Source organism: Amycolatopsis sp. VS8301801F10 (genome assembly GCF_046195355.1).
GTDB lineage: Bacteria > Actinomycetota > Actinomycetes > Mycobacteriales > Pseudonocardiaceae > Amycolatopsis.
The window spans coordinates 2,321,709-2,376,798 of sequence record NZ_CP176065.1 but is presented as its reverse complement, the minus strand read 5'-3'; the positions used below and the strand labels follow the sequence as shown (position 1 = coordinate 2,376,798).

59 protein-coding genes (2 of these 59 only partly in view) are annotated in these 55,090 nt (G+C 69.6%); 37 read left to right on the top strand and 22 right to left on the bottom strand.

Annotated elements, in window-relative coordinates; all coding sequences use genetic code 11:
- From F9C11_RS11540 to F9C11_RS11530, 3 genes are all read left to right on the top strand, one after another.
- Window positions 1–57 carry the 3' end of an NAD(P)/FAD-dependent oxidoreductase gene (locus F9C11_RS11540; RefSeq protein ID WP_409184853.1) on the top strand. It extends 1,146 nt beyond the left edge of the window, so only the last 57 of its 1,203 coding nucleotides appear in the window; its start codon lies beyond the left edge, outside the window; the stop codon is at window positions 55–57.
- A gap of 1 nt (window position 58) precedes the next feature.
- Window positions 59–682, top strand: a complete 624-nt coding sequence (locus tag F9C11_RS11535) for a TetR family transcriptional regulator (protein ID WP_409184852.1) — start codon at window positions 59–61, stop codon at window positions 680–682.
- Between the two features lie 289 nt (window positions 683–971).
- The gene (locus F9C11_RS11530) at window positions 972–1,367 is read left to right on the top strand and encodes a VOC family protein (protein WP_409184851.1); all 396 of its coding nucleotides are present in this window, start codon (window positions 972–974) and stop codon (window positions 1,365–1,367) included.
- Between the two features lie 299 nt (window positions 1,368–1,666).
- Here the strand turns inward: F9C11_RS11530 and F9C11_RS11525 are convergent, their stop codons facing one another.
- Window positions 1,667–2,383, bottom strand: coding sequence for a CDP-alcohol phosphatidyltransferase family protein (locus F9C11_RS11525; RefSeq protein ID WP_409184850.1), 717 nt, complete (start codon window positions 2,381–2,383; stop codon window positions 1,667–1,669).
- Between the two features lie 33 nt (window positions 2,384–2,416).
- Here F9C11_RS11525 and F9C11_RS11520 point away from each other — a divergent pair, with 33 nt between their 5' ends.
- Genes F9C11_RS11520 through F9C11_RS11510 form a run of 3 tightly spaced genes read left to right on the top strand, consistent with a single transcriptional unit; the run spans window position 2,417 to window position 4,536 of the window.
- Window positions 2,417–3,391 carry a zinc-dependent alcohol dehydrogenase gene (locus tag F9C11_RS11520; protein ID WP_409184849.1) on the top strand — a complete coding sequence of 325 codons (975 nt, stop codon included), beginning with the start codon at window positions 2,417–2,419 and terminating at the stop codon, window positions 3,389–3,391.
- A gap of 12 nt (window positions 3,392–3,403) precedes the next feature.
- Complete coding sequence (locus F9C11_RS11515) at window positions 3,404–3,802, top strand: 6-carboxytetrahydropterin synthase (RefSeq protein WP_037811036.1); 399 nt, start codon at window positions 3,404–3,406, stop codon at window positions 3,800–3,802.
- Window positions 3,799–4,536, top strand: a complete 738-nt coding sequence (locus F9C11_RS11510; RefSeq protein ID WP_409184848.1) for a class I SAM-dependent methyltransferase — start codon at window positions 3,799–3,801, stop codon at window positions 4,534–4,536. Before F9C11_RS11515 ends, F9C11_RS11510 begins: the two co-directional genes overlap by 4 nt.
- On the opposite strand, the gene F9C11_RS11505 is transcribed toward F9C11_RS11510, so the two are convergent.
- The 5 genes from F9C11_RS11505 to F9C11_RS11485 all read right to left on the bottom strand — a co-directional run bounded on the left by F9C11_RS11505 (window position 4,519) and on the right by F9C11_RS11485 (window position 8,622).
- Window positions 4,519–5,484, bottom strand: a complete 966-nt coding sequence (locus F9C11_RS11505; RefSeq protein WP_409184847.1) for a DNA polymerase domain-containing protein — start codon at window positions 5,482–5,484, stop codon at window positions 4,519–4,521. The genes F9C11_RS11510 and F9C11_RS11505 overlap by 18 nt on opposite strands.
- 39 nt (window positions 5,485–5,523) lie before the next feature.
- On the bottom strand, window positions 5,524–6,303 hold the full coding sequence (locus F9C11_RS11500) for an oxygenase MpaB family protein (protein ID WP_409184846.1): 780 nt from the start codon (window positions 6,301–6,303) through the stop codon (window positions 5,524–5,526).
- Between the two features lie 42 nt (window positions 6,304–6,345).
- Window positions 6,346–7,389 carry a cytochrome P450 gene (locus F9C11_RS11495; RefSeq protein WP_409184845.1) on the bottom strand — a complete coding sequence of 348 codons (1,044 nt, stop codon included), beginning with the start codon at window positions 7,387–7,389 and terminating at the stop codon, window positions 6,346–6,348.
- 77 nt (window positions 7,390–7,466) lie between these two features.
- Window positions 7,467–7,544 carry a tryptorubin family RiPP precursor gene (locus F9C11_RS11490; RefSeq protein ID WP_350539724.1) on the bottom strand — a complete coding sequence of 26 codons (78 nt, stop codon included), beginning with the start codon at window positions 7,542–7,544 and terminating at the stop codon, window positions 7,467–7,469.
- A gap of 202 nt (window positions 7,545–7,746) precedes the next feature.
- Window positions 7,747–8,622, bottom strand: coding sequence for a LysR family transcriptional regulator (locus tag F9C11_RS11485; protein WP_409184844.1), 876 nt, complete (start codon window positions 8,620–8,622; stop codon window positions 7,747–7,749).
- A gap of 70 nt (window positions 8,623–8,692) precedes the next feature.
- On the opposite strand from F9C11_RS11485, the gene F9C11_RS11480 reads away from it, so the two are divergent.
- Entirely contained in the window at window positions 8,693–9,835 is a 1,143-nt protein-coding gene (locus tag F9C11_RS11480) for an FAD-binding oxidoreductase (RefSeq protein ID WP_409184843.1), read from the top strand.
- 105 nt (window positions 9,836–9,940) lie between these two features.
- Here F9C11_RS11480 and F9C11_RS11475 read toward each other — a convergent pair whose 3' ends face one another.
- Window positions 9,941–10,345, bottom strand: coding sequence for a nitroreductase family deazaflavin-dependent oxidoreductase (locus F9C11_RS11475; RefSeq protein WP_409184842.1), 405 nt, complete (start codon window positions 10,343–10,345; stop codon window positions 9,941–9,943).
- Window positions 10,346–10,431: 86 nt separating this feature from the next.
- Between F9C11_RS11475 and F9C11_RS11470 the strand changes: the two genes are divergently transcribed.
- Window positions 10,432–10,881: a MarR family winged helix-turn-helix transcriptional regulator gene (locus tag F9C11_RS11470; RefSeq protein WP_409184841.1), complete on the top strand. Its 450-nt coding sequence runs from the start codon at window positions 10,432–10,434 to the stop codon at window positions 10,879–10,881.
- Between the two features lie 13 nt (window positions 10,882–10,894).
- Here the strand turns inward: F9C11_RS11470 and F9C11_RS11465 are convergent, their stop codons facing one another.
- Window positions 10,895–11,596, bottom strand: a complete 702-nt coding sequence (locus tag F9C11_RS11465) for a GNAT family N-acetyltransferase (RefSeq protein ID WP_409184840.1) — start codon at window positions 11,594–11,596, stop codon at window positions 10,895–10,897.
- Between the two features lie 111 nt (window positions 11,597–11,707).
- Here F9C11_RS11465 and F9C11_RS11460 point away from each other — a divergent pair, with 111 nt between their 5' ends.
- Window positions 11,708–12,556: a PaaX family transcriptional regulator C-terminal domain-containing protein gene (locus F9C11_RS11460; RefSeq protein WP_409184839.1), complete on the top strand. Its 849-nt coding sequence runs from the start codon at window positions 11,708–11,710 to the stop codon at window positions 12,554–12,556.
- Here the strand turns inward: F9C11_RS11460 and F9C11_RS11455 are convergent.
- Window positions 12,546–12,938, bottom strand: a complete 393-nt coding sequence (locus tag F9C11_RS11455) for a RidA family protein (RefSeq protein ID WP_409184838.1) — start codon at window positions 12,936–12,938, stop codon at window positions 12,546–12,548. The genes F9C11_RS11460 and F9C11_RS11455 overlap by 11 nt on opposite strands.
- Window positions 12,939–13,004: 66 nt before the next feature.
- Here F9C11_RS11455 and F9C11_RS11450 point away from each other — a divergent pair, with 66 nt between their 5' ends.
- Together F9C11_RS11450 and F9C11_RS11445 are read left to right on the top strand one after the other, a co-directional pair.
- Window positions 13,005–15,356, top strand: coding sequence for a bifunctional salicylyl-CoA 5-hydroxylase/oxidoreductase (locus F9C11_RS11450; protein WP_409184837.1), 2,352 nt, complete (start codon window positions 13,005–13,007; stop codon window positions 15,354–15,356).
- Window positions 15,353–16,498 carry an acyl-CoA dehydrogenase family protein gene (locus F9C11_RS11445; RefSeq protein ID WP_409184836.1) on the top strand — a complete coding sequence of 382 codons (1,146 nt, stop codon included), beginning with the start codon at window positions 15,353–15,355 and terminating at the stop codon, window positions 16,496–16,498. Before F9C11_RS11450 ends, F9C11_RS11445 begins: the two co-directional genes overlap by 4 nt.
- Window positions 16,499–16,552: 54 nt before the next feature.
- Here the strand turns inward: F9C11_RS11445 and F9C11_RS11440 are convergent, their stop codons facing one another.
- Window positions 16,553–17,164 (bottom strand): DUF2306 domain-containing protein, encoded by a 612-nt coding sequence (locus F9C11_RS11440; protein ID WP_409186876.1) that lies wholly within the window; start codon window positions 17,162–17,164, stop codon window positions 16,553–16,555.
- A 374-nt stretch (window positions 17,165–17,538) separates the two neighbouring features.
- Here F9C11_RS11440 and F9C11_RS11435 point away from each other — a divergent pair, with 374 nt between their 5' ends.
- A complete protein-coding gene (locus tag F9C11_RS11435) occupies window positions 17,539–18,756 on the top strand; it encodes an RICIN domain-containing protein (protein WP_409184835.1) in 1,218 nt (405 codons plus the stop codon).
- Window positions 18,757–19,044: 288 nt separating this feature from the next.
- Here F9C11_RS11435 and F9C11_RS11430 read toward each other — a convergent pair whose 3' ends face one another.
- Window positions 19,045–19,761, bottom strand: coding sequence for a GntR family transcriptional regulator (locus F9C11_RS11430; protein WP_409184834.1), 717 nt, complete (start codon window positions 19,759–19,761; stop codon window positions 19,045–19,047).
- A 108-nt stretch (window positions 19,762–19,869) separates the two neighbouring features.
- On the opposite strand from F9C11_RS11430, the gene F9C11_RS11425 reads away from it, so the two are divergent.
- From F9C11_RS11425 to F9C11_RS11405, 5 genes are read left to right on the top strand one after another with little or no spacing between them, the layout of a single operon-like run.
- The gene (locus tag F9C11_RS11425) at window positions 19,870–21,129 is read left to right on the top strand and encodes an MFS transporter (RefSeq protein ID WP_409184833.1); all 1,260 of its coding nucleotides are present in this window, start codon (window positions 19,870–19,872) and stop codon (window positions 21,127–21,129) included.
- Window positions 21,126–21,920, top strand: a complete 795-nt coding sequence (locus F9C11_RS11420) for a putative hydro-lyase (protein ID WP_409184832.1) — start codon at window positions 21,126–21,128, stop codon at window positions 21,918–21,920. Before F9C11_RS11425 ends, F9C11_RS11420 begins: the two co-directional genes overlap by 4 nt.
- A gap of 1 nt (window position 21,921) precedes the next feature.
- Window positions 21,922–22,671: a LamB/YcsF family protein gene (locus F9C11_RS11415; protein WP_409184831.1), complete on the top strand. Its 750-nt coding sequence runs from the start codon at window positions 21,922–21,924 to the stop codon at window positions 22,669–22,671.
- Window positions 22,672–22,676: 5 nt separating this feature from the next.
- Complete coding sequence (locus F9C11_RS11410; protein WP_409184830.1) at window positions 22,677–23,282, top strand: 5-oxoprolinase subunit B family protein; 606 nt, start codon at window positions 22,677–22,679, stop codon at window positions 23,280–23,282.
- The gene (locus tag F9C11_RS11405) at window positions 23,279–24,154 is read left to right on the top strand and encodes a biotin-dependent carboxyltransferase family protein (protein WP_409184829.1); all 876 of its coding nucleotides are present in this window, start codon (window positions 23,279–23,281) and stop codon (window positions 24,152–24,154) included. The genes F9C11_RS11410 and F9C11_RS11405 overlap by 4 nt, the downstream gene beginning before the upstream one ends.
- On the opposite strand, the gene F9C11_RS11400 is transcribed toward F9C11_RS11405, so the two are convergent.
- The 7 genes from F9C11_RS11400 to F9C11_RS11370 all read right to left on the bottom strand — a co-directional run bounded on the left by F9C11_RS11400 (window position 24,123) and on the right by F9C11_RS11370 (window position 31,649).
- Complete coding sequence (locus F9C11_RS11400) at window positions 24,123–24,749, bottom strand: alpha-ketoglutarate-dependent dioxygenase AlkB family protein (protein WP_409186875.1); 627 nt, start codon at window positions 24,747–24,749, stop codon at window positions 24,123–24,125. The genes F9C11_RS11405 and F9C11_RS11400 overlap by 32 nt on opposite strands.
- A 44-nt stretch (window positions 24,750–24,793) precedes the next feature.
- The gene (locus F9C11_RS11395) at window positions 24,794–25,849 is read right to left on the bottom strand and encodes an alcohol dehydrogenase catalytic domain-containing protein (RefSeq protein WP_409184828.1); all 1,056 of its coding nucleotides are present in this window, start codon (window positions 25,847–25,849) and stop codon (window positions 24,794–24,796) included.
- A 150-nt stretch (window positions 25,850–25,999) separates the two neighbouring features.
- Window positions 26,000–26,338 (bottom strand): transcriptional regulator, encoded by a 339-nt coding sequence (locus tag F9C11_RS11390; protein ID WP_409184827.1) that lies wholly within the window; start codon window positions 26,336–26,338, stop codon window positions 26,000–26,002.
- A 72-nt stretch (window positions 26,339–26,410) separates the two neighbouring features.
- Window positions 26,411–27,229, bottom strand: coding sequence for an LLM class flavin-dependent oxidoreductase (locus tag F9C11_RS11385; protein WP_409184826.1), 819 nt, complete (start codon window positions 27,227–27,229; stop codon window positions 26,411–26,413).
- 68 nt (window positions 27,230–27,297) lie between these two features.
- Window positions 27,298–27,981 carry a metal-dependent transcriptional regulator gene (locus F9C11_RS11380; protein ID WP_409184825.1) on the bottom strand — a complete coding sequence of 228 codons (684 nt, stop codon included), beginning with the start codon at window positions 27,979–27,981 and terminating at the stop codon, window positions 27,298–27,300.
- 729 nt (window positions 27,982–28,710) lie between these two features.
- Window positions 28,711–29,151 (bottom strand): GNAT family N-acetyltransferase, encoded by a 441-nt coding sequence (locus tag F9C11_RS11375; protein ID WP_409184824.1) that lies wholly within the window; start codon window positions 29,149–29,151, stop codon window positions 28,711–28,713.
- A gap of 920 nt (window positions 29,152–30,071) precedes the next feature.
- Window positions 30,072–31,649 carry an amidohydrolase gene (locus F9C11_RS11370; protein WP_409184823.1) on the bottom strand — a complete coding sequence of 526 codons (1,578 nt, stop codon included), beginning with the start codon at window positions 31,647–31,649 and terminating at the stop codon, window positions 30,072–30,074.
- 47 nt (window positions 31,650–31,696) lie between these two features.
- Between F9C11_RS11370 and F9C11_RS11365 the strand changes: the two genes are divergently transcribed.
- From F9C11_RS11365 to F9C11_RS11345, 5 genes are all read left to right on the top strand, one after another.
- Window positions 31,697–32,440, top strand: coding sequence for an enoyl-CoA hydratase/isomerase family protein (locus F9C11_RS11365; RefSeq protein WP_409184822.1), 744 nt, complete (start codon window positions 31,697–31,699; stop codon window positions 32,438–32,440).
- Complete coding sequence (locus tag F9C11_RS11360) at window positions 32,437–33,972, top strand: ATP-dependent acyl-CoA ligase (RefSeq protein ID WP_409184821.1); 1,536 nt, start codon at window positions 32,437–32,439, stop codon at window positions 33,970–33,972. The genes F9C11_RS11365 and F9C11_RS11360 overlap by 4 nt, the downstream gene beginning before the upstream one ends.
- Window positions 33,969–34,616, top strand: a complete 648-nt coding sequence (locus tag F9C11_RS11355; protein ID WP_409184820.1) for a TetR/AcrR family transcriptional regulator — start codon at window positions 33,969–33,971, stop codon at window positions 34,614–34,616. Before F9C11_RS11360 ends, F9C11_RS11355 begins: the two co-directional genes overlap by 4 nt.
- A gap of 46 nt (window positions 34,617–34,662) precedes the next feature.
- Window positions 34,663–34,989: a hypothetical protein gene (locus F9C11_RS11350; RefSeq protein WP_009083750.1), complete on the top strand. Its 327-nt coding sequence runs from the start codon at window positions 34,663–34,665 to the stop codon at window positions 34,987–34,989.
- Between the two features lie 124 nt (window positions 34,990–35,113).
- Window positions 35,114–35,803: a 4'-phosphopantetheinyl transferase family protein gene (locus F9C11_RS11345; protein ID WP_409184819.1), complete on the top strand. Its 690-nt coding sequence runs from the start codon at window positions 35,114–35,116 to the stop codon at window positions 35,801–35,803.
- 200 nt (window positions 35,804–36,003) lie between these two features.
- Here the strand turns inward: F9C11_RS11345 and F9C11_RS11340 are convergent, their stop codons facing one another.
- Window positions 36,004–37,170 (bottom strand): isochorismate synthase, encoded by a 1,167-nt coding sequence (locus F9C11_RS11340; RefSeq protein ID WP_409184818.1) that lies wholly within the window; start codon window positions 37,168–37,170, stop codon window positions 36,004–36,006.
- Between the two features lie 94 nt (window positions 37,171–37,264).
- The gene (mihF, locus tag F9C11_RS11335; protein ID WP_050788348.1) at window positions 37,265–37,576 is read right to left on the bottom strand and encodes an integration host factor, actinobacterial type; all 312 of its coding nucleotides are present in this window, start codon (window positions 37,574–37,576) and stop codon (window positions 37,265–37,267) included.
- A gap of 461 nt (window positions 37,577–38,037) precedes the next feature.
- Between mihF and F9C11_RS11330 the strand changes: the two genes are divergently transcribed.
- From F9C11_RS11330 to F9C11_RS11285, 10 genes are all read left to right on the top strand, one after another.
- Window positions 38,038–39,666: a long-chain fatty acid--CoA ligase gene (locus F9C11_RS11330; RefSeq protein WP_409184817.1), complete on the top strand. Its 1,629-nt coding sequence runs from the start codon at window positions 38,038–38,040 to the stop codon at window positions 39,664–39,666.
- Window positions 39,667–39,765: 99 nt separating this feature from the next.
- Window positions 39,766–41,070 (top strand): ABC transporter substrate-binding protein, encoded by a 1,305-nt coding sequence (locus tag F9C11_RS11325; RefSeq protein WP_409184816.1) that lies wholly within the window; start codon window positions 39,766–39,768, stop codon window positions 41,068–41,070.
- Window positions 41,067–41,978, top strand: a complete 912-nt coding sequence (locus F9C11_RS11320) for a carbohydrate ABC transporter permease (protein ID WP_409184815.1) — start codon at window positions 41,067–41,069, stop codon at window positions 41,976–41,978. Before F9C11_RS11325 ends, F9C11_RS11320 begins: the two co-directional genes overlap by 4 nt.
- On the top strand, window positions 41,975–42,793 hold the full coding sequence (locus tag F9C11_RS11315; RefSeq protein WP_409184814.1) for a carbohydrate ABC transporter permease: 819 nt from the start codon (window positions 41,975–41,977) through the stop codon (window positions 42,791–42,793). Before F9C11_RS11320 ends, F9C11_RS11315 begins: the two co-directional genes overlap by 4 nt.
- 91 nt (window positions 42,794–42,884) lie before the next feature.
- The gene (locus F9C11_RS11310) at window positions 42,885–43,340 is read left to right on the top strand and encodes a DUF4190 domain-containing protein (protein ID WP_409184813.1); all 456 of its coding nucleotides are present in this window, start codon (window positions 42,885–42,887) and stop codon (window positions 43,338–43,340) included.
- Window positions 43,341–43,779: 439 nt separating this feature from the next.
- The gene (locus F9C11_RS11305) at window positions 43,780–45,495 is read left to right on the top strand and encodes a TIGR03767 family metallophosphoesterase (RefSeq protein ID WP_409184812.1); all 1,716 of its coding nucleotides are present in this window, start codon (window positions 43,780–43,782) and stop codon (window positions 45,493–45,495) included.
- Between the two features lie 52 nt (window positions 45,496–45,547).
- Window positions 45,548–45,949, top strand: a complete 402-nt coding sequence (locus F9C11_RS11300; RefSeq protein ID WP_409184811.1) for a PaaI family thioesterase — start codon at window positions 45,548–45,550, stop codon at window positions 45,947–45,949.
- A 74-nt stretch (window positions 45,950–46,023) separates the two neighbouring features.
- Window positions 46,024–47,280, top strand: a complete 1,257-nt coding sequence (locus F9C11_RS11295; RefSeq protein ID WP_409184810.1) for a peptidase C39 family protein — start codon at window positions 46,024–46,026, stop codon at window positions 47,278–47,280.
- Window positions 47,281–47,422: 142 nt separating this feature from the next.
- Window positions 47,423–48,520, top strand: coding sequence for an S-(hydroxymethyl)mycothiol dehydrogenase (locus F9C11_RS11290; protein WP_409184809.1), 1,098 nt, complete (start codon window positions 47,423–47,425; stop codon window positions 48,518–48,520).
- A gap of 65 nt (window positions 48,521–48,585) precedes the next feature.
- The gene (locus tag F9C11_RS11285) at window positions 48,586–49,143 is read left to right on the top strand and encodes a gamma-glutamylcyclotransferase (RefSeq protein WP_409184808.1); all 558 of its coding nucleotides are present in this window, start codon (window positions 48,586–48,588) and stop codon (window positions 49,141–49,143) included.
- On the opposite strand, the gene F9C11_RS11280 is transcribed toward F9C11_RS11285, so the two are convergent.
- Window positions 49,136–49,849, bottom strand: coding sequence for a methyltransferase domain-containing protein (locus F9C11_RS11280; RefSeq protein WP_409184807.1), 714 nt, complete (start codon window positions 49,847–49,849; stop codon window positions 49,136–49,138). The two genes, F9C11_RS11285 and F9C11_RS11280, sit on opposite strands and share 8 nt — an antisense overlap.
- Before the next feature lie 28 nt (window positions 49,850–49,877).
- Complete coding sequence (locus F9C11_RS11275; RefSeq protein ID WP_409184806.1) at window positions 49,878–51,488, bottom strand: FAD-binding oxidoreductase; 1,611 nt, start codon at window positions 51,486–51,488, stop codon at window positions 49,878–49,880.
- Between the two features lie 16 nt (window positions 51,489–51,504).
- Here F9C11_RS11275 and F9C11_RS11270 point away from each other — a divergent pair, with 16 nt between their 5' ends.
- The 5 genes from F9C11_RS11270 to F9C11_RS11250 form a co-directional block, all read left to right on the top strand.
- The gene (locus tag F9C11_RS11270; RefSeq protein ID WP_409184805.1) at window positions 51,505–52,149 is read left to right on the top strand and encodes a TetR/AcrR family transcriptional regulator; all 645 of its coding nucleotides are present in this window, start codon (window positions 51,505–51,507) and stop codon (window positions 52,147–52,149) included.
- The gene (locus F9C11_RS11265) at window positions 52,146–53,681 is read left to right on the top strand and encodes a glycerol-3-phosphate dehydrogenase/oxidase (RefSeq protein ID WP_409184804.1); all 1,536 of its coding nucleotides are present in this window, start codon (window positions 52,146–52,148) and stop codon (window positions 53,679–53,681) included. Before F9C11_RS11270 ends, F9C11_RS11265 begins: the two co-directional genes overlap by 4 nt.
- Before the next feature lie 65 nt (window positions 53,682–53,746).
- Entirely contained in the window at window positions 53,747–53,995 is a 249-nt protein-coding gene (locus tag F9C11_RS11260; RefSeq protein WP_409184803.1) for a helix-turn-helix transcriptional regulator, read from the top strand.
- Window positions 53,995–54,897, top strand: coding sequence for an ABC transporter ATP-binding protein (locus tag F9C11_RS11255; RefSeq protein ID WP_409184802.1), 903 nt, complete (start codon window positions 53,995–53,997; stop codon window positions 54,895–54,897). Before F9C11_RS11260 ends, F9C11_RS11255 begins: the two co-directional genes overlap by 1 nt.
- Window positions 54,894–55,090, top strand: partial view of an ABC transporter permease gene (locus F9C11_RS11250; protein WP_409184801.1) — the start only. 982 nt of this gene lie beyond the right edge of the window; the window shows 197 of its 1,179 coding nt (coding positions 1–197); it begins with the start codon at window positions 54,894–54,896; its stop codon lies off the right edge, out of view. The genes F9C11_RS11255 and F9C11_RS11250 overlap by 4 nt, the downstream gene beginning before the upstream one ends.

The window sequence follows — 55,090 nt, the reverse complement described above, 5'->3', positions numbered from 1 at the left end:
GCCGCGCGGTCGCCGTGGTCCGAGGCGGTCGCCTTCGCGCTGGAAACGGCCGCCTAGAATGACGGTCATGAGCGTGCTTCCGGTGCCCGCGGGCGGCCAGTACCGGCAGCCCATCATCACCGCCGCCATCGAACTCACCGCGAAATCCGGCTGGTCGGCGGTCACCATGGCCCGGCTCGCCGAGCTGGTCGGGGTGAGCAGGCAGACCGTCTACAACGAGATCGGCTCGAAAACCGCGCTCGCCGAGGCGATGATCTCGCACGAACTGCGCCGGTTCCTCGCCGTCGTGAGCACCGCGTTCGACCGGAATCCGGACGACCTGGTCGAGGCGATCTACGACGCCGTCCGCTCGGTCCTCGAACTGGCCGACGACAACATCCTGCTGCGCGCCATCGCCTCCGCGACCCACGGCACCGACACCGAATTCCTCCCGCTGCTGACCACCCGCGCCGGCACCCTGCTCACCGAAGCGAAAGCCGTCCTGCGCGGCCGGGTCCACAGCTACGCGCCGCCACTCGACGAAGGCCAGCTCACCGTGGTCATGGACCTGATCGTGCGCACCGTGCTCAGCCACGTGATGCAGCCGTCGGGCACGCCCGCCGAAACCGCCGACGGCCTGGCCTGGGTCGCCGCTCGCGTGCTCGGCACCGCCCCGAGGGCATCAATGCGCACGCGCTCGTAACCAAGCCGCGCGGTTCGCGACCCGCGGGTGAACCGGGAACGACTTTCCGCACTCGCCCACGCCCGGCATCCCACCGCGGCGGCGCGCCTGCAGGGAAGCCGGAATCTTCGGCGACCTGCCGACCCTGCCCGAACTCCTCGACCAGGAGTCATCCGACCCACGGCCACCTGAGCACCCGCGCCGCGGCAACCGGCACTCATTCGGGTTCGCCCGCGTCGTGCCGCGCTTGACAAAACTTCTTGTCAATGCGACGTTCGGACCTGACCTCAACCTGCGAAAGGGCAGTGCGATGACCGACCTCGTCCCGTTCCTGATGTTCCAGAAGCGCGACGCCGCCGAGGCGATGGCGTTCTACACCTCGCTCTTTCCCGGCGACTCCGTGCTGTCCGAGGAGCGTTACGGCGCCGACGGCCCTGGTCCGGAGGGGACGATCGTGATGGCCGAGTTCACCGTCGCCGGGCAGCGGGTGCGGTGCAGCGACAGCTTCATCAAGCACGGCTTCGACTTCACGCCCTCGACCTCGCTGTTCGTCACCGTCGACTCGACCGACGAACTCAAGCGGGTCTACGAAGCGCTCGGCGAGGGCGGCGGGACGCTGATGCCGCTGGACGACTACGGCTTCGGCCCGTTCGCTTGGGTCAACGACCGGTGGGGCGTGTCGTGGCAGTTGAGCGCGAAGAGCTGAGAGCAATTACCGGCGCTATTGGCCCCGCGCCAGATATTGCGGGCAAAACTGCGGACGGGTGAACCCCGGACGGGTTAAGCGGGGATATTCCGGCACCGCTATGGTGGGCATTAGGAGGTTGGCGATCAGCCTGAGGGGGGCCGATACCTCATCCCGGGGCCAGCCGTTTGACCTGCGGTAGTCACGCTGCGCGGGTCAACGGCTGGCCCTGTTCTGTACTGCGGAATCAACAGTCACGGCCACGGGAAACCACGATTTCCGGCACCGAAACCCCGGAGTCGGAAGAATCGTGGCGCGCTCTAGGAAGCCCGGTTCCGGTACAGCCACCACCCGTCCCGTCCGAATGACCAGCTCAGTGTCGTCACCGCGATCCCGGCCAAGGCCACCGGCGCGACTCCGGCCGCGGCGGCGGTCAGGGCGATTCCCTGCAGAGCCGCCACTGCCTTCCGGGCCTTGCTCGGGCGCAGCGGGGCCCGGAGCCAGGGCCACAGTCGCGCCGCGGCGACGAACGCGTAGCGCATCAGGCCGATCGCCAGGACCCACGGGCCGGCCGTCGTGGCGACCAGGACGCTCAGCACGAGGATCAGGAAGGCGTCCGCTTCCATGTCGAACCGGGCGCCCAGCGCGGAGACGGTTCCGGTGCGACGGGCGACGTAGCCGTCGAGCGCGTCCAAGGCCAGCGCGACCCCGGCGAGAGGGACGAGCAGGGCCAGCGGCGGGTGCCCGCCCAGGCGGTCGGCGACCAGGGCGGTCACGCTGCCGATCAGGGCCGCTCGGGCGAGGGTCACCTGGTCGGCCGGGCCCAGCCGGTACACCCGGATCCGCCAGGCGCCCTGGGTGAGCAGCACCAGCAGGCCGAGCAGGTAGGCCACGCCGGCCGCCCATCCGGCGGGGCCGAGGCCGGCCGTCGCCGTCAGCAGGGTGAGCAGCGCGAGTTGCGCCAGCAGCGCGGGGGCCTGCTGGACGACGGTTGAACCCAGCTCGGCCGGGGTTCGTGTACAGGTGGAGACAGTCATTTCTCCTCGATCCGGCAGCAACGGAGGACAACCTTGACACGGGCGGCGCAGGCCTTCTGGTTCACTTCGGCCGAGGGCGGGGAGCTCCGATCGGCCGAACTGGCTGCTCCACAAGCCGACGAAGTGCTGGTCCGGACGCGATTTTCGGCGCTGAGCCGCGGCACCGAAAGCCTGGTGCTGCGCGGCGGGGTGCCGGCGAGCCAACAGGAGGCCATGCGCGCGCCGTATCAGGAGGGCGACTTTCCGTGGCCGGTCAAGTACGGCTACTTGAACGTCGGCGAGGTCCTTTCCGGACCGCCGGAGCTGACCGGCCGCACGGTGTTCTGCCTCTATCCGCATCAGACCGAGTACGTCGTGCCCGCCTCGGCGGTCACCGTGGTTCCCGATGACGTTCCCGCCGCGCGGGCGGTGCTCGCCGGGACTGTCGAGACCGCGGTGAACGCGCTCTGGGACGCGGCGCCGCTGGTCGGCGACCGGATCGCGGTGGTCGGGGCGGGGATGGTCGGCTGCAGTGTCGCGCGGCTGCTGTCCCGGTTTCCCGGCGTGGACGTCCAGCTCGTCGACCCCGACCTGGACCGCGCGGAGGTCGCCGAGGCGTTCGGCATCCGTTACGCCACCCCGGAAACCGCTAGCGGCGACCTCGACCTCGTCGTGCACGCCAGCGCGACCGACGCCGGGCTCGCGCGCTCGCTGGAACTGCTCGGCCACGAGGGCACGGTGGTCGAGCTGAGCTGGTACGGCGATCGTCAGGTGTCGGTGCCGCTCGGCGAGAACTTCCACTCGCGACGGCTCACCGTGCGCGGCAGCCAGGTCGGCACCGTCTCGCCGGCGCGCGCGGCTCGGCGCGGGTACGGCGACCGGATGGCGCTGGCGTTGCGGCTGCTCGCGGACCCGGCGTTCGACGCGCTGATCACCGGCGAATCCGCCTTCGCCGAATTGCCGGACGTCGCGGCTCGATTAGCGAACGGAACCCTGCGCGGACTGGCGCATCGGATCACCTACCGGTAAAGGAGAAACGCGTTGTTCAGTGTCACCGTGCGCGATCACATCATGGTCGCCCACAGTTTCCGCGGCGAGGTTTTCGGCCCGGCGCAGCGTTTGCACGGCGCGACGTTCGTGGTCGACGCGACGTTCCGGCGGTCCGAATTGGACTCGGACAACATCGTCGTCGACATCGGGCTCGCCACCCAGCAGCTCGGCGCGGTGCTCGCCGACCTGAACTACCGCAACCTGGACGACGAACCCGATTTCGCCGGGATCAACACGTCGACCGAATACCTCGCCAAGGTGATCGCCGACCGGCTCGCGGACCGGATCCACGCCGGGGAACTCGGCGAGAACGCGCGCGGACTGGCGCAGATTTCGGTGACCCTGCACGAATCCCACGCCGCTTCGGCCGGATACGAGCGTTCCTTGTGACCACAGTGGACTCTTCCGGATACGCACCGGAATGGCTGCGGCTCCGGGAACCAGCCGACTCGGCGGCCCGGGCAGCCGATCTGGTCGCCCTGCTCCCGGCCCGTCCGGCGGTCATCCGGGATCTCGGCTGCGGCACCGGAGCGATGGGACGCTGGCTGAGCTGCCGTCTTCCGAAACCGCAGCGGTGGATTCTGCACGACCAGGACCCGCGGTTGCTGGAGATCGCCGCCCGCGGTCTGCCGCCGGAGATCGACGTCGAGACGGAACAAGCCGACGTGACCCGGCTGAACCTGACCGGAACTTCTTTGGTGACAGCTTCCGCTTTGCTGGATCTCCTTACCCAGGAAGAAATCCAGCGCCTAGTGAAGTCCTGTGTGGACGCGCGAAGCCCAGCGTTGTTCACGTTGTCCGTGACCGGCTCGGCTCAGCTCACCCCGCCGGACCCGCAAGACGAAGCGCTCAACAATGCCTTCAACGCCCACCAACGCCGGGGCGGGAAGCTAGGCCCGGACGCCGCCGCCTTCACCGCGGCGGAGTTTGAAAAACACGGCTGGACTGTCCACTCCAGACCGTCCCCGTGGCGGCTCGGCCCGGAGCACCGCGACCTCATCGACACCTGGTACCGCGGATTCATCGCCGCGGCCCGAGAACAAGAGCCCGGCCTGGCAGTGCCCGAAGACCGGCGACTCACCGAAGTCACCGTGCACCACCAGGATCTACTCCCTCTCCCCTGATTCCCGGCGCGCCCGGGCCCGGCGTTTGCCCTCGTGCATCGCCGCGACCCGGGCGACCGGGATCGTCCGCCCCTCGGCCACGAGATCCGCCGGAAGTTCCTGCGGTTCCGGCAGTTCCTCCGACCACGGATCCGCGCTGCCCAGCAGCTCCACCGCGGTCTTCACGGTGAAATCCGCCGGTTTGACGTGGTCCGCGTCCGCCCAGCGGACCGGGAACGACACCGGCGCGCCCGGCCGGATCCGCGGGCTGTACACCGCCGCCACGGTCGCTCCGCCCGCCCGGGTCGAATCGAGAAACACCTTGCCGTGCCGGTCTTCCCGGATGAACGCCGTGGTCGCCAGCTGCGGATCGATCCGTTCCGCCCGCGCGCCGACCGCCCGGGTCGCCGCCGCCACGTCCTCAAAGGACAGCCCGGGCACCAGCGGCACGAACACGTGCACGCCTTTCGACCCGCTGGTCTTCAACGCACCGGCGAGCCCCACGTCGGCCAACGCCTGGCGCACCAGCCGCGCCGCTTCCACCGCGACGCGGAAATCCGCGCCCTCGGGCGGGTCGAGGTCCATGATCAGGTCGGTCTGGCCGATCGGGTCCACCCGGGTCAGCGCCGGATGCAGTTCGACCGCGCGCTGATTGCCGAACCACAGCAGCGTCCGGCGGTCGTTGCACAGGCCGTAAGTGACTGTCCGCTGTGAACTCTCCGCCCACAGTTTCGCCCGCGGCACCCATTCCGGCGTGTACTTCGGCAGGTTTTTCTGCATGAACGCGTCCTGCCCGCGCAGCACCCGCATCACCGACAGCGGACGGTCGCGCAGCACCGGCAGCAATCGGTCCGAAACGGCGTCGAAGTAATCGACGAGGTCGCGCTTCGTCACCCCGGCGTCGACGAACAGCTCCTGGTCGAGGTTGGTCAGGGAAACCCCTTCGCGCACCTCATCCGGTTTGGCCATACGCCAACCCTTGCCCACCGCGGCAGTCCGGTCAACCACTTAGACGAGCGGTTTCCCCCTGCGCAACCGTCGCCGGAAGTCCGCGAGGCACGCGTCATAGGGGAAACGCCGCACACGCACCGGAAGCGGTTCGACCATTCGGCCGATTCCGCGCATCAGCCGATCGAACCGGCGCTGGTCCGCCGCCGACCACGGCAGCCGCATCTGCTCGCGAAACACCTCCGGCAGGAATCCGGTCGTCACGAAGCGGTGGAACCGTCCGAAGAGGAACGAGAACGGCCGCGGCAGGAATTCCAGGTTCGCGATGGCGGTGAGGTATTCGCGGAGCCGGTCGTCGATGTCCACCCGGGCCAGTCCGTCCGCCCAGTACGCGGCGAAATCCTCCGGCCAGTCTTCCGGACGCACCTGCAGCGTCGTGCCCAGCACCGCGGCCTCGGCGTACCACGATTCCGGGGCGGGCCGGCCGAGAAACGCGCGATGCACGTCCTCGACGCCATGGGCCAGGCAGGCGGCGACCCACAGCTGCAGCTCCCGGTCGAAGGCGCGGTACCGGACCGGACTCGCCTCGGTCGAGAACACCTGCGCGTGCACCGAGTTCACCGCCCGCCGGTACGCCGCCCGGTCGGCGTCGGTGCCCAGCACGGCGACCGCGAGATAGGTGACGGTGGTGCGCGTGCGTTTCAGCGGATGCTTGAAGAGGTTCCCCGAATCGACGCGGCTTTCCAGCACGCCGTACCCGACCTCGGGCCGGCCCAGCTGCATGATCACGTTCGCGCCGCCCGCGAGCAGGCTGACGCCGAGCACGCCGTCTTGGAGCACCCGTCCAGGGGAACGCCTCAGTTGACACGTTGTCAAGAGCCCTCAGGCACGCACGACCCGCACGTCCGAAACCTCCAGCAGCCCGTCCAGGTGCACCCGCGCCCGCGTCTGCGCCGGATCGACGACCAGCCCGTCCCGCCGGACCAGGTCGAGAATGCGTTCCGCGAGCGGCAGCACCATATGCCGTCCCCAGCAGCGCTCGTTGCCGTGCCCGAACGGGAGGTAGCCGGGGTGGGTGTCCGGATCGAGCGCGGCCCAGCGGCTCGGCCGGAACTCGTCCGGCGCGTCCCACAGTTCGGGGTCGCGATGGCTGAGCAGCGGCAGCAGCAGGACGTCGTCGCCCGGGCCGATCCGGGCGTCCACCTCGGCGAACTCCGGCGAACGCACGCGCAGGATGTTCCACGACGGCGGCAGCAGGCGCAGAGCTTCGTTGAGCACGTACTCGGTGGGCACGTCGTCGTCCAGCGGCGAGCTGAGCCACAGGGCGTTCGTGACCAGCGCGGCGACGGTGAAGCAGACCGGTCCGGCCACGCGCCGGTAGAGGTACATCGCGAACCGGCGCTGCTCGTAGCTGTCCGCCTCCAGCACCATCCGCGCCAAAGTGGACAGAGCGACCTCGGGAGCGGGCCGTCCCCAGAGCGCGGCTCCGGCGGCGACCGCCGCCCAGGTGATCTTCGGGGTCAGCTCGAGCCGGCGGTCGACGAGGACCCGGAACCGCCGCTGTTCGCGGCCGAACACCAGGTCCCGCAGGTAGTTGTGCGGTACGGCGGGCCAGGTTCCGGTGAGGTCGGCGTCGCCGAGCGGCTTCTTGAGCGCGGCGCGCACGTCCGCGCCGACCGCCCGCATCAGCGCCGACGATTCCGGCCGCGTGACGACCCGGCCGCGCACCGGCTTGAACGTCGGCCGTTCCTCGGCGTTCGCCGGCCGGCTGCGCAGCAGCGCGTCCATCAGCTCGGCCCCGGCGACTCCGACGGTGTCCGGTTCCAGCCGAAAGAAGGAAGTCCCCCGATAACGGTCGAACAGTTCTTGAAGACGCGGCGCGAATACCACCTGCCGCACTTTGTTCCGTTCAGCGGGAATGGTCACGCACAACTCCTCTTCAGCGGGACAACCGGCCGGTTCCGGGGAATTCCGGAACCGGCCGGTACCGTTTATCGGGACGGTCAGATCCAGCCGTACCAGGCGTAAGACTTCAGGCTCTTGCTCGGAAGGGCCTTGCGCACGAGACGAACAAGCTTCACGGAAATACCTCCGTCTTCTCGGGACTTCGACCGCACTCGCGGCCGCTGCCGACAGTACGACGAATTCCCGCGAATACGCGGCAAGATAACCTGAACGGCCCACTGCGGCGGATATGTTCGGGAGCGGCGGGTCGGCGTTTCGGGAATTCCAGCCGGAATTACTTGGCGAATCCGGGACGGCGTCGGTATCCTTCGCCGCTCGCTAAAGCACCGACCGGGCGAACTCGATGAGCACGCGAGCCGCGGGTCCGGCCGGGCCGTCGGACCGCCACGCCAGCGCCAGCTGCCCGCGCAGCTCCGGCCGCAGCCGCAGGGTGTGCGACTCCTCGGCGTAGTAGCGAGCCAGCGATTCCGGGACCAGCGCCACGCCGAGACCGCGGATCGCGAGCTTGGCCAGCACGTTCGGGTCGCTCGCCTCGATCGTCACGCGCGAGTGCAGCCCGGCCGCGGCGAACCCGCGGTCCAGCACGCCGCGCATGCCGGTGCCCTTCGGCAGGCAGATCAGCGACCGTTCGGCCAGCTCAGCCAGGGTGAGCGAGGCCCGGTCGGCGAATTCGTCGCGCAGCGAGGTGACCGCGACCAGCTCCTCGTCGAGCACGATCTGCGCGGTCAGCCCGGCGGGCACGCCGTCAGCAAGGCCGATCACCGCGGCGTCCAGCCGTCCCTCGCGCAACGCCTCGACCATCTGGTCGGAATTCGCCTCGCTGAGCGTGATTTCCACGCCCGGATAGCGTTCCGCGAACTCGGCGAGGAACTCCGGCAACTCCACCGGCCCGAGCGAGGTCACCATCCCCATCGCTACCTGCCCGCGCACCAGCCCCTCGTGCTCCGCGACCGTCTCGCGCACCGCCGCCACCGCCGCGAGCGCGGCCCGGGCGTGCGGCAGCGCGGCCTCGCCGACGCCGGTGAGCCGGACCGTGCGCCCGGACCGGTCGAACAACGGCTGCCCCAGCTCGCGTTCCAACCGCCGGATCTGCGCGCTGACCCCGGGCTGCGCGACGTGCATCCGGGCCGCCGCGCGCGTGAAGTTGGCTTCCTCCGCGACCGCGACGAAGTACTCGAGCTGATGCAGTTCCATAACCAGTAATTCTAGCCACAGGAACTAGTATCTCTTGGACTTATCGCCGTCGGCCTAGCACGCTTAAGGCATGCAGACGTTCACCCCTGACCACACCGGTTACCGCGAAGAGATCGCCGGGTTCCAGACCGGCATCACCTCCACCCCGCAACTGGTCGTCGCCGCCACCAGCGCGGACGACGTCGCCGCCGCGGTCCGGCTCGCGGCCGAGCGCGACCTGCCGGTTTCCGTGCAGGCCACCGGGCACGGGCTGCGCGCACCGGCCGAAGGCGTGCTGATCTCGACCCGCCGGATGACCGGCGTGACCATCGACCCGGACCGGGCCGTGGCTCGCGTCGAAGCCGGGACCACCTGGGGCAGCGTCATCACCGCCGCCGCGGAACACGGGCTCGCGCCGCTGAGCGGTTCGTCCCCCGGCGTCGGCGTGGTGGGCTACACCCTCGGCGGCGGATTCGGCCTCCTCGGCCGGCACTTCGGCCTGGCCGCCGACCGCGTTCGCTCCGCCGAGATCGTCCGGCCCGACGGCACGCGCACGACCGGCCCGATCGACGCGGGCATCGTGACCTCGCTGGAGTTCGATCTGGTGCCGGTGACCACGCTGTACGGCGGCGGACTGTACTTCGACACCGCCAAGATCCCGGAGGTCCTGCGCACCTGGCGCGACTGGACCTCCGACCTGCCGGACACCGTCGGCACCTCGGTCGCGATGGTGCCCTACCCGGATCTGCCGATGGTGCCGGAACCGTTGCGGGGCAAGCACATCGCCCACATTCGCGTGGCTTACCTCGGCACCGGCGGCGACGAACTCGTCGCCCCGCTGCGCGCCCTCGGCCCGCTGCAGGACACGCTGACCACGATGCCGTTCACCGATTCCGGCCAGATCGCCGCGGAACCGCCGCACCCGCACTCGTACCTCGGCGACAACCGCGTGCTGCCGGTGCTCCGGGACGACGTGCTGAGCACCGTGCTCGACCACGCCGGCCCGGAGGCACCCATTCCCGCTGTGCTGATCATCGACCTGCTCGGCGGCGCCTACCAGCACTCCTCCGCGCCGGATTTCACCGCTGATTCGCGCTACACCGTGCGTGCGCTGTCGATGATCGAGCCGGACGCGGCGACCGTGCAGGCCGCGCACGCCAAGCTGTTCGCTCCGCTGGATCCGATGTCGACTGGACGGTTGCGGAGCTTCGTCTACGGACAGCCGCTGGGCTGACTGTGCCGATCATTGCTAATCCGACCACAGTCACGGCCTAATGGCTTCGTGGCAACGGTTACGTGCCAAGTGGGGGGTCGGCCTACTTTTGGTCGGATTAGCAACTCAGCGTTCGAGAACGAAGACCGGGATCACGCGCTCGGTCTTCTTCTCGTACTCCGCGAAACCCTCCGCGTGCTCGACCATCTTGGCGTACAGCCGGTCGCGCTCGGCGCGGTCGGTCACGAGCTTCGCCGTCGCCGGGAACTTGTCGGTGCCGATCTCGACCGTGACCGACGGGTTCGCGACGAGATTGTGGTACCAGTCCGGGTTCGTGTCCGCGCCGCCCTTGGACGCGGCGATCACGATCCGGTCGCCGTCGGTGGTGTACACCAGCGGGCTGACCCGCTGTTTGCCGCTTTTCGCGCCGGTGTGCGTGAGCAACACCATGTTCTTGCCCTCGAACATGCCGCCGACCTTGCCCGCGTTCGCGCGGAACTCGTCGATGATCTGCTGGTTCCAGTCCGACATCGGAAAACTCCCTGTTTGATGATGTAACAACGAACCTAGGATCGCGCGAATCGGGCTGTCAACACACGCGCAGGTACTGTCGCGGCATGGCCATCGAATCCGGCCCGACCGTCGAGGACGGGGTCCGCGAACTGCTGCTTCTGATGCCCCGCCTCGTCGGGCGCGCGAAGCGGACGCCGCCGCCTCCGGAACTCGGCGACGTGACGCTGGCGCCGCGGCATTTGTCCCTGCTGGCCTACCTGCTGTTCGACGGCCCGATGACGGTCAACGAACTCGCCGGACGGCTCGAAATCGCGCCCACCACAGCGAGTCTGATGATCGGCGACCTGTCCCGGCAGGGCGTGCTGGAACGCACCGAGGACCCGGACGACCGGCGGCGCACCATCGTGAGCATCCACGCGGACAAGCGCCCAGCCGTCGACGCTTGGCTCGCGCGCGGGGCGAAGGCGTGGGAGGCGGCGTTGGCGCCGTTGAGCCCTGGCGAGCGGGCGTTGGTGATCAGGACGTTGAAGGCGTTTGAGGAGTACGGGTCGTGAGTGCCTATCGCGGTTAGAACCGGGATAGGCACTCACGACTCAACCTGGGGGGGGCTAGCCACCGTGCCTGCGGTCCCGCGCATTTCCGCGGCCACGCCGCGTCGTGCTGGTACCACCAGGCCTCGCAGGCCCGCCCGTCCGGCAGCGTGTACTGCGGCGGTCCCGGCACCCGGCGCAGTCCGGCCGCCTCCAGCGAACGGCCGCTCGCGACATTGCCGACCTCCGCGCCCGCGCGCACCCGCGAAAGCCCGAGATGCTCGTGCGCCAGCACCAGACCGGCGGCGAACAGGTCGCGGCCGAATCCCTGTCCGCGATATCCCGGCGCGAGATAGCCGCCGGTTTCCGGGCCGCCGTCCTCGCCCGCGTGCACGCTGACCAGACCGGCGCAGCGGCCGGCCACGAGATCGATCGCGACGACGTCCACCGAATGCGGGTCCGGCGTGGTCCAGTCCGGTCCGGTCCCGGGGACGACGCGCAGCGCCTCGCCGCGCATCGGCTCGGCCACCACGGACTCCGGAAGCCAGCCGAGCCAGCGCTGCGCGGCTGGATCGCTGCCGCCCGCGACCGCCGCCGCGTACTCCCAGGCGGTGGGGGTGCGGAAAAGGAACCGGCCGAACGCGAAGGCGTGTCCCCGGCGGTCGCAGGTGCGTTTCGCCATCAGCCGTCCGCGGCGGGTCAGCCGGCTCACCAACGGTGCAGTGCTCACAAACGCCATCGCGCCCGAAATGCTACCCCTCGCCTGGCGCCGATCCGCGGCCGATGTGCGCGGAGAAACCCGCCGCGGCTGCGGCCGGATTGGCGGCGAACGGCACGGTATGGTGACCGGGTGACGGCCGTACCGGAAGCAGCCGATGCCGACGGCGGGCGCGCGGCCCAGCCCCGGCACCTCATCGTGTCGGTCTACGGCGTGCATCACCAGGCGGGCGGCGAATGGCTTTCGGTCGCCTCGCTGATCGACCTGCTCGCCGCGGTCGGGGTCGACGAGCCCGCCGTGCGGTCGTCGATTTCCCGGCTCAAACGGCGCGGGGTGCTCGAAGCGGTGCGCCGCGACGGAGCCGCCGGGTACGAATTGTCCGGTACCGCACTGGATTTGCTGCGCGAGGGCGACGAACGAATCTTCCGCCGCGACCGCGCGAAGCTCGCCGACGGCTGGCTGCTCGCGGTGTTTTCGGTGCCGGAAGCCGAACGGCACAAACGGCACGTGCTGCGGACGCAGCTGTCGCGGCTCGGTTTCGGCACCGCGTCCTCGGGCGTCTGGATCGCGCCGGCGCACCTGTACGAGGTCACCGTCGGCACGCTGGAGCGACTCGGGCTCACCGAGTACGCCGACGTGTTCCGCGCCGAGCATCTGGCGTTCGGCGATCCGCGCGAGAAGGTGCGCGAGTGGTGGGACCTCGACCAGCTGGACGAGCTGTACACGGCGTTCCTCGAGGAGCACGAACCGGCGCTGCGCCGGTGGCAACGCCGCCGCACGACGCCCACCGACGAAGCGTTCGCCGATTACCTGCGCGTGCTCACCGGCTGGCGGCGGATGCCGTACCTCGACCCCTGCCTGCCTGCGGAATTGCTGCCCGAGGGCTGGTCCGGCATCCGCGCCGCGGAGGTGTTCTTCACGCTGCACGACCGGCTCGAGGAAGCCGCGCGCACGCACCTGCGGCAGGTGCTCAGCGGTTGACCACCGCGTAGCCCTGCACTTCCACCAGCGCTTCGACGTCCCACAGCCGGTTCACGCCGATGCCCGCCATCGCCGGGTAATCCGCGCCCACCAGCCGTTTCCACACGCGGCCGATCTCGCGCGCGTGCGCCTTGTAGTCGTCCATGTCGACGATGTAGACGGTCAGGCTGCACAGGTCCGCGGGCTCGCCGCCGGCCGCGCGCAACGCGGTGAGCAGGTTACCGAGCGCGCGCTCGAACTGTTCCACGACGCCGTCGCCGACGATCCGGTTGTCCGCGTCCAGGGCGGTCTGCCCGGCGAGGAACACCAGCCGGCCCTGTGCCGCCACCGCGTGCGAGAACCCCGATGGCGTGCCCAGCTCGGGGGGATTGATCCGCTCCATGCCGGGAGCCTAACCCATCTATCGTCTTCTTGACGACCGTATGGCAAACGACATACCCTGGGTCGCGTGCGGATTTCAGTAGTCGGCGGCGGGCCTGCGGGCCTCTACTTCGCCGTGCTCGCGAAACAACTCGGCCCGGACCACGAAATCACGGTCTGGGAGCGCAACGCGCCGGACGACACGTTCGGCTTCGGCGTCGTTTTCTCCGACGAGACGCTCGGCGGCATCGAACACGCCGACCCGGCCGTGCACGAGGCGATGAGCCGGGAGTTCGCGCGCTGGGACGACATCGACGTGCACTACCGCGGCACCGTGTCGACGTCGGGCGGGCACGGTTTCGCCGCGATGAGCCGCAAACGGCTGCTCGCGATCCTGCAGCAGCGGTGCCGCGAAATGGGCATTGATGTCCGTTTTCGCAGCCTCGCGCCGGAACCCGCCGAGCTGGCCGCTTCTTCGGACCTCGTGGTCGCGGCGGACGGCGTGAATTCCGCGGTACGCACGGCGTTCGCCGAGTCGTTCCGGCCGTCTGTCGAGACCCGGCAGTGCCGCTACATTTGGCTCGGCACCGACCTCGTGTTCGACGCGTTCAAGTTCTACGTGCTCGAAACTCCGCACGGCGTCATGCAGGTCCACGGCTATCCGTACGGCCGGGACGGCAGCACGTTCATCCTGGAGATGCACGAAGACGTGTGGCAGCGGGCATTCGGCCCGATCGCCGCCACCGGACTTGGTCCGGGCGAAAGCGACGAGAAGTCGATCGAGCTGATCCGCGAACTGTGCGGCGACATTTTCGACGGACATCAGCTGCTGGCCAACAACTCCAAATGGACCACCTTCGGCACCGTCCGCTGCGAGAACTGGGTCCACGACAATGTCGTGCTGCTCGGCGACGCGGCGCACACCGCGCATTTCTCGATCGGTTCGGGCACCAAGCTCGCCATGGAAGACGCGCTCGCGCTCGCCGCGTGCTTGCACGAACAGCCGGGCGTCCCGGAAGCCCTTGCCGCATATGAAGAAGAGCGACGTCCGGTGGTCGCTTCCACGCAGCGTGCGGCGCAGGCGAGCCTGGAGTGGTTCGAGAATCTGGCGCAGTACACGCATCAGGAACCAGAGCAGTTCGCGTTCAATCTGCTCACCCGCAGCCGTCGGGTCACCTACGACAACCTGAAGCTGCGGGACAAGGAATTCGCCGCCTCGCTGGATCAGTGGTTCGCCGATTCGCTCGGCACTTCCGTCGCGCCGCCGATGTTCCAGCCGGTGCGGATCGGTTCGCTGGAATTGCCGAACCGGATTGTCGTGTCGCCGATGGACATGTACTCCGCGGTCGACGGCGTGCCCGGCGAATTCCATTTGGTGCATCTGGGAAGCAAGGCACTCGGCGGGGCCGGGATGGTGATGACCGAGATGATCTGCGTGTCCGCCGAAGGCCGGATCACGCCGGGCTGCCCCGGGCTTTACACCTCCGAGCAGGAAGCCGCGTGGAAGCGGATCGTCGATTTCGTGCACCGCGAAACCCCGGCGAAGATCGGGTTGCAGCTGGGGCATTCCGGCCGCAAGGGCTCCACGAAACTGATGTGGGAAGGCATCGACGACCCGCTGCCGGAGGGCAACTGGGAGGTCTGCGCGCCCTCCGCGCTGCCGTACTCGCCGAACAACCAGACGCCGCGCGAGCTGACCGTCGCCGAACTGGGCGAGATCCGGGACCAGTTCGTGTCGGCTGCCGAAGCCGCCGCGCGCGCCGGGTTCGACCTGTTGGAACTGCACTGCGCGCACGGCTATCTGCTGTCGTCCTTCCTGTCCCCGCTGACCAACCACCGCACCGATTCCTATGGCGGCTCCCCGGAAAACCGGCTGCGCTTCCCGTTGGAAGTCTTCGACGCGGTCCGCGCGGTGTGGCCGGCCGACCGTCCGCTGACCGTCCGGATCTCCGCCACCGACTGGTTCGAGGGCGGCAACGACGCCGACGAAGCCGTGGCCATCGCGCAAGCCTTCGCCGAACACGGCGCGGCTGCCATCGACGTGTCGACCGGGCAGGTGGTCAGCGAGGAGAAACCGAAGTTCGGCCGCAGCTACCAAACGCCGTACGCGGACCGGATCCGCAACGAGGTCGGCCGTCGCTATGGCACCGCGGTGATCGCCGTCGGCGCGATTTCCTCTTACGACGACGTGAACTCGCTCATCCTGGCGGGCCGGGCCGACCTGTGCGCGCTCGGCCGCACCCATCTGTTCAATCCACAATGGACTTTGCACGCGGCCGCCGCGCAGGGATATCCGGTGCCGTGGCCGAAACAGTGGGCAGCGGGCAAACGTCCGCCGCAAACCGGCCGCACCGACGGCCCGGAACCGCGACTCGACCTGGTCCGCACCGGCGGCCACCAGACCGCTCACGCCCGCTGGCGACCGGAGGACGCCCGATGAACGCTTTCGCTTTCACTCCGGAGCAGGCCGCGTACGCCGCGTCCGTCCGGAAAATCGCCGTAGAACAACTCGTCGAACTGGCCGCCGCCGGTGCCGAAGGCGCGGTCAACCGTCCGTTGCTCAAGGCCATGGGTTCGCACGGCTTGCTCGCCCGGCTGTTTCCCGGCGTCGAAAGTGGACAGCCGACCCGGCAGGCCGCCGCGACCGATCTGTGCCTGCTGCGGGAAGCGCTCGCCACCCAGAGCACCGAAGCCGAGACTGCCTTGGCGTTGCAGGGCTTGGGCAGTTACCCGGTGCTCCAGTCCGGTTTGGACGAACAGGTCCAGCGCTGGCTCCCCGCCGTCGCCGCCGGGGACGCCGTCGCCGCCTTCGCCCTCACCGAACCGGATGCCGGGTCCGACGCCGCCGCCCTGCAGCTCGCCGCCGAACCAGACGGGGACGGCTGGCGGCTCACCGGCACGAAAATGTGGATCTCGAACGCCCCGGAAGCCGATTTCTACACGGTTTTCGCCCGCACGACTCCTGACGCCGGTTCACGCGGTGTCAGCGCCTTCGTCGTCCCCGGCGACCGCGCCGGACTCAGCGGCGAGCACCTCGACCTGGTGAGCCCACACCCCATCGGCACGGTGGTTTTCGACGGCGTCCGAGTAAACCGCGATGAACTGCTCGGCGAGGAAAACCGCGGTTTCGCCGTAGCAATGCGGACTTTGGACCTCTTCCGGCCGAGCGTCGGCGCCTTCGCGGTCGGTATGGCACAAGCCGCCCTCGACGCGACCGTCGAGTACACAGCTTCGCGCGAGGCATTCGGCGGTCCCTTGGTGAAGCAACAGACCGTCGCACACACGTTGGCCGAAATGGCGACGCGAACGGAAGCCGGCCGGCTGCTGGTGTACGCCGCCGCGGCCGCGTACGACGCGGGCGAGCAGAACTTGGCCGGTCGCGCGGCAATGGCGAAGTTGTTCGCGACCGAAACCGCGCAATACGTGGTGGATCAAGCAGTCCAATTGCACGGCGCGCGAGCACTGCGGCGCGGGCATTTGCTGGAACACCTGTATCGAGAGGTCCGAGCACCGCGCATTTACGAAGGCGCGTCCGAGATCCAGCGGACGATCATCGCGCGTTCCCTGCAGCGGCGCGGATGAGCTGGCGCCGTCCGCCGGTGTTCTCCCAGCGGACGGCAACCTGTTCAGCCAGGATCACACACTCGCGCGGCGTTTCGGTTTCCGGTCCAGCCACAGCTGCGCCGCGATCAGCGCGACCGTCCAGCTCACCCACGCGCCGAGCGCCGCGACCGACTGCCCCAGCGCGATCTCGCTGCCGCCGAACGTGGTGGCGAGCTGCGGTGCCAGGAGGGGCATCGCGAGCGCGCCGATGAGCCGGTTGAGAATGATCGACATCGTCAGCGCGAAACTGCGGACCATCCAGCGCCGGTGATCGCCGAACCGGCGTTCGCGAGCGGCGCGGTAGCCCGCCCAGGTCGCACCGAGCCACAGCACCGCGAGCAGCACGTCACTGGCCCGCGTCACCGGCCCGAACGGCGTCGCCGCGCCGATCGTCAAAGCCAGCAGCCCGGACGGCAGCACTCCGGCGAACACGTACGCGCGGCCGGAATAGCGGTGCAGCACCGGGTGCTTCCGCCGGATCCACGGCCAGACCTGCAGCAGCGCGGTCACCATCGCGATCGACCCGAACACCACGTGCCCCACCAGGAACAGGTAGTGCGCGGGGAAGGTCGAGGGCACCCGCGAGCGCGCCGGGTCGAAGGCCAGGTACGGCGGCAGCGAATAGGCCAGGAACGCGACCACCACCAGCCCCAACGGCGCTACCCAGGGGCGGCGCCACCAGTGCTTTCCCGGCTCGACCCGTACCGTTCGCTCCGCTGCGGGCCGCACCCGCGGTGGTCGAAGATCCGTCCCCGCCGTCATGATCGCCTCTCTCCGTCGTCCGTTCTCGGCTGGCACTTCCGAACGTAAGACGGGTACCCCCGGCGAACCATGGGGCCGGCTGGCGTCAGTGCGGTGGGGGCAGCCTTACCCTCGGCCAGGTGACCCGCGACAGTGCGTGACCATCGCGGACCATTGCCGCAAAGGTCCAGACCAGGCATACTTCTCCTACTTTGTTGCCCGCCACAACAAAGCACTCCCTCGTTCAAGGTTCCTCCCCGAAACCGAGGTGACCGCGCATGTCCAGTTTCCTCAGCCGGCTCCCCGCCGCACTCGCCGCCGCCGCGCTGCTGGCGCTCGGCCTCCAAGCCGCGCCAGCCGTTTTGGCCCCTCCCACCGCGGCGGCCGCGGACAGTTTCACCGACGATTTCAACGGCCCGGCCGGCGCCGCCGCCGACGCGTCGAAATGGACCTACGAAACCGGCGACAACAACGGCAACAATCACGAACGCCAGTGGTACACCGCGGGTGCCGCCAACGGCGCGCTCGACGGCCAAGGCCATCTGGTGATCACCGCGAAACGCGAAAACTCCGGGCACACCTGCTGGTACGGTGCCTGCCAGTACACCTCCGCGCGGCTCAACACCGCCGGGAAGTTCAGCCAGGCCTACGGCCACGTCGAGACCCGGATGAAGATCCCGCGCGGCCAGGGAATGTGGCCCGCGTTCTGGATGCTCGGCGGCGGGAATTGGCCCGGCGACGGCGAAATCGACGTCATGGAGAACATCGGCCGCGAACCGAACACCGTGCACGGCACCATCCACGGTCCCGGCTACTCCGGCGCGGGCGGCATCGGCGCGGCGTACAACGGCCCGGTCTTCGCCGACGGTTTCCACACCTACGCGGTCGATTGGTCGCCGAACAAAATCGTCTGGTCGGTCGACGGAAACGCTTACCAGACCCGCACTCCGGCCGATCTGAACGGCAATCGCTGGGTCTTCGACCATCCGTTTTTCCTGATTTTGAACCTCGCGGTAGGCGGCGACTGGCCCGGCGATCCGGACGGCAGCACGCAGTTCCCGCAGCAGCTGGTCGTCGACTACGTGCACGTCACCACGAGCAGCACCGGCGGGTCGAGCGGCCGGATCATCGGCATCGGCGGCAAATGCGTCGACGTGCCTTGGGCCAATCCGGCGAACTTCACGCAGCTGCAGATCACCGACTGCAACGGGAACGCCGCGCAGAACTGGACTGTCGGCAGCGACGGGACCCTTCGCGCGCTCGGCAAGTGCATGGACGTCAAGTACTCCGGCACCGCCGACGGCACGCCGGTCCAGATCTACGACTGCAACAACAGCGACGCACAGCAGTGGGTGGTGACCGCGGCGCACGACATCGTCAACCCGCACGCGAACAAATGCCTCGACGCGGCCGGGGTCAGTTCGGCCAACGGGACGAAACTGCAGCTGTGGACCTGCACCGGCAACGTCAACCAGAAATGGTCGGTGAACCAGTAGCGTCCACTGTAGACACGATGGAAAGCGGCGGGCCGTAACCTCCCCCCGGTGGCCACGGCCCGCCGCGAACGCCGCGCGCGCCGGGCGGGAACCAAGGTCTGCCGCCCGGCCGCCTGCCGCTCTCCGCGCGCCGGCTGGGGGTCCCGGCGCCCGGGGCGGCGCTCTCACACGGCCCACTGCCGAAGGTAGCCAGCCCGCGCGAGCCGTGGCGCCTTCCGGCGGCAGGAGGGGCCGAACGGCCATTCTCGCTGCCTTCCGGGGCAAACCGGCCAGTTCCGGCTGAACCTATCAGTGCGTCTCGGACAACTCCGCGTATGCCTCGACCAGCTGCGCCTCCGCGTCGTCGAGGTACTCGGCGAGCATCTCCGCGGTGGCGATCCCGTCGCCGGTCGCGAGCACGGCCAGGATTTCGTGGTTCCGCGGCAGATACCGCTCATGGAAACGCCGCGGGTCGGCCATCACGTGGAACACCAGCCGCAGCTCCGCGGTGAGCGCCTGCATCAGCTCGACAATGCGCTCGCTGCCGGTGAGCGCCACCAGTTCCGCGTGGAAACGGATGTTCGCGGTTCCCAGGTCCTGCCACTGCGCCTGCTTCGCCGCGCGATCTCCGTCCGCGACGGTGCTGGCGATCTTCTCGTACGACGCCGGCTTCTCGGTCACGTCGCGAACCGCAGCGCACTCGATGAGCTTGCGGACGCGGTAGATGTCCCGCACGTCCTCGACGCTCGGGACCCGCACGAAGACCCCGCGGTTCAGCTCGTGCACCAGCAGCCGTTCGTGTGTCAGCAACCGGAAGGCCTCACGGAGCGTATTGCGCGAAACCCCGAGCGCACTGCCGATGTCCTGCTCCGAAAGCCGTACCCCAGGCCGGAAATAACCCTCGGAAACGCGCGTGCGCAGCACGCCCGCCACTCGTTCCGCGGTACTCGTCCGGCCGAGCAGGCCGCGATCCGCTTCCAGGCCCATCGGCTCTCCGTCGGTGACCACGTCGCCCAGCGTAGCCATCGGACGGTGAACAATAAAATGAGGGACTTGTGGAATTGTTGAACGATCCGTACGGTAGCGGCCATGTGACTCGTGCCACCATGAGTTCGTCCCCCTTGTGAGGTGCCCATGAACGTCAACGTCGCCGACGGCACCGCGAACGCGGCCCGCCCGTTCGGCTGGTACCGCTCGCTCGGCCGCAAGGGCCGCCGCGCCTTCCTCGGCGCGTTCGGCGGCTACGGCCTCGATTCGTTCGACTACCAGACCCTCCCCTTCGGCCTGGCCGCGATCACCGTCTACTTCGGCATCACTTCCGGCGAAGCGGGCCTGCTCAGCACGGTCACGCTGGTCGTGTCCGCCATCGGCGGCGTCGGAGCCGGCGTGCTCGCCGACCGCATCGGCCGCGTCCGCACGCTGCAGCTGACCATCGCGATGTACACGATCTTCACCGTGCTCTGCGGGTTCGCGCCCAACTTCGAGACGCTGCTGATCTTCCGCGGCCTGCAGGGCCTCGGGTTCGGCGGCGAATGGGCGGTCGGCGCCGCGCTAGTCGCCGAATACTGCTCGGCCCAGTACCGCGGCCGCACGGTGGCGTTCGTGCAGAGCGCGTGGGCGGTGGGCTGGGGCCTGCTGGTGATCGTCTACACCGTGCTGTTCAGCGTGCTCGACCAGGACATCGCGTGGCGCGTGCTGTTCTGGGTCGGCGTGCTTCCGGCGCTGCTCGTGCTGTGGGTGCGGCGCAGTGTCGAGGACGCGCCGGAGGCGGCCGCGCGCCGGGTTTCGGCCAAGGTCAAGGGCTCGCTCATCGGGATTTTCCGGCCGAACCTGCTTCGCACCACGGTGTTCGCCGCGCTCCTCGCGACCGGCGTCCAGGGCGGTTACTACACGCTGTTCACCTGGATGCCGAAGTACCTGCAGAGCAGCCGCGGCCTGTCCGTGGTCAACACCGGCGGCTACTTCGCACTGCTGATCCCGGGCGCGTTCATCGGCTACGTCTGCGGCGGCTACCTCACCGACCTCCTCGGCCGGAAGAAGACCTTCCTGCTGTTCTCCGTCGTTTCCGCGCTGCTGATCGTGCTGTTCGTGCAGCTGCCCTACGGCGCGAACGGCCTGATGCTGCTGATCAGTTTCCCGCTCGGCTTCTCGACTTCGGCGATCTTCAGCGGCTTCGGCGCGTACCTCGCCGAGCTGTACCCGACCGAGCTGCGCGCTACCGGACAGGGCTTCACCTACAACTTCGGCCGTGCGGTCGGCGCCGCTTTCCCCGCGGTGGTGGGCTTTCTCGGCGCGGGCGGCGCGATCGTCCTCGGCGCCGTCGGTTACGCGATCGCCGCGGTAGCCCTGCTCGGGCTGCCCGAAACGCGAGGCAAGGAACTGGTGGAAGGATGACCACTTCTTACGATCCGTCGACGCTCACTCCGGCCGAGGCCCGCGCGCTCTTCCGCGCCGGCACCGAACGCCCGACCACCGGCTGGGCCGACGGTTACGCCCAGACCAACCTGATCGCCGTCCCCGCGGACTGGGCCGACGACGTCCGCGAGTTCTGCGCCCGCAACCCGCGGCCGTGCCCGGTGCTCGACGTCAGCGAACCCGGCGACCCGACCACGCGGCTCGCGCCCGGCGCGGACCTGCGCACCGACCTGCCGCGCTACCGCGTCTGGCACAACGGCACGTTGACCAGCGAAATCACCGACGCCACCGGGGTGTGGCGCAGCGACCTGGTCGCGTTCTCCATCGGCTGCAGCTTCAGCTTCGAGACGTTGCTGCGCGCGGCGGGCATCCCGTTGCGGCACGTGGAGCAGGGCCGCAACGTCGCGATGTACGTGACGAACCGGCAGTGCGAACCGGCTGGCCGGCTGAGCGGTCCGATGGTGGTGTCGATGCGGCACATTCCGGAAACCCAGGTCGAGGAAGCCGTGCGGATCACCGCCGCGATGCCCGCGGTGCACGGTGCCCCGGTGCACGTCGGCGACCCGGCTGAGCTGGGCATCGCCGACCTCGCCCGGCCGGATTTCGGCGATCCGGTCGACGCCGCGCCCGGTGACGTGCCGGTGTTCTGGGCATGCGGCGTCACCCCGCAGGCGGCGCTGATGGCGTCCCAGCCGCCGTTCGCCATCACGCACGCGCCGGGGTACATGTTCTTGACCGACCGGCCCGATCGCGACTACCAGGTGGGATGACATGGACCTCAACAGCGACCTCGGCGAAGGCTTCGGCGCCTGGACCATGGGCGACGACGAAGCCATGCTCGACATCGTGACCAGCGCGAACATCGCGTGCGGCTTCCACGCCGGCGACGCGCGCGTGATGCGCCGGGTGTGCGAACGCGCGGCCGAACGCGGCGTCACGATCGGCGCGCACGTCGGCTACCGCGACTTGGCCGGCTTCGGCCGCCGCGCGCTCGACATCGCGCCGGAAGACCTCGCGGACGAAGTGCTGTACCAAATTGGCGCTCTCGACGCCTTCGCGCGCGCGGCGCACAGCTGCGTGCGTTACGTGAAGGCGCACGGCGCGCTGTACAACACTGCGGCTGTCGACCCGGAGCAGGCAGCTGCGCTTGTCGAAGGCGTACGGCGTTATCACACCGATTTGGCCCTGCTGTGTCCTCCAGACTCCGAAATGCTGCGCGCTGCTCAAGCGGCGGGAGTACCCGCGTACGCAGAAGCGTTCGCCGACCGCGCGTACACGCCTGAAGGCCGACTGGTGTCGCGCAAGCTGCCGGGCGCGGTGCTGCACGACGCCGACGAAGTCGCCGCGCGGGCGCTCACCATGGCGACCACCGGCGAGGTCGTCGACGCCGAGGGCGGCAAGCTCACGTTGCGAGCGGATTCCCTTTGCGTGCACGGAGATACGCCCGGCGCGGTCGAGCTGGCCCGGCGGATTCGCGAGCTGCTCACCGAATCCGGCGTGGTGCTGAGGTCATTCGTGTGAGCCAGGTGAGCACTGTGTTGCGCTACGGCCGTTCCGCGTTGCTGGTAGAGGTCGACGACGTGCTCGGGTTCCAGGCGGCCTGCGAAGCCGCCCAGCCCGAGGGCGTTGTCGAACTCGTCCCCGCCGCCCGCACTCTGCTGGTCCGGTTCGATCCAGCCCGCACCGATTCCGCCACTTTGACTCGGTTGCTCGCTTCGCTGTCCACTGTGGACGTCTCCGAGCATTCGGCGGACACCGTCACCCTCCGGGTGCGCTACGACGGCGAGGACCTGGCGGACGTCGCCGAGGCCACCGGACTGTCGGTTTCCGAGGTGGTGCAACGGCATTCGGCGGCCACCTACGTCGCGGCGTTCTGCGGTTTCGCGCCCGGTTTCGCCTACCTGACCGGCCTCGATCCGGTGTTGCACCTGCCGCGCCGCCGCACGCCGCGCACGCGCGTGCCAGCGGGTGCGGTGGCGATCGCCGGCGAGTACAGCGCGATCTACCCGCATCCGTCGCCGGGCGGCTGGAACCTGCTCGGGCACAGCGACGCGCCGGTGTGGGACCTCGACCGGGAGCAGCCGAACCTGCTGGTCCCGGGCACCCGAGTGCGGTTCGAGGCGATTCGGTGACCGGGAAAATCGAGATCCTCGCGCCCGGTCCGTTCGCGACCGTGCAAGACCTCGGCCGTCCCGGATACGCGGCCATCGGCGTCGGCCGGTCCGGCGCGGCCGACCGGGGTTCGCTGAAGCTGGCGAACCGGCTCGTCGGCAACCCGGAAACGCACGCGGCGCTGGAGGTCACCCTCGGCGGCCTGCGGCTGCGCGTTTCCGAGCACACGATTGTCGCGGTCACCGGCGCGCGGGTGCCAATTCGCGCTGGCGGGCGGGCCGCCGCGGTCGGCGCGCCGATCCAGCTGCGCCCAGGAGACGAACTCGAACTCGGCGTCGCGTCGCTCGGTCTGCGCAGCTACCTCGCGGTGCGCGGCGGGATCGACGTGCCGCCGGTGCTCGGCGCGCAGGCCACCGACACGCTGGGCAAACTCGGTCCGCCGGTCCTCGCCGCCGGGATGTCGCTGCCGATCGGTTCGGTGGTGCGGCGCGCCCCTTGCGTCGACCTCGCCCCGTTGCCGCAGCTCGCGGAAGAACCCGTGCTGCGCCTGGAACCCGGGCCGCGGCTGGACTGGTTCACGCCGTCCGCACTGTCCACTTTGGTCACTGGCGGCTACACCGTGACCAGCGACCTCGACCGCGTCGGCGTCCGGTTCGACGGTCCCGCGCTGACCCGCGCCCGCGTCGGCGAACTGGCCCCGGAAGCCGCCGTGCCCGGCGCGCTGCAGGTGCCGCCGTCGGGAGTGCCGATCCTGTTCCTGGCAGACCATCCGGTGACCGGCGGCTACCCCGTCGCCGCGGTGGTGGACGAGGACGACCTTGACCTCGCCGCGCAGCTCCGGCCGGGGCAACGGGTCCGGTTCACTGCCCCGACACCCGCAGGGTCAGGTTGAGCCGCCCGGTCAGCCCAAGATCCGGATCCGCCGTGCCCGGCAACGTTTTCGGCACCCCGTGGAACGCCAGCCGCGACGGGCCGCCGAACACGAACAGGTCGCCCGAGCGCAGTTCGAGATCGGTGTACGGCCGGTTGCGATGCTCGGTGTTGCCGAACCGGAACACGCACGTGTCGCCGAGGCTCAGCGAGACCACCGGCTCCGTCGAACGCTCGTCTTTGTCCTGGTGCATGCCCATTTTCGCGGTGGCGTCGTAGTAGTTCACGAGCGCGACGTCAGGCTGGTAGTCATCGGCTGGCCGGTCGTAGGCGTCGGCGAGCGCGCGGCGGCCGAGGTCGGCCAGCCAGTCCGGGAACGGCTCCACCGGCGAACCGTCCTCGCGCAGCCGGTCGTAGCGGTAGGGCCGCCACTGCCAGCCGAGACAGACCGTGCGCACCGACATCACGCCGCCGCCGGGCAGCCGGGTCGACCGATAACCGCGCCAGCCGCGACAGGCCGTGACGAGGTCGCGTTGTTCTTCGCCGGTAAGCCAATCCGGGACGTGCACGGCCCCGGGCGCGATTTCCCGGCGCGGACGCGGCAGCAGCTCCATCATGCCGTCCCGCAGCCGATGGCCAGTACAACTCGGTCTCGCATTCGTCACCCGAACTCGACGACGGTCACCCCGGCCCGGGCAGGCACTGGTTCACTCATCGCAGCGAGGGCCGCCGGCACCTCGTCCAGTCCGATCCGCGTTCCGATCAACCCGGCCAGGTCGATCCCGGACCGCTCCACCACGCCGAGCAACTCCGGGTACTCGTACGCCTGCAGACCGTGAATCCCGACAATCTCCAGCTCGCCGCCGACCACCCGGTGCATCGGAATCGGCGGCACCCCCTGGCTGGGCGGCATCAACCCGGCTTGGACGTGCCGGCCGCGCTTGCGCAAGCTGCCCACCGAAGCCGCACAGGTGGCCGGAGAGCCGAGACAGTCGAGCGACACGTGCGTACCGCCTTCAGTGCGCTCACGGACGTACGCCGCCAACGCTTCCGGCCCGTCGAACGCGCTGGCATCGACGCTCAGCACGGCGCCAGAACGCTCCGCCAACGCGCGCGCCTGCGGCGAGACGTCCACCGCGACCACCTTCGCACCCGCAGCGGCCGCCAGGAGAACCGCGGAGATGCCTACGCCGCCACAGCCGTACACCGACACCCACTGCCCCGCGCGTACGCCGCCCTGGCGCAACACTGCGCGGAAGGCCGTCCCGAAGCGACAACCGAGCGCAGCAGCTTCCGCCGAGGACATCGAGTCCGGCAACGCGACCAGGTTCGGCTGAGCGTGCTCGATGGCGACCAACTCGGCGAACGAGCCCCAGTGGGTCGCGCCGGGCTGGAACTCGTCGTCGCAGATTTGCTGGTCGCCCTTGGCGCATTGCGCGCAGACGCCGCACGCGCACACGAACGGGACGGTCACCCGGTCGCCCTTCGCCCAGCCCTTGACGCCCTCGCCGACCTCGACGATCCGCCCGGCGAGTTCGTGCCCGGCGACGTGCGGCAGCCGCACCGCCTCGTCGTGCCCCTGCCAGGTGTGCCAGTCGCTGCGGCACACGCCGGTCGCTTCGACCGCGACGACGACCCCGCCGTCGGGGGTCACCGGATCCGGTACTTCCCGCACTTCCGGGAGCACGCCGAACTCTTCGATCACGACCGCACGCATGGGTCCGATCGTAGAAGCCGCCGCGCTCCCGGACGCGTCGCGTCCTCCCCGCTTCGCGAACCGGCCCGGGAGAACGCGGCGGACGCGCAGCCGTCGGGAACGCCCGCGCGCTTCGCGGTCCGCCGCGGCCAGGCGCGCTCAGGGAAGCGGCTAATCCGGCTGATGGAGCTGGCCACGCGGACGCGGCGGGCCGAGCAGCCTGCGCAGCGACCCGTCCGGGACGCCGAGGATCTGTTCGAGATTTCGCAAGGCCCGCAACGATTCCGGGCGTTCCGGACGGCAGCGCCCGGACTGCCAATGGCTCAACGTCGCGAGACTGACCGTGGTTCCCCTTCCCCGCAGCCGATATCTGATGCGTTCCAAGCCAAGCCCGCGGGCCCGGATGGCCGCGCGCAGCGCTTCGGCGAACGGGCCGGTTTCGAGCAATTGCCCGAGATCCCGCCCCGCGTTACTCCCCCGGTCGATCGTCGGTGTTCGCTGACCGGTCATCGCACACGCTCCGAACCACGTCGCTGGGAAACCTCGGAGCGTAGGCCGGACCCCGCATGATCGGAAGGGCTTTCACCCTTGTGCGGACAGTGCCCTGGCGATCGCGGCGAACGGTTCCGCATAGCCGGAATTGACCGTGACACAGGAAATCCCCCACCGCTCGCGCCAGCGGAGAAGCATTTCCCCGGCGGCGTCAGGGTTTTCCGGCACCACGGTGACGGCTTTCTCCTCGACCAGCTGCGGCACGTCGACCCCGGTGTAGCGCGCGATCTGCGGGGAAGGCTTGTCCCCGACCGCGGTCAGGTTCACCGCCAGTTCGACGTCGCGGTCTCCCGCGAACGAGCGAAAAGTGTCCACAATGGAGTCAGCCTGGTCCTCGGTCGTGCGCGGACCCCAGGAAAACGTCACGACGTCGGCGGTGCGCGCGGCGAGCGCGAGCATTTTGGGCCCGGAACCGGCGAGCAATAGCCGAGGCCGCTCGGGGCGCTGCGAAAGCACCTCGACGGTGTCCGCCAACCGGGCGACGCGTTCGCCCGGCGAAAGGAACTCGCGGCCCAGCGTCGCGGCGTGCCTGCCCGCGCCGGGATGGCCGACGCCCAGCCCCAGCAGGAAGCGGCCGCCAGTCGCCTGATGCAGTGAATCGGCCTGCCACGCGAGGTTCCGGGCGTCGCGGAACGGATCGGCCAGCACGAAGGTGCCGACGGTGAGCCTGCTCGTGACCGCGGCGGCGGCCGGAACGAGCGTCAACGGGTCGAGCCCGCCGACCGGGTCGGTCGCGAACATCGTGTCGAACCCGAGTTCCTCGATCCGGCGGGCCTGCGCGGTCCAGGACTCCAGATCCGGGGCGTATCCGGTGACGATGCCGAAGCGGAACGGCTTGGTAGTGGTCATGCCGCCCATCGTCGGCGGGTTCGCCGCCGCACACATCCGCCCGGCGGCGACACTCGCGCGTACGCTCCTCAGCGCAGAGTGACCGACAACGCCTGCGCGATCTCCTTGCCGATGGCGTGCGTGGCGGCGTCCGGCGGCTGGCCGACCTTGACCACCATCGGCCCGCCGAACGGCTGCCGCTCGACCACCTCGATCCGCTCGCCGAGCCCGATCGCGTGCTCGGTGAGGTAGCGCAGCAGGTCCGGATCGGTGTCCCAGACGCGGACGATCTCGCCGACCGCACCGGGCGGCAGGTCGTCCAGAATGCGCATCGGAAGCTCCTCGACGCTCCCGTCCGGGGCCGGGATCGGATCGCCGTGCGGATCGCGAACGGGATTGCCGAGCTTGGCCGCGATCCGCTCGACGAGCCGATCGGAGACGGCGTGTTCGAGCGCGTCGGCCTCGGCGTGCACCTCGTCCCAGGTGTAGCCGAGTTCGGAGACCAGGTACGTCTCGATCAGCCGGTGCCTGCGCAGCACCGACCGCGCGAGCTGCCGCCCCTCGGGGGTCAGCTCGATGCCGCGGTAGGGCACGTGCGCGACCAGGCCGAGCTGAGAAAGCTTCGTCACCATGCCCGACGCCGACGACGGACTCACCTCAAGCCGCCCGGCCAGCGACGCGTTGGTGACCGCCTCGCCCCGTTCGACCAGCCCGTAGATCACCCGCACGTAGTCCTCGACCGACGACGACCTCCGGACGGAACCATCTCCCATGCCGCATACGATACGGGGCCGGGCCCGCCGAGGTCGGCCGGTCGGGACCGCTGGGTGGTTCCTTCGTGGTCTCCTTGGGCCGGTGCCCGTCTCGGTGGCTTGGGCGGGCTGGTTTGTGGTCGGTCGGGGGGGGCTGCGGTGCGGTTCTGCTCGTTTGGACAGGTGTTTCCCGGCTGGTAAGCGGGAGCGGTGCTGCGGTCCTGTTCGCCCGGCCAGCTCTTTCTCCACCAGTCAGCGGGAGCGGCGCTGCGGTTCCGCTCGCCCGGCCAGCTCTTTCCCCGCCGGTCAGCCCGAGCGGCGCGGCGGTCCGGCTCGCCCAGCCACCTCCTTCCCCGCCGGTCAGCGGGAGCGGAGCTGCGGTTCCGCTCGCCCGGCCAGCTCTTCCCCCGCCGGTCAACCGGAGCGGCGCTGCGGTCCCCCTCGCCCGGCCAGCTCCTTCCCCGCCGGTCAGCCGGAGCGGCGCTGCAGTTCCGCTCGCCCGGCCAGCTGTTTTCCTGCCGGTCAGCGGCGCGGCGCTGCGGTCCTGCTCGCCTGGCAGGCTCTTTCTTGGCCGGTCAGCGGGAGCGGCGCGGCGATCTCGCTCGCCCGGCCAGCCCTTTCCCCGCCGGGTGGGACCGCTGGCGGATCTGTCCCGGTCTCCCGGTCAGCTGCTGTCCCGATCGCCTGGTCAGCTCTTTCCCCGCAGGTCCGGCGTTTCCCCGGCCGGTCGGGCTGCCAGGCACCGTCCTGTCAGGGCCGCCAGCGGTAACGAATCCAGCCCGGCACCGGCTCCGCGCCGAGCTGCGCGTAGAACGCCTCCGCCTTCTCGTTGCCCGCCTGCATGTCCCACTCGACGCGCCCCGTCGTGCGGGCGCGCAGCGCGTCGAGCAGCTCCCTGCCCAGCCCGTGCCTGCGGTACTCCGGACGGATGAACAGATCGTCGAGCCAGATCCCCGGCCGCCCCTCCCACGTGGAGAAATTCCAGCTGCAGAACGCGAACCCGGCGACGACGTCCGGCCGCCCCGGCGGCGTGCACATCAACACCCACGCCTTGGGTTCCGGACCGAACAGATGGCCGCTCATCTCGGCGCGGTCGAGTTTGAGGTCGTGCTTGTCCTCGTAGACCGCGTGTTCCTCGATAAGGCTGCAAATCTCCTCGACGTCCTCGAAGACAGCGTCACGAACGGGCATCGAGCGCCCCTTTCTTGTCGGTGGTGGCGGCTACGGTGCAGGTATCAGAGCAGTGCAAGAGAAGTCCGGCGCGGCGGAGCCGGTATGGAGCGTCACGAGAGGGAAAGGTTGGTGGTTGATGGCCGGTGAACCGACAACTGAATAAGCCGATGGGTCGGCGAGGGCGGACACGCTCACCGACGGTCGGCGAGGCGCGAGACCGATCGCTGAAGGACGGCTAGCCATCGGGCGGTGGGGTGCGCGCGAGCTGGTCAGGCAGCGGTGAAGTGCCCGCGAACGAACCGCCGAGCGGTCGCGAGCACGGGAACCGAACGCCGACCGTGCGGGTACGCGCAAACCAGCGTGCGAACCTTGGCGAGCACCCCAGCCAGCCAGAGAACGGCGAAGTGCCAGCAAGCAACCCACCGAGCGATGGCGAACGCACAAACCAACCGCCGAACGGCGGACGATGTGCAGGCAAGCCATCGAACGGCGGGGAGCACGCGAGCTGGTCAGGCAGCGGTGAAGTGCCCGCGAACGAACCGCCGAGCGGTCGCGAGCACTGGAACCAAACGCCGACCGTGCGGGTACGCGCAAGCCAGCGTGCGAACGTTCGCGAGCACCCCGGCCAGCCAGCCAGCGGTCAACCGCCCGCGAGTAAGCCACCGAACGGCGGGGAGCACCCCGACCAACCAGCCAGCGGTCAAGTGCCACCGAGCGAACCGCCGAACGCCCGCGCCAACCGGCCGCCGAGCGAGCAAGCACGGGAAAGCCAGCGTGCGAACGCTCGCGAGCACCCCAGCCAGCCAACCAGCGGTCAAGCGCGAGCGAACGAACCACCGAACGCCCGCGCCCACCCCAACCGGCCGCCGAGGCAAGCGTGCGCAAGCCACCCGCCGAGCAACCCATCCCGCCAGCCAACCGCAACACCGCCACCCCCATCACGACGCCTCGTAAAGGAGTTCTCCGCCCACCGCCGTGCCGAGCACCCGGGCGTCCTCCACAGTGGACAGTGGATCCGCGGACAGCACCACAAAGTCCGCGAGCTTCCCCGGCTCCAGGGTGCCGAGGTAGCTCTCCGCGAAGGTGGCGTAGGCCGAACCGTAGGTGTAGGCGCGCAGGGCCTCCGCCGGGGTCAGCGCTTCCTCCACCGAGAACGGGTGTCCGGTGGACGTTCGGCGGTGGACCATGTCGGCGAGGCCCAGCAGCGGGGCCCCGTCGACGACCGGGCGGTCTGAGCTGGCTGGCAGGACGCATCCGGCGTCGACGATGCTGCGGAGGCGGTAGCACCACGGCACCCGCGCTTCGCCGAGGGCTGCGCGCATTCCGTCGCCCAGTTCGTTGACGAACCGGCCCTGCGGGGACGCGATCAGGCCCAGCGAAGCCAGCCTGGCCAGTTCCGCGGGCGGGAGCACGGCGCAGTGCTCGATGCGGTGCCGATGGTCCGCGCGCGGGGTGGCGGCGAGGGCGGCTTCGTAGGCGTCGAGGACGACCGTGATGGCTCGGTCGCCGATGGCGTGGGTCGCGATTTGCCAGCCGGCGTCGTGGGCTTGGCGGATGGTGCGCGTCAGCTCTTCCTCGGGTACCTGGAAGTAGCCGCGGTTGTCCGGTTCGCCGTCGAACGGTTCGTGCATCGCGCACGTACGGCCGACCAGCGAGCCGTCGGCGAAGAGTTTCATCGGGCCGATCCGCAGCCATTCGTCGCCGAGGCCGGTGCGCAGGCCCAGGTCCAGGCCGAAACCGGCGCCGTCGGGCAGGTCGTGCAGGACGCTCGCGGCGACCATCACCGTGCTGCGCACTCGCAGGACGCCGCGTTCGCGCGCGAGCTGGTAGGCGGCCAGTTCCGCCGGGGTCTCGCCGACCAGGCCGCCTCCGATTCCGGCTTCCTGGACGCTCGTGATGCCCTCGGACAGGTACTGCCGGCTCGCCCGGTCGAGGCCGCGGACCACCGACTCGAGCGGCGTCGGGTACGTCAGCGGGCGCAACAGCAACTGCGCCTGCTCGCGCAACAGGCCCGTCGGCGAGCCGTCCGCGGACCGGACTACGTCGCCGCCGACCGGGACGTTCGCGAGGTCCAGCTGGTCCAGCACCGCGGAGTTGACCAGCGTCATGTGACCGGACGTGTGCTTGAGCCGCACGAGCATGCCGGGCGCGGCGCGGTCGAGGCCGTGCCGGTCCGGGTGTTCGCCGCCGGCCAGTTTGTTCTGGTCGTAGCCGCTGCCGACGACCCAGCTCCCGGCGGGCAGCTCGGCCGCGCGCCGCGCCACCGCGTCGTACACCTCGTCGACGCTGCGGCAGTCGCTGAGCGGCACGTCGTCCAGGCCCATGCCGAACCAGGCCATGTGGTTGTGCGCGTCGTGGAACCCGGGCGCGACGAAACCCCCGCCGAGGTCCACCCGGCGGCGGGCGGAAAGCGAGCGCGCGTCGTCGCCCAGCGCCACGATCCGGCCGTGCAGCACCGCCAGCGCGGTGTCGCCGGTGACCAGCCTGGCGTTCTCGTACACCGCGTCAACCTGCATGCCCTCGACACTATCGATCGATCGATCGAACGTCTAGGCTCCCCTCTATGAGCACCGTTGACCTGGCCGTCGAGGGCGGCATCGCGCAGATCCGGCTGAACCGGCCCGAGCGGCTCAACGCCGTCGCGCCCGTGCTGGTGGACGACTTCTTGACCGCGCTGGAGGAGGTCGCGCACAGCGACGCCCGCGTCGTGCTGCTGTCGGGCAACGGCCGCGCCTTCTGCGCCGGCCACGACCTGAAGGAACCCACCCCCGAGGGCGACTCCCGGGCGCGGCTGGAGCGGCTCCAGGACGTCACGCGCCGGCTGCGTGCGCTGCGTCAGCCGACCATCGCCGCCGTGCACGGGTACGCGATCGGTGCGGGCGCGGAGTTCGCGCTGGGCTGCGACCTGATCCTGGCCGCCGAGGACGCGGTGTTCGGGTTCCCCGAGGTGTCGCTGGGGCTGAGCGTCACCGGTGCCGCGTCGAGGCTGCTTCCGCTGCTGGTCGGGCCGGTCAAGGCGAAGGAACTGCTGCTGCTCGGCGACCGGTTCGACGGCAGGCGCGCGCACGACCTCGGCCTCGTCAACGCCGCCGTGCCGTCCGACGAGCTGATGCCGCTCGCGCTCGGCTGGGCGGAGAAAATCGCGCATCACCCGCCGGAGGCCGCCACGATGGCGAAGCGGGCGCTCGACGCCGGGATCGACCACGCCTTCGATTCGGCGCTCGAACTCGAGGTCGCCCACGCGTTGCTCACCGAGCACTCGGCCGCCGTGCGCGAGTCGACCGAAGCGTTCCGGAGCCGGGCGTGACCCCGCTGCAGAACGTCGACACCCTGGTCGCGCTGGTCACGCGCGCCGCACAGCTCTGGCCCGAACGCACCGCGTGGATCTTCGACAGCACCGGCACGCGCTTCACCTTCGCCGACGTCGACGACCGCAGCGGACGCCTGGCGAAAGCGCTCCAAGACCAAGGCGTCCAAGCCGGCGATCGCGTCGCGGTGATGCTGCGCAACGAGCCGGAATTCCCGCTCATGTGGCTCGCGCTCGCCAAACTCGGCGCGGTTCTGGTGCCGGTGAACATCAACTACCGCGAATTCGACGGCGCGCACGTCCTGCGCCACTCCGGCGCGCGACTGGCGGTAGCCGCCGAAGAGTTCGTGGAACTGCTGGAGAAAATCGCGCCGGAAACGGCCGTCGAACGCGTTCTCACCCCGGACGCGCTGCGGTCGGAAACGCGTTACGAACCGCAGTCGGTGGTGGCCGAACAACCGGTCAACATCCAGTACACCTCGGGCACTACCGGCGCGCCGAAGGGCTGCGTACTGCCGCACCGGTACTGGACCACGCTCGCGATCGGACTCGCCACCAGCTTCCCCGCCGTCGGCGAAGACGATGTTCTGCTTACCGCACAACCGTTCCACTACATTGATCCACAGTGGAACGTCGCGCTCGCGCTCGCCGCCGGGGCGACGCTCGTCGTGCTGGACCGCTTCCACCCCTCCACGTTCTGGGAGAAAGTCCGCGAGTACGAGGTCACCTGGTTCTACTGCCTCGGCCTGATGCCGACGCTCCTGCTGCGCCAGCCGCCGCATCCGGACGACCGCAACCACCGCGTCCGCGCGATCAGCGCGTCGGCGATCCCGCCTGACCTGCACGCCCAGCTGGAACAACGCTGGGGCGTGCCGTGGTACGAGGCGTTCGGGATGACCGAAACCGGCGGCGACCTCCGGGTTTCCGAGTCCGACCACGACGCCGCGGTGGGCACCGGCTGCATCGGACGGCCGACCCGCGACCGCGAAGTCATGATCGCCGGAGAAGACGGCAAACCGTTGCCGCGCGGGGAAACCGGCGAACTGCTGATCCGCGGCATCGGGCTGATGCACGGCTACCACGACGATCCCGAAGCGACCGCGCGCGCTTTCGCCGGTGGCTGGTTCCACACCGGCGACCTGGCGCGGATGGACGCCGAGGGCCGCGTCTACTACCTCGGCCGCACCAAGGACATGATCCGGCGCAGCGGTGAGAACATCTCCGCCGACGAGGTCGAACGCGCGCTGCTGCAGCATCCGAAGGTGCAGCTCGCGGCCGTGCTCGCGGTGCCGGACGAGCTGCGCGGAGAGGAAGTGAAGGCGTACGTCGTGTGCGGCGAGGACCGGCCGGCGCCCGAGGAGCTGGCGGAGTTCTGCGCGCAGCAGCTGGCGTACTTCAAGGTGCCGAGGTTCTGGACGTTCGCGGACGACCTGCCGCGCACGCCGTCCGAACGCGTCGCGAAGGGCGAACTGCGGAAGGCCGCCGACCTCCGCGCCGGCTCCTGGGACCGCAGCACCGGGGAGTGGCTGTGAGCAGCGGAGAGCGGGTCCGGGCGGCAGCCGTGAAACTGTTCGCCGCCAAGGGTTTCCACGGCACAGGCATCCGGGATCTGGCCCAGGAAGCCGAACTTTCTTCGGCGACCCTGTATCACTACATGGGCACCAAGGAAGATCTTCTGGTCGAGATCATGACGACGTCGCTGCGCCGCCTGATCGACGCGGTCGCGAAGGCCACCGCGGGCAGCGACGATCCGGTGGCCCGGATGCGCACGCTGGTCGCGCTGCACGTCCTCGCGCACGCCGCCCAGCCGGGCGAAACCCGGGTGGTGGACAACGAAGTCGACGCGCTTTCGGCTCCGGCGCGTGCCCGGGTCGTCGCGCTGCGGGACGAATACGAGCAGTTCTGGGCGAAGGCGATCGAGGACGGCGCCGCGGCAAACGTGTTCCACACCGCACACCAGACCGTGACGCGGCTCGCATTGCTGGAAATGTGCAACGGCGTGGCCCGCTGGTATTCCCCGAAGGGCCCGCTCAAGCTCGAAGACCTGGCCACGCACTACGCCGAGCTGGCATTGCGGGCGCTCGGGCATCCGGTCGCGGTGCGTGCGCACGACCTACGGCAATGCCTCGAAGTGGTCGCCCAGGTGTGGGACTTGCCTGTCCAAGAGGGCTTTTAGCGCCATACGCCTTGCTCAGACGGCGAACGTGGGGGACGCTCGAAGGGTGACTGAGCAAACGATCCAACTCGAACTGGACGACTCCGGTCTCTCGCCTGGCCTGCCCGCGCCTTCAAACCCGCGCGATCAGGTCCAGGACGTGCCGTATCGACCAGTCGAGTTTCGTGACGACGACCTGCCCAGCGCGCTCGAGCGCTGTGCAGTCTGGCTGCGCCAAGCGCAGGAGTGGCTGGGAGAACCGCTCGACGTCCTCGCGATCCACCTAGACTACGACGAGCGACAGGGTTCGCCCTACTACGACGTGAAGCTGCTGTGCAACGAGGAGGACCTAGCCGGGGTCCCCATCGCGATGCGCAACAAAGACAAGTCGTAGCACTCGTTATCCAGCCGCGAAGGCCCTCTCGGACTCCGAGGGGGCCTTCGCCGCGTCCGGGATAGGGGCATGACAAACCGCGGCGGACCCCGGCAAGATCGGAGGCGGACGAGGAGGGGTGCCGGTGACCGAAATCGTGGTGCGCTGGTCCGAACCGCTGCCCGCGGAGGACCGCTACCTGAAGCTGCTCGACGACCTGGAGAGAGGCCGCTACGACGCGTACCGGCTCGAAATCGACCAGCGCCGGTTCCTCACCGGCCGGGTGCTCGCGAAGACCCTGGTCGCGGAGCGGCTCGGGGGCGCGGCGGAGTCCGTGCGCTTCGACGCGACCTGCGAGGACTGCGGCAAACCGCACGGCCGCCCGCGCGTGCCGGGATCGGACCTCGTGCTGTCGATCTCGCATTCGGGCAATCTGATCGGCCTCGCGGTCGCTGACGGGGTGCCAGTAGGCCTGGACGTCGAAACGGCCAGCCGGAAGGCGGACGCCTCGCTCGTGGACTACGCGCTGAGCCTGGCCGAGCGGGAAGCCGTCGCGGGACTGTCGGACGAGGAGCGTTCCGCGGCCTTCTTCATCTACTGGACGCGCAAGGAAGCGGTGATGAAGGCCACCGGCAAGGGCCTGAAGATCCCGCTGCAGAGCATCACGTTCTCCCGCTACGACGCTCCGGCCGAGCTGGTGACGTCCGGAGACGCCGCGCTCGACCCGGCACGCACCCGGCTCGCCGACCTCAAGGCGGCCGACGGACATCGCGCGGCGGTGGCGGCGCTGACCTCGGACAGCTTGAGCGTCACCGAGGAGCACTGGCTCCCGTGAGGGGTGAGCCGGTGCTACCCGGCTTGACCACTCGCGACGCGACCGCTCCGCCGCCTCGGCACGCCGAACCGCGCCCGGGGTGCCCCAGCCCCGACGCCAGACGCACCGCGCGGAGGTCGCGGCCCTGGTCCCAGCCTCAACGCCACCGAGAAGCACCGGCCGCCGTGAGGGGTTGAGCCGGTTCTGCCCAGCTCACACATTCACGACGCGCTGTCGTCCAACCCCATCGCACCGAGCAGCGTGCGGAACTTCGCGATCGTCTCGCGGTACTCGACGTCCGGATCCGACGCGGGCACGATCCCGCCGCCCGCGTAAAGCCGCATCGACTCCTCGGCTACCTCGGCGCACCGGATCGCGACGGCCCATTCGCCGTCTCCCGCCGCGTCGACCCAGCCGACCGCGCCCGCGTAGTAGCCGCGGTCGAACGGCTCCAGTTCCTGCACCAGGTCGCGCGCGGCGACGGTCGGGGTGCCGCACACCGCCGGCGTCGGGTGCATCGCGGCGGCGAGGTCGAGGGCGGTCACCGAGCGGTCCGCGAGTTCGCCGGTGATGGACGTCCGGAGGTGCCAGATCGCGGGCGTGGAGACCAGCTCAGGGCCGGCCGGGACGTCGAGCTTGCGGCAGAACGGCCGCAGCGACTCGACGACGTAGTCGATCACCAGATCGTGTTCTTCGCGGTCCTTCGCGGACGCGAGGAGGGCTTCGCCGTTGGCCCGGTCGGTCTCCGGGTCGGCCGAACGCGGCATCGACCCGGCGTGCGGGGTCGTGAACACCGAATCGCCTGCCCGGGAAAGCAGCAGCTCAGGGGTGGCCCCGACGAGAGTGCGGCCGCCGGGCAGTTCGGCGGCGTAGGTGAAGTGGCGCGGGTTGCCGCGGGCGAGGTTGCGCACGATTCCCTCGACCGGGATCGGCGCGTCGAATTCCAGCTCGAGCGCACGGGCCAGCACGGCTTTGCGCAGGTCGCGCTCGCGTAGCGCGGCGACGGCCGCCCGCACGTTCGCGCGATGACCTTCGGCGGACGGGAGCCGCCGGGTGGCCGCCGGGGCGGGCAGGTCGGCTGCGGGCGGCGCGGCCGGGGTCTCGGCGTCCGCCTGGGCGCGCTGCACCGTCCGGGGCAGCACGAGGTGCCCCGGCGAGGTCGCGCCGGGTCCGGTGTCGAACGGCAGCACGCCGACGGCGAGCGGCACGCCGGAACTGGCCAGCTCAGCGGCTGCCGAGCGGGCGAGGCGGCGGGGGTCGGCGTCGGTGACCGTGCCGAGCGCGCCCTGCGCGAGCAGGGCCCGCCGGGCGCTCGCGAACAAGAAGTCGCCGCGCTGGTAGCGGACGGTGGTCTGCGCCGGGGTGGCCGGCGCGGTACTGGTCGTCACTCCGCCAGCGTCTCAGGATCCGGGAGCGCCGCGGGGAAAGTGTTGCCGGAAGAACATCTTCTCGCGCACCCTCCCCGCGGCTGCCGGATCGGCGTTACTTGAGCGCGTCGATCAGCGCTTCGCGCTGCCGTTCGCCCAGGCCAGCGGCCCGGCGGTCGGGGTCGATCCCCGCCTGCTCGAGCAGTGCGGCGACCTTGACCGCGCCCAGGCCGGGCACCGCCTTGAGGAGCTGCGTGACCTTCGTCTTGCCGATGGTCTTGTTCTCCTTGGCCTGCTTGAGCACCGACTCGATGCTCTCCTTGCCGGACTTGATCGAAGCGAGCAGCTCCGAGCGCGCCTTACGAGCCTCTGCCGCCTTGGCGAGGGCCTCGGCGCGCTGCTCCGGAGTCAACGTGGGCAGAGCCAACGTAATGTCCTTTCCTCTCAGGTCTCCGCTTTCGCGGCCGACGGTCTCAGCCGATGCTTGCAGCTGCAAGCGCTGGCCAGCCGTCACTTACCACGGCCCCAGTAAACGCCACGTGCCCGCGGTCCGCGCAACCGACACGCACTTATCACCCGTCGACGGGCGCGGCGGACCTGCGCGAGGGGACCCCTCGCGACCTGTGAAAACGGCCTCCACGGGCTCATTTCCGCCCCCATTACCTCACCCGAACGGGAGTCTATTTCCACACAGTTAACACAACGCATTTTCTTGTCCCGCAACAGAAATCGCGACAGAAGTGGATCATGAAAGCCCGGGGCCGCCACCCGATGGCGGGAGAGGGCCGCCAAGCCGTGACCGAACTTGTTCGTGCCTGATCCGCCGGATGCGCATTAGAGTCGGGCCCACCCCAGTTCACCGGCGAACGAGCACCACGGGAGTCACCCATGTTGAGCACGATGCAGGACGGACAGCTGTCGCTCGCGAAGCTGCTGCGCCATGGCACGAAGGTGCACGCGAAGAGCGAAGTCGTCACCTGGACCGGTTCAGAAGCCCGCCGGGAGACCTACGCGGAGCTCGGCAAGCACGCCGCCCGGCTGGCGAACGCGCTGCGCGGTCTCGGCGTCACCGGCGACCAGCGAGTCGGCACGTTCATGTGGAACAACGCCGAGCACCTCGCCGCCTACCTGGCGGTCCCCGCCATGGGCGCGGTGCTGCACACCCTGAACATCCGGCTGTTCCCGGAGCAGCTGGTCTTCGTGGCGAACCACGCGGAGGACCACGTCATCATCGTCGACGGGACGCTCGTCCCGCTGCTGGCGAGCAACCTGCCGGGGATGAAGACGGTCAAGCACGTCGTCGTGGCCAACGGCGACGCGTCCGCGCTGACCGCGCCCGAGGGCGTCACCGTGCACTCCTACGACGAGCTGCTGGCCGGCCAGCCCGACGAGTTCGACTGGCCGGAGGTGGACGAGCGGGCCGCGGCCGCGATGTGTTACACGTCCGGCACCACCGGCGACCCGAAGGGCGTCGTCTACTCGCACCGGTCGATCTGGCTGCACTCGATGCAGGTCTGCATGACCGACAGCATGCGGCTCGCCCAGGAGGACCTCGCGCTCGCGATCGTGCCGATGTTCCACGCGATGTCGTGGGGTCTCCCCTACGCGGCGATGATGGTCGGCGCCTCGCTGCTGATGCCGGACCGGTTCCTGCAGCCGGCCCCGATCGCCGCGCTGCTGGCCGCGGAGAAGCCGACCTTCGCCGCCGCGGTGCCGACGATCTGGCAGGGCCTGCTCGCCCACCTGGACGCGAACCCGCAGGACATCAGCCACGTGCGCGAGGTGGTCGTCGGCGGGTCGGCCGCGCCGCCGTCGCTGATGCACGCCTTCGAGGAGCGCTACCACGTGCCGATCCTGCACGCGTGGGGCATGACCGAGACGTCGCCGCTGGGCAGCGTCGCGCGTCCGCCGGCCAGCGCGACCGGCGAGGAACGCTGGGCCTACCGCTACACCCAGGGCCGCTTCCCGGCGTCCGTGGCGGCCCGGCTGATCGGCGACAACGGCGAGGAACTGCCGTGGGACAACGAGGCGGTCGGCGAACTGGAGGTCTCCGGTCCGTGGATCGCCGGCGCCTACCACGGCGGAAGCGACATCGATCCGGAGAAGTTCCACGACGGCTGGCTGCGCACCGGCGACGTCGGCAAGATCAGCCCGGACGGCTTCCTGACGCTGACCGACCGCGCCAAGGACGTGATCAAGTCCGGCGGCGAATGGATCTCGTCGGTGGACCTGGAGAACGCGGTGATGGGCCATCCGGCGGTCGCCGAGGCGGCGGTGGTCGGCATCCCGGACGAGAAATGGGACGAACGCCCGCTGGTCGCCGTCGTGGTGAAGGAGGGCCAGCAGGCCACCGCCGAGGAACTGCGCGACTACCTGTCGGACAAGGTCGCTAAGTGGCAGCTGCCGGAGAACTGGACGTTCGTGGAGGAGGTGCCCAAGACGAGTGTCGGCAAGTTCGACAAGAAGCGGCTGCGCGCGTCCTACTCCGAGGGAAAGCTCGACATCTCACACCTCTGAGCGGTAAATCTCCGGCGAGTTGTCGGCCTGGGAAGGGCTCCGTAAGGGAATCTGTTGCACGCAAGGAGCCCTTCCCAGCACGTCGGAGGAGAACTGGGGATGCAGCAGCGGAGCAGGAGGTCGTTCCTGTCGTTGGCGGGAACGGCGGCGGTGGGCGCGGTCGCGGCCGCGTGCGGGTCGAACACCGGGCGTCCGGGGGATCCGCCGCCGTCCACGGCGATGTCGGCGGGAGCCTCGACCACGTCGCAGGCCCCGAAGGCCACGCTGCAGCAGTGGTACCACGCCTACGGCGAGGACGGCGTGCAGGAAGCCGTCAAGAACTACGCGGCCAGCTACCCGGGCGCGAAGGTCAACGTCGTGTGGAACCCGGGCGACTACGACTCGAAGATCGTCACCGCGCTGCAGAACAGCCCGGTGCCGGACGTCTTCGAGGCGCAGGTGAAGATCGACTGGGTCCGGCAGAACCAGGTGGTGTCGCTCGACGACGTCATCGGGCCGGTCAAGAACGACTTCAGTCCCGCCGTGCTGGCCGCGCAGACCGTGGAGGGCAAGGTCTACGGCATTCCGCAGGCCACCGACACGCAGGTCCTCTTCTACCGCAAGAGCATGCTGCAGGCCGCGGGCGTGCGGCCGCCGCAGACCGTGGACGAGCTGATCGACGCCGCGGGCAGGCTGTCGAAGGACGGCGTGAAGGGCCTGTTCGCGGGCAATGACGGCGGTGTCGGCACACTCACCGGGCCGCTGCTGTGGTCGGCCGGGCTGGACTACCTGAAGAACAACAACCGCGAGGTCGGCTTCGACGACCCGCGTGCGGCCGCCGCGTTCAGCAAGCTGCACACGTTGAACGCCAACGGTTCCCTGCTGCTCGGCGCGCCCGCCGACTGGTCGGACCCGGGCGCGTTCGTCGACGGGCTCTGCGCGATGCAGTGGACCGGGCTGTGGAACGTCCCGAAGATCCGCGACGCGCTCAACGACGACTTCGGCGTGCTGCCGTTCCCGAAGCTGGACGACAGCGGGAAGCCGTCGGTCCCGGTCGGCGCGTACGGCGCGATGGTGAACGCGAAGAGCGCGCACGTCAACGAGGCCAAGGCGTTCGTGAAGTGGCTGTGGATCGACCAGACCGACAGCCAGCTGGAGTTCGCCACCCGATACGGCTTCCACGTGCCCGCCCGGCAGAGCCTGATCGACAAGGCGCAGACGCTGCAAAGCGGTCCGGCCGCGGACGTGGTGAAGTTCGTGAAGGAGAACAGCCACCTCATCGGCGGTCCAGTGTGGACGCAGACGTCGAACACCGCGTTGTCGGACGCGGTCGCGAAGATCGCCAAGGAGGGCGCGGACCCGGTGGCGCAGACGAAGGCCGCGGTCACCGTCGCGCAGGCCGAGCTGAAACGCCTGTTCGGATGAGACTGTCCCGGAAAACCCGGGACACGCTGGCGTTCTGGGGGTTCGTGGGTCCGTTCCTGCTCGGCCTGGCGATCTTCGCCTACCTGCCGATCGGGTGGAGCCTGTACCTGTCGTTCTTCGACGCGCGCAACACGGTCACCCCCAGCGTCTTCGTCGGACTGGACAACTACGCGCAGATGCTCTCCGACGGCCCGTTCCTCGCGAGCCTCGGCACGTTCAGCGTGTTCGCCCTGTTCATCGTGCCGCTGACGTTCGTGCTGTCGCTGGCACTGGCGGTCGGCGTGAACCAGCTGCGGTTCGCGCGAGCGTTCTTCCGTTCGGTGTTCTTCCTGCCGTTCGCGTGTTCATACGTGGTGGCGTCGCTGATCTGGAAGACGTCGCTGTTCTCCGGCGTCCGCTACGGCCTCGCGAACACCGTGCTCGGCGTCTTCGGCATCGACCCGGTGGCGTGGACCGGCACCGTGCACCCGCCGCTGTACTGGGTGGTGCTGGTGACCGCGCGGCTGTGGCTGCAGCTCGGCTTCTACCTGATCCTGTTCCTCGCCGCGCTGCAACGGATTCCGCAGCATCTGTACGAGGCGGCGTGGCTCGACGGCGCGAAACCGGGCTGGCAGGTTTTCCGGCACATCACGCTGCCGCAGCTGCGCGCGACGTCGGTAGCCGTGCTGCTGCTGAACCTGATCAACGCCTATCAGGCGTTCGACGAGTTCTACAACATCATGGGCGATTCCCGGGGTTATCCGCCGTTCGCGCGGCCGCCGCTGGTGTACCTCTACTACACCTCCCTCGGCTCCGGCGGCCAGGACCTTGGCCGCGGCAGCGCGGGCGCGATCATCCTGGCGCTGCTGATCGCCGTGGTGACTCTCCTGCAGGGCAAGCTTTTCCGGTTCGATCGGAGCGCGACATGATCCGCGCGGTGCTTCGCTGGACGGCGCTCGTCGTGTCCGCGATCCTCTTCCTGCTGCCGTTCTACCTGTTGCTGCGCAACGGTCTCGCGTCGCGCGCGGAGATCACCGCGCCGGACTGGACGCTGTGGCCGAAGCAGATTCACTGGGAGAACTTCACGAAGCTGTTCGACCAGCAGGACGTGCCGTTCGCGCGGAGCATCGTGAACTCGGTCGTCGTCGCGGTCCTGCAGACCGTCGGCCTGCTGGTGGTGTGCTCGCTCGCCGGCTACGGCCTGGCGCGGGTGCCGTACCGCTACTCGAAGCCGGTGTTCTACGCGGTGCTGGCGACGCTGATGATCCCGACCTCGGTGACGTTCGTGCCGAGTTTCGTGGTGGTCTCGACGCTGGGCTGGCTCTCGGACTTCCGCGGCCTGGTCATCCCGGGCCTGTTCAGCGCGTTCAGCGTTTTCCTGTTCCGGCAGTATTTCCTGGACTTCCCGAAGGAGCTGGAAGACGCCGGCCGCGTCGACGGCCTGTCCCGCTGGGGCGTCTTCCGCAAGATCGTGGTGCCCAACTCGCGCGGCTTCTTCGCCGCCATCGCGGTGATCACCGTGATCGGCAGCTGGAACGCGTTCCTGTGGCCGCTGATCATCGCGCAGTCGCCGGACTCCTGGACGGTGCAGGTCGCCCTGTCCGGGCTGCTGACCGCGCAGAACCCGCAGCTGAACCTGCTGTTCCTGGCCGCGGTGCTGTCGATCGTGCCGATCGCGCTGCTCTTCGCGTTCCTCCAGCGATATCTGGTACGCGGGGTCACCGAATCCGGGTTGAAAGGCTGAATACCGTCACATCGACCGGCGACAGCGCGTAACGTTTCGCCGTTAGCCGCCGACGACTCACCGTCGCCACAGTCGCAGCAGGAGTGCACCCATGACGGACCCGTATCAGCAGCAGCCCTACCCCGGCCAGGACCCGGCGGGCCATCCTTCCGGGCCGATGCCCGCGCCCGGGTATCCGGCTACGCCTGGTTACGGGCAGCCGCCGGTGCCGTACGGGGCGCCGATGTACGGGGCGCCGTACGCGGCTCAGTACCCGGGGGCGGCGCCGTTGAAGACGAGCGGGCTCGCGGTGGCTGGGATGGTTGTCGGGATTGTCGCGTTGATCTTCTTCTGGGTGCCGTTCTTTGACGTGGTCGCTGCTATTACGGCTATCGGGTTGTCCTGGGCTGGGATGGTGCAGGGCGGGAAGCCCGGGTGGACTGGGCAGGGGATGGGGATCGCCGGGCTGGTGTGCGGGATTTTGGCGGCTATTCCGGCGGTGATTTTCCTGGTTTGGTTCTTTGTGTCGTTGTCTGCTGTTGGGGCTACTTGCGCGTTTTATTGCTGAGGGCGGCTCGTCGCCTGGCGGCGACATTGCGCCTCGTTGGTTGCGTGGGGCACCCCGAAGCTTGATTGTGCTGACGGTTCGGGGGTGCTTGTCAAGGCGGGAAAGATGCCTTGACAAGCACCCCCGAACCGCAGGGAGGCTTCGTATCGGGGTGTGGGGGAGGGGCTGGGTGCCACGCTGTTGGGGTGCATCGGTGCGGTTTTAGGGCTGGGTGCGTCGCTGTTGGGTGCAGCGGTGCCTGTTTTCAGGGCCGTGAGGGTTCCCCTCACGGGTGGGCGTCCCTCCGTTCGGCGGTAGTGGTGCCTGTTCTCGTGTGACAGAGTCTCCCGCGTTGTCACGGCAAATGTGAGAGACCTTCGCGTTCTGCTTCGGCTTTGTTCACCGGGTCGTCATGGGCGTCCGGAAGCGTGCGGGGTCCGGCGAGACGGGGAGTGTGAGCATGGCGGGGCTGACCAGGCGGGCGTTCACCACCGCGGGCGTGGCTGGGGTGGGGTTGTTGCTCTGCACTCCCACGGCCAATGCGCTGGACCGGGCGTTGAGGCGGACCACGCAGCGGGCCGTGCGGACTGCGGGGACCACGCTTGATCAGGCTGCCTCGGGGGCGGCTACCGGGTATTCGCGGCTGTCCGCTGGGCCGGGGTGGCCGGTGGTCGTTCGGGCGGATCTCGTTGAGGGCAAAGCCGGGCGCGACGATCGGCGGACTGCGCTCGGGGCGTTCGTGCAGTTCACCGACTTGCATATCACCGACACCGAGTCGCCTGCGCGGTTCGAGTACTTGCATCCGTTCATCGGGTCCGCGCACCGGCCGCAGGAAACCTTGGGCACCGTCGCTACCAGTGCGCTCGTCAAGCGGGTCAACAGTCTCCGCGCGGGGCCGTTCACGGGGCGGCAGTTCGACTTCGTCATGACCACCGGCGACAACACCGACAACCACGAGCTGCTCGAACTCGACTGGTTCCTCACCACGCTCAACGGCGGCTCGATCACGCCCAACTCCGGCGACCCGAATCGCTACGAGGGTGTGCAGGCGTCCGGCAACCCGGAGTTCTGGAACCCGGGCACCCAGCTCGCCGACGACTACACCAAGAAAGGCTTCCCGCAGATTCCCGGTCTGCTCGAGGCCGGGATCGCGCCGTTCACCGCGCCTGGGCTGAACCTGCCGTGGTACTGCACGTTCGGCAACCACGACGACAGCGTCGTCGGGACGCTGCCGGAGGGCATCCCGGGCATCGAGGGCTGGTACACCGGCAAATACAAGGGCATCGGCAAGGACGAGAGCAGCGCGCGCAAGCTCGGCACCGCCATCCAGAACGGGCAGAGCGTGCCGCTCGGCGAGCTTTTCGGCGGCGGCACCATTCGCGAGGTCACGCCGGATCCGCGGCGGCGGCCGTTCAGCACCGCCGAGTTCGTCAAGGCGCATCTGGCCGCGAAGAACACGGGGCCGGGGCCGGTGGGGCACGGGTTCACCGATGCCAACTCGGACGGGCTGAACGTCTACTACACCTTCCGCATCGCGCCCGGGGTTACCGGCATCAGTCTCGACACGACTACGCAGGGCGGGTTCGCCGACGGGTCGATCGGGCTCGCGCAGTTCAACTGGGTCGAGGCGACGCTCAAGCGAAACAGCTCGACGTACTACGACTTCTTCGGCCGCAAGATCACCCACTCCGTCACCGACGAGCTGTTCGTCCTCTTCAGCCACCACACCAGCGGCACCATGGGCAACCTCCTGCCCGACGCGCGCCATCTGCTTGACCCGCGGCTCAACGGCGACACGTTCGTCGCGATGCTGCAGCGTTTCCCGAACGTCGTGGCGTGGGTCAACGGACACACTCACCTCAACAAGATCACGCCGCACGTCGGCAAAACCCCGGCGCAGAGCTTCTGGGAGATCAACACCGCCAGCCACATCGACTTTCCGCAGCACGCGCGGATCATCGAACTCGCCGACAACCACGACGGCACGCTCTCGGTGTTCACCACGCTCATCGAGGCCGACGCCCCGTACGCCGTGGACTACTCCGCCCGCACCCCCGACGCGCTCGCCTCGATGTACCGCGAGTTCTCCTACAACGACCTCCACGCGAGCCTCAGCCGCGTCGGCGAGGCGGGCGACCGCAACACCGAGCTGCTGCTGCCTAACCCGCTCAGCTGATTACCCGGCAGGTAATCGACGCCACGCGTCCGGCTGCGGTTGACTGCTCGGCATGACCGACGTCGAAGGCACGCAGCTGTTCCACCAGACGATGCCGTTCAGCGAGCGGCTCGGCATCGAGGTGCTGGAGCACGGCCCGGACCTGGTCCGCAGCCGGATCGCGTGGGACGAATCGCTGTGCACGCTCGGCGGCGTGCTGCACGGCGGGGTGCTGATGGCGCTGGCCGATTCGACCGGCGCCGTCTGCGCGTTCCTCAATCTCCCCGAGGGCGCGCAGGGCACGACGACGCTGGAGTCGAAGACGAACTTCCTGCGCGGCGTCCGTTCGGGGTACGCCACTGCGTCGTCCAGACCACTGCACGCCGGCCGCCGGGTCGTGGTCGTCGAGACCGAGATCCGCGACGACGACGGCAAGCTCGTCGCGAAAATCACCCAGACGCAAGCAGTGTTGTAGCGACGGCTCTTTACTTACCCGCCCCGGAAGGCGAAAATCTTTGGCTACCACTGGGGTCTGGGGACGGAGCCGGAATGCGGGTTCGCGGGTTGGTCACGTTACTGTCCATCGTCATGCTCACGGCTGGTGCGGCACAGGCCGCCGCGGAACCGCGGCCCGCGCGTAACGACGAGGCCATCGACTACCACGAATGGTCGTCCGGCTCGTTCTTCGCGGGCCGGCTCGACGGGCTCGGCTTCGGCTACGGCGGCCTGCGGATCACGCATCCGATCGGCAGCGTCGCGCACACCGAACCGGGGCTCGGCACCACCCGCACCTACGACTACGGCACCTGGACGTCGCCGAGGTACCGGCAGGGTTTCGACGCGACGCAGCTGATCGCGTCGTGGAACGCGCGCACCCCGGCGAAAACGTGGCTGGAGGTGCAGGCGCGCGGCCGGACTTCGGCCGGGGCCGAAACGACGTGGTACACCATGGGCCGCTGGGCCAGCGGAGACAGCGACATCCACCGCACCAGCGTCGACGGGCAGAGCGACGACAACGCCTCGGTCGACGTCGACACGCTCGCCACCAAGGCGGGCGTCACGCTGCGGTCGTACCAGCTGCGCGTGACGCTCTATCGCGAGCAGGGTTCGCCGGCCACGCCGACGCTGTCCTCCCTCGGCGCGATGACCTCGAACGTGCCAGACCGGTTCGACGTGCAGACCACCAAACCCGGCCGGGCGCGCGGGATCGAGCTGAAGGTGCCGCCGTTCGCCCAGAACATCCACAAAGGACAGTTCCCGCAGTACGGCGGCGGCGGGGAAGCCTGGTGCAGCCCGACGTCGACCGAGATGGTCGCCGAATACTGGGGCCGCAAGCCGACCGCGGAGCAGATGGACTGGATCCCGGCGGACTACCAGGACCGGTCGGTCGTGTACGCCGCCCGCGGCACCTACGACTACGCCTACGACGGCACCGGCAACTGGCCGTTCAACACCGCGTACGCCGCTTCGCTCGGGTTGCGCGGGCACATCACCCGGTTGCACGACCTCAACGAACTCGAGGGCTACATCGCGCGCGGCATCCCGGTGATCACCTCCCAGTCGTTCCTGGCCAGCGAACTCGACGGCGCGGGTTACGGGACGGCCGGACACCTGATGGTCGTGGTCGGCTTCACCCAGGAGGGCGATGTCATCGCGAACGACCCCGCGTCCAGCTCCGACGGCCGCGTGCGCACGGTGTACAAGCGGGACCAGTTCGAGAAGATCTGGCAACGCACGAAGCGGCACACCGAGAGCGGCGCGGTGGCCGGCGGGCCGGGCGGGGTGGTTTACCTGATCACGCCGTGAGTAGCTGCGCTGGGGTGAGCGGGTGGCTCGTGAGTGGCAATCCCGGTTCTAACCGCGATAAACACTCACGAGGCTGGGCTATGGCGACATGCGCATGATCCGTGATTAGCTGCCCCTGAAACGCCGTCGAAAGGTTGTGCGCATGCCGTACGAGGTCCAGGGAGTCGTGTCGCGGGCCAAGGGTGAGCCGGTCACGCTCGAGGCGGTCGTGGTGCCGGATCCCGGGCCCGGCGAGGCCGTCGTGTCGGTGCGGGCTTGCGGGGTCTGCCACACCGACCTGCATTATCGCGAGGGCGGGATCAACGACGAGTTCCCGTTCCTGCTCGGGCACGAGGCCGCGGGGCGGGTGGACAAGGTCGGCGCGGGCGTCACCGATCTCGCGCCCGGCGACTACGTCATCCTGAACTGGCGCGCGGTCTGCGGCACCTGCCGGGCCTGCAAGCGCGGCAAGCCCTGGTACTGCTTCTCGACCTTCAACGCCGAGCAGCCGATGACGCTCACCGACGGCACGAAGCTGTCCCCCGCGCTCGGCGTCGGGGCCTTCCTCGAGAAGACCCTCGTCCACAGTGGACAGTGCACCAAGGTCGACGAGCGGGCCGAACCCGCGGTCGCCGGGCTGCTGGGCTGCGGCGTGATGGCCGGGCTGGGCGCGGCGATCAACACCGGCGCGGTCGGGCGCGGGGATTCGGTCGCGGTGATCGGCTGCGGCGGCGTCGGCGACGCGGCCATCGCGGGCGCGCGGCTGGCCGGGGCGACCACGATCGTCGCGATCGACACCGACGACCGGAAGCTGGAGTGGGCCAAGGACTTCGGGGCCACGCACACGGTCAACAGCCGCGGACTGAGCGAGGCGGACGTGGTCGCCGCGATGCAGGACGCGACGCACTCGTTCGGCCCGGACGTCGTGATCGACGCGGTCGGCCGTCCGGAGACCTGGCGGCAGGCGTTCTACGGCCGCGACCTCGCCGGCACCGTCGTGCTGGTCGGCGTGCCCACGCCGGACATGAAGCTCAACGACCTGCCGCTGATCGACTTCTTCTCGCGCGGCGGTTCGCTGAAGTCGTCGTGGTACGGCGACTGCCTGCCGTCGCGGGACTTCCCGATGCTGGTCGACCTGTACCTGCAGGGCAGGCTGCCGTTGGACAAGTTCGTCACCGAGCGGATCGGCGTCGACGGCGTGGAGCAGGCTTTCGAGCGAATGCACCACGGCGACGTGCTGCGCAGCGTGGTGGAGTTCTGATTCTTTTCGCCGACGCGGACTACCCGGCCGACCCGTACCCGGGCACGCGGCCGGACTGCTCGTACGTGCACCTCGACGGCGCGGGCCACGCCCTGGACACCGCGCCGCCGGGGTGGCGTTCGCGCACGCCGGTGCTCGCGTACGGGTCGAACGCGTGCCCGTCGAAGATCACCTGGCTGCGCACGCAGCTCGGGCTGACCGGGCCGGTCGTCGCGGCTCGCGTGCGCTGCACCGGGCTCGCCGCGGTGTGGGCCGCCGGGCTGCGGCAACGCGATGGCCAGCGCCCGGCAACGCTCACCGCGCTGCCGGGCGTGACGGAGGACCACTTCGTCTGGTTCGCGACGCCGGAACAGCTGGCGGTGCTGGACGTCTGCGAAGGCCGCGGCAACCGGTACGACCTGGCGACGCTGGACCACGCCGACATCCGGCTGGACGGCGTGCTGCTCTCCGGAGTGCACGCGTACGTCGGCGCCTCGCCGATCCGATACCCGTTGCTGGTCAACGGTTCTCCGGTCCGCGTCGCCGACGTCGCGCAGGCGGACGCGGCGGCGCTCGTCGGCGAACCAGCACCAGGGCCCGGCCTCGCCTGCACCGTCCTGCCGCCGGAGCAGACCTTCAGCTGACCCGCGGGTCCGGAATCGCGCGCACGGTAAGGAAGCCGATCGGCTCCCGCGCCAGCCGGGCGTGCCGCTCCGGATCGACCGCGGCGGCTTCGGCCGGCGGACGCCCCTCGCGCAGCTGCTCGATCAGGAACCCGGCCTCGCGCAGCTCTTCGCAGGTGCGTTCCAGCGGAGCCAGCCAGTACCGCACCTTCCAGCCGCGGCTCCAGACCTCCTCGATGACCCGGACGTCGAAGTAATTGCCGCCGTGCCGCAGCCAATCGCCGGTCGGATGCTGCCTCGACAACACCAGCGCACCGCCCGGCCGCAGCACCCGGCGGAACTCGCGCAGCGCGCCGACCCGGTCGTCCACGTACTCCAGCGCGAGGGCGAACAGCACCTGGTCCACCGACGCGTCCGGCAGCCAGGTCAGCGGTTCGGCCAGGTCCTGGACGCGGAACTCGCCCGCCGGGACCCGCTCGCGGCTCAGCTCGACCATCCGCGGGCTGAGGTCGAACCCGGTCACTCGCGCGCCGCGGGCGGTCAGTTCTTCGGCGTAGAGGCCGGGACCGCACGCGGCGTCGAGGACGTGCTGTCCGGCCACGTCGCCCATCAACTCCAGGCAGGCCGGACGGTCGTAATGCGCGTTGTAGAACCCGTTCTGCGCGTGGTCGAGGAATTCGTCGGCGAACACTTCGTATTGCGGAAAGGAACCCACTGCATCGCTCACCCGCGCCAGTCTGCCCGCGCGGGCGCGTTCAGCCGAGCAGTTTTCCGGGGTTCAGGATCCCGGTCGGGTCCACCGCGGACTTGGCCGCGCGCAGCACGTCCAGCCCGATCCGGCCGATCTCCGCCTCCAGGTACGGCGCGTGGTCGACCCCGACCGCGTGGTGGTGGCTGATCGTCCCGATCCCGGTGATCGCCTCGCACGCGGCCGCCTTCGCGCGCTGCCATTGTCCGACGGGATCGGTGTCGTCGCGCGAGGTCAGCACGGTGAAGTACAGCGACGCACCGGTTTCGTAAGCGTGCGAGACGTGGCACATCACGATCGCCCGGCCCAGCGAGGCCACCAAGGCCGCGCGCACCGCGTCGTGCAGTTCGTCCAAATTGGACCAGTAGGCCGCGGTCTCCAGGGTTTCCACGCACACCCCGAGATCCAGCAACGCGTCGCGCTGCCGCGGCCCGGAGAACCGGCCGTGCCGCCACGATTCGCCGAGCACCTTGCCGATCCGCAACGCTCCGGAACAGCGCAGCATCGCCGAGGTGCGCCGCCGGCGCCGAGCCACGTCGCCTTCCCAGCCGACGATCAGCAGGCACGGGTTCTTGATCCCGCGCACCTTCAGATAGGTCTTCAGCGCCGTGGTCTTCAGCCCGGCGTTGAGCGAGAACGACACGTTTGTCTCGTCCACATCGGACAGCCGGGTGACGTCCGCGAGCGCGTGGTCCTGCGCGAGCTTCCGCACCGCCGCCGCTCCGGCCTCCCAGCCGTCGACGATCCAGCCCTCGTAATGCCGCTGTTCCGGCAATGGCCGGACTCGCAGCGCGACCTCGGTGATCACGCCGAGGGTGCCCTCGCTGCCGACCGCGAGCTGCCGCAGATCCGGTCCGGCCGCGGACGCCGGCGCGACGCCCAGCCGCCACTCGCCCTTCGGCGTGGCCAGCCGGACCCCGGCGACCATGTCCTCGAACCGGCCGTACCCGGACGACGCCTGCCCGGCCGAACGCGTGGCCGCGAACCCGCCGATGGTCGCGCGCTCGAACGACTGCGGCACGTGGCCGAGCGTGTATCCGTGCGCCGCGAGCAGCCGCTCCGCCTCCGGGCCGCGCACGCCGGCCCGCAGCACCGCGATCCGCGACACCGGATCCACCGACACCAGCTCGTCGAGCCGCACCAGGTCCAGCACGACCACCGCCGCCTTGTCGCCGCGCAGCGCCGCGACCCCGCCGACCACGGACGTGCCGCCGCCGAACGGGACGACCCCGATGTCGTGCCGCACGCAGAGGTCGAGCACCGCCTGCACCTGGTCCGGGTCCGCGGGCAGCAGCACCGCGTCCGGCACCGGCACCTCGTCGCCCGCCCGCGCGTGCAGCAGGTCCAGATAGGACAGACCGCCGGCGCGGCCGAGCCGTTCCCGAGGATCGAGGAGCACGTGGTCCGCACCGAGAAGGTCCTCGAATTCGGTACGGACGGGCACAGTCAGCGCGGATTCCGCGACCGGGCTCGAAGCGCCGGTTTTCCCGCCTCGATCCGGACCGACCTGGCCGATACGCTGGCCAAGCCACCGGACCGCGCGGTCGGGCAGACCGGCGGCGGCCGAGCCCTCTTCGGTCCACGAACGCCGGACGCGGTGGTTGATGAGATCGCTCACGACTACAGTGTGACACATGGACGTCAAACGTCACTCCCGACCGGGAGCGGCCCCCTCCGCGCTCGCGGACGCCCGCAGCCGCCCGACCTCGGCTCGCGTCGCCGACGACGAGCTTCTCGACGCCGCGCGCCAGTGCGTGCTCGCGGTCGGCGTCCGGCGCACCACGCTCGCCGAAATCGCCCGAACCGCGCAGGTCAGCCGCATGACGGTGTACCGGCGGTTCCCCGATGTCCGCAGTGTGCTCGCCGCGCTGATGACCCGCGAGTTCAGCGGTCTGCTGCGGCGGGTGAACGAGTCCGGCGACCCGACCGCTCCCGCGCGCGACCGGATCGTGCACCTGGCGGCGGCCAGCGTCGGCGCGCTGTCGGCCGATCCGCTGTTCCGGACGCTGCTGGACGTCGACGCGGAATTGGTGCTGCCCTACATCGTGGAACGGCTCGGGGCGACCCAGCACTTCGCCGAACACGTGCTCCGGAGCCTGCTCGAAGAAGGGCACCGAGACGGCTCGGTACGCGTCGCCGGGGTCGCCGCGCAGGCGCGGTCGGTGCTGCTGGTCGTGCAGTCGTTCGCGTTCTCGCTGCGTCCGGCGACCGCCGACGTCGACGAGGCCGCATTGCTCGCCGAATTCCGGCACCTGGTCGAAGCGGGGTTGAAACCATGAGCACCGGATCCCTCAACGCGCGCCGCCGCGAACGCGAACTCTCCCGGCTGGTCGACGGCGAACGGGTCGACGTCCTGGTGGTCGGCGGCGGAGTCACCGGCGCGGGCATCGCGCTCGACGCGGCCTCGCGGGGCCTTTCCGTCGCGCTGGTCGAAGCGCACGATCTGGCGTTCGGCACGTCGCGCTGGTCCAGCAAGCTCGTGCACGGCGGGTTGCGATATCTGGCCAAGGGCGAACTCGGACTTGCCCACGAAAGCGCCGTGGAGCGCGGGATCCTCCTGACCCGCACCGCGCCGCACCTCACCCGGGCGATGCCACAGCTTTTTCCGCTCTACCCGGGCACTTCCACCGCGCAGCAGGCGTTGATCGCCGCCGGTCTCCGCGCTGGCGACGGATTGCGGCGAGCCGCGCGTACACCGTCGTCCGTGCTGCCGGGGCCGCGCCGGATTCCGGCTGCCGAGGCGCTGGCTCTGTCCCCTGGTCTCACTCCCGGTGGATTGCGCGGTGCCTTGTTGGCGTACGACGGTGCATTGGTGGACGACGCGCGTCTTGTGATCAGCATCGCCCGCACCGCGGCCTTGCTCGGGGCCCGGATTCTTACCCGGCTGTCGGCGGTTTCCTTGTCCGGCAATGAAGCCCAGGTAACCGACGGCACCTCGACGTACTCTCTTCGCGCCCGGCAGGTCATCAACGCGACCGGCGTCTGGGCGGACACCCTGACCGATTCGGTCCAGCTGCGGCCTTCCCGCGGCTCGCATCTGGTGCTCGCGCCGGATACGGTGCGGGTCGGAGCCACTTCGGTCAACATCCCGGTTCCCGGCGAGACCAACCGATTCGTGTTCCTGCTGCCGCAGCTCGACGGTCGAGTCTACTTAGGACTTACCGACGAACCGGTATCTGGCGAAGTCCCAGACGTCCCCACGGTTCCCGAGTCCGATGTGGACTTCCTGCTCTCGACCGCTTCGTCGGCTTTGAACCGCCAGTTGACCGCCGCGGACATGATTGGCTCCTTTGCCGGATTGCGCCCGCTGGTCTCCGGTTCCGCCGGACGCAGCGCGGATCTGTCGAGGAAACACGCCGTGCTCACCGGTTCCGACGGTGTGCTGACCGTGGTCGGCGGCAAGCTGACGACGTATCGGCGCATGGCCGAGGACGCCGTCGACGCCGCGTTGACGCACGCCGGATTGCCCGCTGGTCCTTCGCGTACCGCGAAGCTGCCGCTTCTCGGCGCCGCACCACGTTCGCGTCTGTCCCTTGTGGACGCTCCGGCCCGGCTGGTGGCCAAGTACGGCACCGAAGCACCCCGCGTAGCGGCGCTCGGCGAACTGGAACCGGAATTCGCCGCCCCGCTGTGCGCGTCGACGGAAATCACCGCGGCCGAGGTGGTGTGGGCGGTCCGCCACGAGGGCGCTATGACGGTCGAGGACGTTCTCGAACGCCGCACCCGGCTGGCCCTCGTTCCGGCCGACGCCGAAGCCGCGCGGGACCGGGTGGCCGAACTGGTGGAGAAAACCCTGGCCGGACTGTCCTGAACTCCCCGGGTACCTACCGGCAAGGCAGCTTGACGGGTCGTTGGGTTTTTGCAACAGTGCGGTCCATGAGCCCGGTGCGGCGTGGCAAGGAACTGCCGATCCACAACCGGCTGCCGGTGCTGCGCGCGGAGCGCGGGATGAGCCGGGCGGAACTCGCCGAGGCGGTCGAGGTCAATCCGCAGACGATCGGGGCGCTGGAGCGCGGGGATCATTACCCGAGTCTCGACCTGGCGTTGCGCATTTCCGCGGTGTTCGGACTGCCGGTGGAGGCCGTGTTCAGCCGCACGCCATTCGACGGGGAGGGGGACGCGTGATGCTGGAGGTCGACCGGATCAGCAAACGGTTCGGGACGAAAACCGCGCTCGACAGCGTGAGTTTCACCGCGGTGCCCGGCGAGCTGTTCGGGTTCGTCGGCAGCAACGGAGCGGGCAAGACCACCACGATGCGGATCGCGCTCGGCGTGCTGGCCGCCGACTCCGGCGAGGTGCGGTTCGCCGGGCAACCGGTCACGCACGACACCCGCGCGCGATTCGGGTATATGCCCGAGGAACGCGGTTTGTACCCGAAAATGAAGGTCCTCGACCAGCTCGTCTATCTCGCCGAATTGCACGGTCTCAGCACCAACGACGCGCACCGCGCCGCCGAGCTGTGGATCGCCCGGCTCGGGCTCGGGTCGCACCGCAAGGACCACATTCAGAAACTCAGCGTCGGCAATCAGCAACGCGTGCAGCTCGCCGCCGCACTCGTGGCCGACCCGGCGCTGCTGGTGCTGGACGAACCGTTCTCCGGCCTCGACCCGCTCGCGGTGGACTTGCTCAGCGGCGTGCTGCGCGAGAAGGCGGCGACGGGCGTGCCGGTGGTGTTTTCCAGCCATCAGCTCGACCTCGTGGAGCGGCTGTGCGACCGGGTCGGCATCATCCGCGACGGCCGGATGGTCGCGGTCGGCACGGTGGACGAGCTGACCCGCGACGCCGGACGCCGGCTGGTCATCACCGCGCCCAGTGCGAATCCTGGCTGGGCGGCAACGGTTCCCGGCGCTCGCGTGCTAGAAAGCCGCGGCACCACGACCGTACTGGAGCTGTCGCCGAGCGCCGACGACCAGGCAGTGCTCGCCGCCGCACTGGCCACCGGCCCGGTGACCGAATTCAGTCATCGCCGCCGCACGCTGGCCGACCTGTTCCGTGATTCCGTCGCCACCCCGGGAGCACCTCGATGAGCCGGATCCGCCCTGCCCGCGCGGTGCGGCTGGTGGCCAAGCGGGAGATCAACGCCCGGCTGCGCACCCGGTCCTTTGTGGTCAGCACCGCGGTGATGCTGTTGCTGCTGCTCGGTTACGTCACCCTGCAGGTATTCCTCGCCAGTGACCGGGAAACCACTCGCGTTGCCCTAGCCGGGCAAGCCCAGGGCCT

Excerpts from the sequence above, each read along its gene's own strand:
- F9C11_RS11535 (WP_409184852.1), top strand. The coding sequence starts at position 59 with ATGACGGTCATGAGCGTGCTTCCGGTGCCCGCGGGCGGCCAGTACCGG.
- F9C11_RS11530 (WP_409184851.1), top strand. The coding sequence starts at position 972 with ATGACCGACCTCGTCCCGTTCCTGATGTTCCAGAAGCGCGACGCCGCC.
- F9C11_RS11525 (WP_409184850.1), bottom strand. The coding sequence starts at position 2,383 with ATGACTGTCTCCACCTGTACACGAACCCCGGCCGAGCTGGGTTCAACC.
- F9C11_RS11505 (WP_409184847.1), bottom strand. The coding sequence starts at position 5,484 with ATGGCCAAACCGGATGAGGTGCGCGAAGGGGTTTCCCTGACCAACCTC.
- F9C11_RS11485 (WP_409184844.1), bottom strand. The coding sequence starts at position 8,622 with ATGGAACTGCATCAGCTCGAGTACTTCGTCGCGGTCGCGGAGGAAGCC.
- F9C11_RS11480 (WP_409184843.1), top strand. The coding sequence starts at position 8,693 with ATGCAGACGTTCACCCCTGACCACACCGGTTACCGCGAAGAGATCGCC.
- F9C11_RS11475 (WP_409184842.1), bottom strand. The coding sequence starts at position 10,345 with ATGTCGGACTGGAACCAGCAGATCATCGACGAGTTCCGCGCGAACGCG.
- F9C11_RS11470 (WP_409184841.1), top strand. The coding sequence starts at position 10,432 with ATGGCCATCGAATCCGGCCCGACCGTCGAGGACGGGGTCCGCGAACTG.
- F9C11_RS11465 (WP_409184840.1), bottom strand. The coding sequence starts at position 11,596 with ATGGCGTTTGTGAGCACTGCACCGTTGGTGAGCCGGCTGACCCGCCGC.
- F9C11_RS11455 (WP_409184838.1), bottom strand. The coding sequence starts at position 12,938 with ATGGAGCGGATCAATCCCCCCGAGCTGGGCACGCCATCGGGGTTCTCG.
- F9C11_RS11445 (WP_409184836.1), top strand. The coding sequence starts at position 15,353 with ATGAACGCTTTCGCTTTCACTCCGGAGCAGGCCGCGTACGCCGCGTCC.
- F9C11_RS11435 (WP_409184835.1), top strand. The coding sequence starts at position 17,539 with ATGTCCAGTTTCCTCAGCCGGCTCCCCGCCGCACTCGCCGCCGCCGCG.
- F9C11_RS11430 (WP_409184834.1), bottom strand. The coding sequence starts at position 19,761 with ATGGCTACGCTGGGCGACGTGGTCACCGACGGAGAGCCGATGGGCCTG.
- F9C11_RS11425 (WP_409184833.1), top strand. The coding sequence starts at position 19,870 with ATGAACGTCAACGTCGCCGACGGCACCGCGAACGCGGCCCGCCCGTTC.
- F9C11_RS11420 (WP_409184832.1), top strand. The coding sequence starts at position 21,126 with ATGACCACTTCTTACGATCCGTCGACGCTCACTCCGGCCGAGGCCCGC.
- F9C11_RS11415 (WP_409184831.1), top strand. The coding sequence starts at position 21,922 with ATGGACCTCAACAGCGACCTCGGCGAAGGCTTCGGCGCCTGGACCATG.
- F9C11_RS11400 (WP_409186875.1), bottom strand. The coding sequence starts at position 24,749 with ATGATGGAGCTGCTGCCGCGTCCGCGCCGGGAAATCGCGCCCGGGGCC.
- F9C11_RS11395 (WP_409184828.1), bottom strand. The coding sequence starts at position 25,849 with ATGCGTGCGGTCGTGATCGAAGAGTTCGGCGTGCTCCCGGAAGTGCGG.
- F9C11_RS11390 (WP_409184827.1), bottom strand. The coding sequence starts at position 26,338 with ATGACCGGTCAGCGAACACCGACGATCGACCGGGGGAGTAACGCGGGG.
- F9C11_RS11385 (WP_409184826.1), bottom strand. The coding sequence starts at position 27,229 with ATGACCACTACCAAGCCGTTCCGCTTCGGCATCGTCACCGGATACGCC.
- F9C11_RS11380 (WP_409184825.1), bottom strand. The coding sequence starts at position 27,981 with ATGGGAGATGGTTCCGTCCGGAGGTCGTCGTCGGTCGAGGACTACGTG.
- F9C11_RS11375 (WP_409184824.1), bottom strand. The coding sequence starts at position 29,151 with ATGCCCGTTCGTGACGCTGTCTTCGAGGACGTCGAGGAGATTTGCAGC.
- F9C11_RS11370 (WP_409184823.1), bottom strand. The coding sequence starts at position 31,649 with ATGCAGGTTGACGCGGTGTACGAGAACGCCAGGCTGGTCACCGGCGAC.
- F9C11_RS11365 (WP_409184822.1), top strand. The coding sequence starts at position 31,697 with ATGAGCACCGTTGACCTGGCCGTCGAGGGCGGCATCGCGCAGATCCGG.
- F9C11_RS11330 (WP_409184817.1), top strand. The coding sequence starts at position 38,038 with ATGTTGAGCACGATGCAGGACGGACAGCTGTCGCTCGCGAAGCTGCTG.
- F9C11_RS11325 (WP_409184816.1), top strand. The coding sequence starts at position 39,766 with ATGCAGCAGCGGAGCAGGAGGTCGTTCCTGTCGTTGGCGGGAACGGCG.
- F9C11_RS11320 (WP_409184815.1), top strand. The coding sequence starts at position 41,067 with ATGAGACTGTCCCGGAAAACCCGGGACACGCTGGCGTTCTGGGGGTTC.
- F9C11_RS11315 (WP_409184814.1), top strand. The coding sequence starts at position 41,975 with ATGATCCGCGCGGTGCTTCGCTGGACGGCGCTCGTCGTGTCCGCGATC.
- F9C11_RS11310 (WP_409184813.1), top strand. The coding sequence starts at position 42,885 with ATGACGGACCCGTATCAGCAGCAGCCCTACCCCGGCCAGGACCCGGCG.
- F9C11_RS11305 (WP_409184812.1), top strand. The coding sequence starts at position 43,780 with ATGGCGGGGCTGACCAGGCGGGCGTTCACCACCGCGGGCGTGGCTGGG.
- F9C11_RS11300 (WP_409184811.1), top strand. The coding sequence starts at position 45,548 with ATGACCGACGTCGAAGGCACGCAGCTGTTCCACCAGACGATGCCGTTC.
- F9C11_RS11295 (WP_409184810.1), top strand. The coding sequence starts at position 46,024 with ATGCGGGTTCGCGGGTTGGTCACGTTACTGTCCATCGTCATGCTCACG.
- F9C11_RS11290 (WP_409184809.1), top strand. The coding sequence starts at position 47,423 with ATGCCGTACGAGGTCCAGGGAGTCGTGTCGCGGGCCAAGGGTGAGCCG.
- F9C11_RS11270 (WP_409184805.1), top strand. The coding sequence starts at position 51,505 with ATGGACGTCAAACGTCACTCCCGACCGGGAGCGGCCCCCTCCGCGCTC.
- F9C11_RS11265 (WP_409184804.1), top strand. The coding sequence starts at position 52,146 with ATGAGCACCGGATCCCTCAACGCGCGCCGCCGCGAACGCGAACTCTCC.
- F9C11_RS11260 (WP_409184803.1), top strand. The coding sequence starts at position 53,747 with ATGAGCCCGGTGCGGCGTGGCAAGGAACTGCCGATCCACAACCGGCTG.
- F9C11_RS11255 (WP_409184802.1), top strand. The coding sequence starts at position 53,995 with ATGCTGGAGGTCGACCGGATCAGCAAACGGTTCGGGACGAAAACCGCG.